The 55428-nt window shown below is 59.8% G+C and carries 60 protein-coding genes and 1 pseudogene (2 of these 61 running past the window's edge); 41 read left to right on the forward strand and 20 right to left on the reverse strand.

What is annotated here, in order from left to right; translation table 11 throughout:
* The 3 genes from I8E17_RS24100 to I8E17_RS24110 form a co-directional block, all read left to right on the forward strand.
* Positions 1-260 carry the 3' portion of an amino acid ABC transporter permease gene (locus I8E17_RS24100; RefSeq protein ID WP_069609891.1) on the forward strand. Its footprint begins 400 nt before the window's first position, so 260 of the gene's 660 nt are visible here — the last part of the coding sequence; its start codon lies beyond the left edge, outside the window; the stop codon is at positions 258-260.
* Positions 261-273: 13 nt separating this feature from the next.
* Positions 274-1044 carry an amino acid ABC transporter ATP-binding protein gene (locus tag I8E17_RS24105; RefSeq protein ID WP_069609892.1) on the forward strand — a complete coding sequence of 257 codons (771 nt, stop codon included), beginning with the start codon at positions 274-276 and terminating at the stop codon, positions 1042-1044.
* A gap of 160 nt (positions 1045-1204) precedes the next feature.
* Complete coding sequence (locus I8E17_RS24110) at positions 1205-2008, forward strand: IclR family transcriptional regulator (protein WP_069609893.1); 804 nt, start codon at positions 1205-1207, stop codon at positions 2006-2008.
* A gap of 106 nt (positions 2009-2114) precedes the next feature.
* Here the strand turns inward: I8E17_RS24110 and I8E17_RS24115 are convergent, their stop codons facing one another.
* Entirely contained in the window at positions 2115-2504 is a 390-nt protein-coding gene (locus tag I8E17_RS24115; RefSeq protein ID WP_069609894.1) for a nuclear transport factor 2 family protein, read from the reverse strand.
* Between the two features lie 24 nt (positions 2505-2528).
* Positions 2529-3281: a glucose 1-dehydrogenase gene (locus tag I8E17_RS24120; protein ID WP_069610412.1), complete on the reverse strand. Its 753-nt coding sequence runs from the start codon at positions 3279-3281 to the stop codon at positions 2529-2531.
* 108 nt (positions 3282-3389) lie between these two features.
* Here I8E17_RS24120 and I8E17_RS24125 point away from each other — a divergent pair, with 108 nt between their 5' ends.
* Together I8E17_RS24125 and I8E17_RS24130 are read left to right on the forward strand one after the other, a co-directional pair.
* A complete protein-coding gene (locus tag I8E17_RS24125) occupies positions 3390-4286 on the forward strand; it encodes a LysR substrate-binding domain-containing protein (RefSeq protein ID WP_069609895.1) in 897 nt (298 codons plus the stop codon).
* A 627-nt stretch (positions 4287-4913) separates the two neighbouring features.
* Positions 4914-5165: a MarR family winged helix-turn-helix transcriptional regulator gene (locus tag I8E17_RS24130; protein WP_069609896.1), complete on the forward strand. Its 252-nt coding sequence runs from the start codon at positions 4914-4916 to the stop codon at positions 5163-5165.
* 208 nt (positions 5166-5373) lie between these two features.
* On the opposite strand, the gene I8E17_RS24135 is transcribed toward I8E17_RS24130, so the two are convergent.
* A complete protein-coding gene (locus I8E17_RS24135; protein WP_069610413.1) occupies positions 5374-6273 on the reverse strand; it encodes an AraC family transcriptional regulator in 900 nt (299 codons plus the stop codon).
* Positions 6274-6447: 174 nt separating this feature from the next.
* On the opposite strand from I8E17_RS24135, the gene I8E17_RS24140 reads away from it, so the two are divergent.
* The 3 genes from I8E17_RS24140 (at position 6448) to I8E17_RS24150 (ending at position 9598) form a co-directional block, all read left to right on the forward strand.
* Positions 6448-7407: an aldo/keto reductase gene (locus I8E17_RS24140; RefSeq protein WP_069609897.1), complete on the forward strand. Its 960-nt coding sequence runs from the start codon at positions 6448-6450 to the stop codon at positions 7405-7407.
* A 304-nt stretch (positions 7408-7711) separates the two neighbouring features.
* Positions 7712-8017 (forward strand): hypothetical protein, encoded by a 306-nt coding sequence (locus I8E17_RS24145; RefSeq protein ID WP_069610414.1) that lies wholly within the window; start codon positions 7712-7714, stop codon positions 8015-8017.
* A gap of 546 nt (positions 8018-8563) precedes the next feature.
* Entirely contained in the window at positions 8564-9598 is a 1035-nt protein-coding gene (locus tag I8E17_RS24150; RefSeq protein WP_069609898.1) for a LacI family DNA-binding transcriptional regulator, read from the forward strand.
* Between the two features lie 19 nt (positions 9599-9617).
* On the opposite strand, the gene I8E17_RS24155 is transcribed toward I8E17_RS24150, so the two are convergent.
* Positions 9618-10568: an alpha/beta hydrolase gene (locus tag I8E17_RS24155; protein WP_069609899.1), complete on the reverse strand. Its 951-nt coding sequence runs from the start codon at positions 10566-10568 to the stop codon at positions 9618-9620.
* A 23-nt stretch (positions 10569-10591) separates the two neighbouring features.
* Entirely contained in the window at positions 10592-11740 is a 1149-nt protein-coding gene (locus tag I8E17_RS24160; RefSeq protein ID WP_069609900.1) for a Gfo/Idh/MocA family oxidoreductase, read from the reverse strand.
* A gap of 176 nt (positions 11741-11916) precedes the next feature.
* On the opposite strand from I8E17_RS24160, the gene I8E17_RS24165 reads away from it, so the two are divergent.
* The 10 genes from I8E17_RS24165 to I8E17_RS24210 all read left to right on the forward strand — a co-directional run bounded on the left by I8E17_RS24165 (position 11917) and on the right by I8E17_RS24210 (position 21455).
* Positions 11917-13263, forward strand: a complete 1347-nt coding sequence (locus I8E17_RS24165; protein ID WP_113367007.1) for an ABC transporter substrate-binding protein — start codon at positions 11917-11919, stop codon at positions 13261-13263.
* Position 13264: 1 nt separating this feature from the next.
* Positions 13265-14197 carry a sugar ABC transporter permease gene (locus I8E17_RS24170; protein ID WP_069609902.1) on the forward strand — a complete coding sequence of 311 codons (933 nt, stop codon included), beginning with the start codon at positions 13265-13267 and terminating at the stop codon, positions 14195-14197.
* A complete protein-coding gene (locus I8E17_RS24175; RefSeq protein ID WP_069609903.1) occupies positions 14194-15030 on the forward strand; it encodes a carbohydrate ABC transporter permease in 837 nt (278 codons plus the stop codon). The genes I8E17_RS24170 and I8E17_RS24175 overlap by 4 nt, the downstream gene beginning before the upstream one ends.
* Before the next feature lie 5 nt (positions 15031-15035).
* On the forward strand, positions 15036-15854 hold the full coding sequence (locus tag I8E17_RS24180; protein ID WP_069609904.1) for a sugar phosphate isomerase/epimerase: 819 nt from the start codon (positions 15036-15038) through the stop codon (positions 15852-15854).
* 11 nt (positions 15855-15865) lie between these two features.
* Positions 15866-16942, forward strand: coding sequence for a Gfo/Idh/MocA family oxidoreductase (locus tag I8E17_RS24185; RefSeq protein WP_069609905.1), 1077 nt, complete (start codon positions 15866-15868; stop codon positions 16940-16942).
* Entirely contained in the window at positions 16942-17760 is an 819-nt protein-coding gene (locus tag I8E17_RS24190; RefSeq protein WP_069609906.1) for a sugar phosphate isomerase/epimerase, read from the forward strand. Before I8E17_RS24185 ends, I8E17_RS24190 begins: the two co-directional genes overlap by 1 nt.
* On the forward strand, positions 17760-18587 hold the full coding sequence (locus I8E17_RS24195; protein ID WP_069609907.1) for an alpha/beta hydrolase: 828 nt from the start codon (positions 17760-17762) through the stop codon (positions 18585-18587). Before I8E17_RS24190 ends, I8E17_RS24195 begins: the two co-directional genes overlap by 1 nt.
* The gene (locus I8E17_RS24200; RefSeq protein WP_069609908.1) at positions 18584-19309 is read left to right on the forward strand and encodes a ribulose-phosphate 3-epimerase; all 726 of its coding nucleotides are present in this window, start codon (positions 18584-18586) and stop codon (positions 19307-19309) included. The genes I8E17_RS24195 and I8E17_RS24200 overlap by 4 nt, the downstream gene beginning before the upstream one ends.
* Positions 19306-20274: an ROK family protein gene (locus I8E17_RS24205; RefSeq protein ID WP_069609909.1), complete on the forward strand. Its 969-nt coding sequence runs from the start codon at positions 19306-19308 to the stop codon at positions 20272-20274. Before I8E17_RS24200 ends, I8E17_RS24205 begins: the two co-directional genes overlap by 4 nt.
* A gap of 446 nt (positions 20275-20720) precedes the next feature.
* Positions 20721-21455: a L,D-transpeptidase gene (locus I8E17_RS24210; protein ID WP_307777813.1), complete on the forward strand. Its 735-nt coding sequence runs from the start codon at positions 20721-20723 to the stop codon at positions 21453-21455.
* Positions 21456-21912: 457 nt separating this feature from the next.
* Here the strand turns inward: I8E17_RS24210 and I8E17_RS24215 are convergent, their stop codons facing one another.
* Positions 21913-22089 (reverse strand): hypothetical protein, encoded by a 177-nt coding sequence (locus tag I8E17_RS24215; protein WP_176727945.1) that lies wholly within the window; start codon positions 22087-22089, stop codon positions 21913-21915.
* Between the two features lie 294 nt (positions 22090-22383).
* On the opposite strand from I8E17_RS24215, the gene I8E17_RS24220 reads away from it, so the two are divergent.
* The 6 genes from I8E17_RS24220 (at position 22384) to I8E17_RS24245 (ending at position 28457) form a co-directional block, all read left to right on the forward strand.
* On the forward strand, positions 22384-22770 hold the full coding sequence (locus I8E17_RS24220) for a hypothetical protein (protein ID WP_069609911.1): 387 nt from the start codon (positions 22384-22386) through the stop codon (positions 22768-22770).
* Positions 22771-22967: 197 nt separating this feature from the next.
* Positions 22968-23657, forward strand: a complete 690-nt coding sequence (locus I8E17_RS24225; RefSeq protein WP_069610416.1) for a GntR family transcriptional regulator — start codon at positions 22968-22970, stop codon at positions 23655-23657.
* A 67-nt stretch (positions 23658-23724) separates the two neighbouring features.
* Positions 23725-25239 (forward strand): putative N-acetylmannosamine-6-phosphate 2-epimerase, encoded by a 1515-nt coding sequence (locus I8E17_RS24230; RefSeq protein ID WP_069609912.1) that lies wholly within the window; start codon positions 23725-23727, stop codon positions 25237-25239.
* A gap of 47 nt (positions 25240-25286) precedes the next feature.
* Positions 25287-26612: an extracellular solute-binding protein gene (locus tag I8E17_RS24235; protein ID WP_069609913.1), complete on the forward strand. Its 1326-nt coding sequence runs from the start codon at positions 25287-25289 to the stop codon at positions 26610-26612.
* Between the two features lie 155 nt (positions 26613-26767).
* On the forward strand, positions 26768-27634 hold the full coding sequence (locus tag I8E17_RS24240) for a sugar ABC transporter permease (RefSeq protein ID WP_069610417.1): 867 nt from the start codon (positions 26768-26770) through the stop codon (positions 27632-27634).
* A 1-nt stretch (position 27635) separates the two neighbouring features.
* Positions 27636-28457 carry a carbohydrate ABC transporter permease gene (locus I8E17_RS24245; protein WP_069609914.1) on the forward strand — a complete coding sequence of 274 codons (822 nt, stop codon included), beginning with the start codon at positions 27636-27638 and terminating at the stop codon, positions 28455-28457.
* A 67-nt stretch (positions 28458-28524) separates the two neighbouring features.
* On the opposite strand, the gene I8E17_RS24250 is transcribed toward I8E17_RS24245, so the two are convergent.
* From I8E17_RS24250 to I8E17_RS24265, 4 genes are read right to left on the reverse strand one after another with little or no spacing between them, the layout of a single operon-like run.
* On the reverse strand, positions 28525-29511 hold the full coding sequence (locus I8E17_RS24250) for a branched-chain amino acid ABC transporter permease (RefSeq protein ID WP_069609915.1): 987 nt from the start codon (positions 29509-29511) through the stop codon (positions 28525-28527).
* A complete protein-coding gene (locus I8E17_RS24255) occupies positions 29508-30416 on the reverse strand; it encodes a branched-chain amino acid ABC transporter permease (protein ID WP_069609916.1) in 909 nt (302 codons plus the stop codon). Before I8E17_RS24255 ends, I8E17_RS24250 begins: the two co-directional genes overlap by 4 nt.
* Entirely contained in the window at positions 30413-31162 is a 750-nt protein-coding gene (locus tag I8E17_RS24260; protein WP_069609917.1) for an ABC transporter ATP-binding protein, read from the reverse strand. The genes I8E17_RS24255 and I8E17_RS24260 overlap by 4 nt, the downstream gene beginning before the upstream one ends.
* A complete protein-coding gene (locus I8E17_RS24265; RefSeq protein WP_069609918.1) occupies positions 31159-31956 on the reverse strand; it encodes an ABC transporter ATP-binding protein in 798 nt (265 codons plus the stop codon). Before I8E17_RS24265 ends, I8E17_RS24260 begins: the two co-directional genes overlap by 4 nt.
* Positions 31957-32078: 122 nt before the next feature.
* On the opposite strand from I8E17_RS24265, the gene I8E17_RS24270 reads away from it, so the two are divergent.
* From I8E17_RS24270 to I8E17_RS24305, 8 genes are all read left to right on the forward strand, one after another.
* Positions 32079-32813 (forward strand): GntR family transcriptional regulator, encoded by a 735-nt coding sequence (locus I8E17_RS24270; RefSeq protein ID WP_112721941.1) that lies wholly within the window; start codon positions 32079-32081, stop codon positions 32811-32813.
* On the forward strand, positions 32810-33298 hold the full coding sequence (locus I8E17_RS24275; protein WP_069609919.1) for a DUF3830 family protein: 489 nt from the start codon (positions 32810-32812) through the stop codon (positions 33296-33298). Before I8E17_RS24270 ends, I8E17_RS24275 begins: the two co-directional genes overlap by 4 nt.
* A 1-nt stretch (position 33299) precedes the next feature.
* Complete coding sequence (locus tag I8E17_RS24280) at positions 33300-33653, forward strand: TIGR04076 family protein (RefSeq protein WP_069609920.1); 354 nt, start codon at positions 33300-33302, stop codon at positions 33651-33653.
* Positions 33654-33658: 5 nt separating this feature from the next.
* Positions 33659-34714 carry an aldo/keto reductase gene (locus I8E17_RS24285; RefSeq protein WP_069609921.1) on the forward strand — a complete coding sequence of 352 codons (1056 nt, stop codon included), beginning with the start codon at positions 33659-33661 and terminating at the stop codon, positions 34712-34714.
* Positions 34711-35139, forward strand: a complete 429-nt coding sequence (locus I8E17_RS24290) for a DUF4440 domain-containing protein (RefSeq protein WP_069609922.1) — start codon at positions 34711-34713, stop codon at positions 35137-35139. The genes I8E17_RS24285 and I8E17_RS24290 overlap by 4 nt, the downstream gene beginning before the upstream one ends.
* Before the next feature lie 51 nt (positions 35140-35190).
* Entirely contained in the window at positions 35191-36447 is a 1257-nt protein-coding gene (locus I8E17_RS24295; RefSeq protein WP_069609923.1) for an ABC transporter substrate-binding protein, read from the forward strand.
* Between the two features lie 134 nt (positions 36448-36581).
* Positions 36582-37880 carry an FAD-dependent oxidoreductase gene (locus tag I8E17_RS24300; protein ID WP_069609924.1) on the forward strand — a complete coding sequence of 433 codons (1299 nt, stop codon included), beginning with the start codon at positions 36582-36584 and terminating at the stop codon, positions 37878-37880.
* A 173-nt stretch (positions 37881-38053) separates the two neighbouring features.
* Entirely contained in the window at positions 38054-39271 is a 1218-nt protein-coding gene (locus I8E17_RS24305; protein WP_069609925.1) for an SfnB family sulfur acquisition oxidoreductase, read from the forward strand.
* A gap of 82 nt (positions 39272-39353) precedes the next feature.
* On the opposite strand, the gene ftsZ is transcribed toward I8E17_RS24305, so the two are convergent.
* The 4 genes from ftsZ to I8E17_RS24325 form a co-directional block, all read right to left on the reverse strand.
* The gene (ftsZ, locus tag I8E17_RS24310; protein ID WP_069610419.1) at positions 39354-40361 is read right to left on the reverse strand and encodes a cell division protein FtsZ; all 1008 of its coding nucleotides are present in this window, start codon (positions 40359-40361) and stop codon (positions 39354-39356) included.
* Between the two features lie 375 nt (positions 40362-40736).
* Positions 40737-41942, reverse strand: a complete 1206-nt coding sequence (locus I8E17_RS24315) for an acyl-CoA dehydrogenase family protein (protein WP_069609926.1) — start codon at positions 41940-41942, stop codon at positions 40737-40739.
* Between the two features lie 71 nt (positions 41943-42013).
* On the reverse strand, positions 42014-43057 hold the full coding sequence (locus I8E17_RS24320; RefSeq protein WP_069609927.1) for a substrate-binding domain-containing protein: 1044 nt from the start codon (positions 43055-43057) through the stop codon (positions 42014-42016).
* Between the two features lie 185 nt (positions 43058-43242).
* Positions 43243-43914 (reverse strand): TetR/AcrR family transcriptional regulator, encoded by a 672-nt coding sequence (locus tag I8E17_RS24325; RefSeq protein WP_083258001.1) that lies wholly within the window; start codon positions 43912-43914, stop codon positions 43243-43245.
* A gap of 168 nt (positions 43915-44082) precedes the next feature.
* Here I8E17_RS24325 and I8E17_RS24330 point away from each other — a divergent pair, with 168 nt between their 5' ends.
* Complete coding sequence (locus tag I8E17_RS24330) at positions 44083-45387, forward strand: cytochrome P450 (protein ID WP_229002191.1); 1305 nt, start codon at positions 44083-44085, stop codon at positions 45385-45387.
* A gap of 42 nt (positions 45388-45429) precedes the next feature.
* On the opposite strand, the gene I8E17_RS24335 is transcribed toward I8E17_RS24330, so the two are convergent.
* Positions 45430-46467, reverse strand: coding sequence for a dipeptidase (locus tag I8E17_RS24335; protein WP_069609929.1), 1038 nt, complete (start codon positions 46465-46467; stop codon positions 45430-45432).
* 100 nt (positions 46468-46567) lie between these two features.
* Between I8E17_RS24335 and I8E17_RS24340 the strand changes: the two genes are divergently transcribed.
* The 4 genes from I8E17_RS24340 to I8E17_RS24355 all read left to right on the forward strand — a co-directional run bounded on the left by I8E17_RS24340 (position 46568) and on the right by I8E17_RS24355 (position 49302).
* Positions 46568-46930 (forward strand): hypothetical protein, encoded by a 363-nt coding sequence (locus tag I8E17_RS24340; RefSeq protein ID WP_069609930.1) that lies wholly within the window; start codon positions 46568-46570, stop codon positions 46928-46930.
* A 197-nt stretch (positions 46931-47127) separates the two neighbouring features.
* Positions 47128-48174 carry a helix-turn-helix domain-containing protein gene (locus tag I8E17_RS24345; RefSeq protein ID WP_229002192.1) on the forward strand — a complete coding sequence of 349 codons (1047 nt, stop codon included), beginning with the start codon at positions 47128-47130 and terminating at the stop codon, positions 48172-48174.
* Positions 48175-48444: 270 nt separating this feature from the next.
* A complete protein-coding gene (locus tag I8E17_RS24350) occupies positions 48445-48666 on the forward strand; it encodes a hypothetical protein (protein ID WP_069609932.1) in 222 nt (73 codons plus the stop codon).
* A 231-nt stretch (positions 48667-48897) separates the two neighbouring features.
* Positions 48898-49302, forward strand: coding sequence for a VOC family protein (locus I8E17_RS24355; RefSeq protein WP_229002153.1), 405 nt, complete (start codon positions 48898-48900; stop codon positions 49300-49302).
* Between the two features lie 135 nt (positions 49303-49437).
* Here I8E17_RS24355 and I8E17_RS24360 read toward each other — a convergent pair whose 3' ends face one another.
* Positions 49438-49809 carry a hypothetical protein gene (locus tag I8E17_RS24360; RefSeq protein WP_069609934.1) on the reverse strand — a complete coding sequence of 124 codons (372 nt, stop codon included), beginning with the start codon at positions 49807-49809 and terminating at the stop codon, positions 49438-49440.
* 134 nt (positions 49810-49943) lie between these two features.
* Positions 49944-50288: pseudogene (locus I8E17_RS24365) on the reverse strand (glutathione S-transferase C-terminal domain-containing protein); the annotation flags it as partial.
* 66 nt (positions 50289-50354) lie between these two features.
* Here I8E17_RS24365 and I8E17_RS24370 point away from each other — a divergent pair.
* A complete protein-coding gene (locus tag I8E17_RS24370; RefSeq protein ID WP_113367009.1) occupies positions 50355-50486 on the forward strand; it encodes a hypothetical protein in 132 nt (43 codons plus the stop codon).
* A 7-nt stretch (positions 50487-50493) separates the two neighbouring features.
* Here the strand turns inward: I8E17_RS24370 and I8E17_RS24375 are convergent, their stop codons facing one another.
* The 3 genes from I8E17_RS24375 to I8E17_RS24385 form a co-directional block, all read right to left on the reverse strand.
* Complete coding sequence (locus I8E17_RS24375; RefSeq protein WP_069609936.1) at positions 50494-50919, reverse strand: hypothetical protein; 426 nt, start codon at positions 50917-50919, stop codon at positions 50494-50496.
* A 117-nt stretch (positions 50920-51036) separates the two neighbouring features.
* Positions 51037-51651 (reverse strand): hypothetical protein, encoded by a 615-nt coding sequence (locus I8E17_RS24380; RefSeq protein ID WP_176727946.1) that lies wholly within the window; start codon positions 51649-51651, stop codon positions 51037-51039.
* A 368-nt stretch (positions 51652-52019) separates the two neighbouring features.
* A complete protein-coding gene (locus I8E17_RS24385; RefSeq protein ID WP_069609937.1) occupies positions 52020-53042 on the reverse strand; it encodes a LacI family DNA-binding transcriptional regulator in 1023 nt (340 codons plus the stop codon).
* Between the two features lie 167 nt (positions 53043-53209).
* Between I8E17_RS24385 and ltnD the strand changes: the two genes are divergently transcribed.
* The 3 genes in view from ltnD to otnC are tightly spaced (at most 3 nt apart) and all read left to right on the forward strand, a layout consistent with a single transcriptional unit that may run on beyond the window.
* Positions 53210-54118 (forward strand): L-threonate dehydrogenase, encoded by a 909-nt coding sequence (ltnD, locus tag I8E17_RS24390; RefSeq protein WP_229002154.1) that lies wholly within the window; start codon positions 53210-53212, stop codon positions 54116-54118.
* A 3-nt stretch (positions 54119-54121) separates the two neighbouring features.
* The gene (gene otnK, locus I8E17_RS24395) at positions 54122-55396 is read left to right on the forward strand and encodes a 3-oxo-tetronate kinase (protein WP_113367010.1); all 1275 of its coding nucleotides are present in this window, start codon (positions 54122-54124) and stop codon (positions 55394-55396) included.
* Positions 55393-55428, forward strand: the 5' portion of a protein-coding gene (otnC, locus tag I8E17_RS24400; RefSeq protein ID WP_069609939.1) for a 3-oxo-tetronate 4-phosphate decarboxylase. 615 nt of this gene lie beyond the right edge of the window; only the first 36 of its 651 coding nucleotides appear in the window; its start codon is at positions 55393-55395; its stop codon lies beyond the right edge, outside the window. The genes otnK and otnC overlap by 4 nt, the downstream gene beginning before the upstream one ends.

A 55428-nucleotide genomic window follows, 5' to 3' on the forward strand; every position in this document is an offset into this window, starting at 1 on the left:
TCACTTCGGTCCTGTGGCCGCAAGCGATGCGCCAGTGCCTGCCGGCTTGGGTGAATACGGCAGCCGAGATGGTCAAGGCATCGACATTGCTTTCCGTCATCGGCGTCGCCGAACTGCTGCTGCGCACGCAGGAGATCATCTCCCGCAATTTCATGAGCCTCCAGTTCTATTTCCTGGCTGGCGGCCTCTATTTCATCGTCAACTTCGCTATCGAGCGCTTCGGCAAATATGTCGAGCGCAAGACCGCACTGCCGTCCTGAGGAGATCGGACCGATGGGCAAGACAATTCTAGACATTCAGGGCCTGCGCAAGACCTATGGCCAGCACGAGGTTCTCAAGGGCGTCGACTGCACGATGGAGGAAGGCGAGGTCATTTCCATCATCGGTTCGTCGGGTTCCGGCAAGACGACGATGTTACGCTGCATCAACATGCTGGAGGGATTCCAGGGGGGCAAGATCAGCCTCGATGGCGAGGAGATCGGCTATCACGCCGACGGCGGCACCCGCCGCCGCAAGAGCGAGAAGGAGATTGCCCGCCAGCGCGCACTCACTGGCATGGCCTTCCAGCAATTCAATCTCTTTCCGCACATGACCGCCGCCGAGAACGTGATGCTCGGCCTCGTCAAGGTGAAGAAGATGTCGAAGCCGGATGCACGCGTCGTCGCGGAAAAATGGCTCGATCGTGTGGGCCTTGCGGCCCGCGCCAATCATTATCCGGGCCAGCTCTCGGGTGGCCAGCAGCAGCGCGTTGCGATTGCCCGAGCGATCGCCATGGCGCCGAGGCTGATGCTGTTCGACGAGGTGACGTCGGCCCTCGACCCAGAACTGGTTGGCGAAGTTCTTCAAGTCATCAAGGGGCTTGCCGCCGACGGCATGACGATGCTGCTTGTCACCCATGAGATGCGCTTTGCGTATGAGGTCTCGTCGCGTGTGATCTTCATGAACCAGGGCGTCATCTGTGAAGAAGGCGATCCGAAGGACATGTTCGTGCGCCCGAAGACGGAACGGCTTGCCGAATTTCTGAAGACCTCGAGTTTCAATTGAGAGAAACAAGAGCATGGCGCAAGCGTTGCGTCATCGCACACGTGGATGTTATCGCAGCGTCTTGCCGAGATCTGGCGGCACCAGCGCCGTGTAGTCGGCATCATTGGCCGGCGCGTTCAGCGCGCCGGTTGCGGCTGGTTTTGGAATATTCGGAGAAAACATGGCCGAGAACGAAAACGACATTGTATCCCGACGCATGCGAGGCCTGGATCGCGCCTTCGAAATCCTTGAGTTTCTGCGGGTAAAACGCCAGCCCATGCGTCCGAACGAGATCGCCACCGAAATCGGTGCGCCGCGCTCTTCCATCTACGAGCTTGTCAATCTCCTGCTCGGTCATGGCATGCTCGACTATCAGGGCGGCGACGGCCGGGTCTTTCTCGGCCGCCGCCTCTATTTTCTCGGCACCGCCTATGCCGAACAATTCGACCTGATGCGCGAATGCGGCCGCATGCTGGGCGTGCTGGCGGAGGAGACGCGCGAGACAGCGCAAATGTGCCTGCTGGAAGGCAATAAGTATACGGTCGCCATGATGCGGGAAGGCATACGGCCGTTTCGTATTTCGTCAAATGTCGGCGAGCTCGTCGCCATTCCGTGGACCGCCTCGGGGCGCCTGCTTGTAGCCCATCTTTCGGACCGGGAAATCCTTGATTTCATTCCGCCTGAAGATTTCGTCCTTCCGAATGGAAGGCGGCTGGAACCCGCCGATTTCATCGCTCAAGTGCGCCAAGCCGCCGAAGATGGATACTTCACCTTCAACAGCGAAGTGGAAAATTTCACCCATTGCTTCGCCGTGCCTATCCATCAAGCCGACGGCGCCTGCATCGCGACACTCTGCCTGGTAACGCCGCGCGAGGATGGCTTGCGCAACCGCACCGCCTATCTCGACAGCCTCTTGAAAGCCGCTCACGAGATCTCCGAAAAGCTCGGCTTCCGGTCGCCGAAAGGCCGCTTCTTCGGATCCTGAGCCTAGCAAGTTTTTTCACGAAGTTGCAAATCTCCGCACGCCGTGGGATCCGAACCCGCGCCCATTGAATCGAGTACGGCAATCGCTCCTTGTGCATTGAGACCCCTCAGGCCCCCATAGGTGGGCTGGTCGGATCTGGATTCCCATCGAAGAAAAGATAGATCGCTGCGATCTTTCCGTCCTTGGCAATGATGAAGTCCGTACCCGCATATGCAGGTTCTTCGCCGGGTGCGCCGGCTACCCATTGCATGCGCCCGGCCTGATCATGGAGAACGTCCGCCGCAGCGATCGTCGTGTACGCAAATGTCGGATGCATTGCGCGGATGACTCCGGCGATGCGGACGATCTCGTCGCGGCCGCGGTAGATCCCGTGCGGTTCGATGAATATCGCGTCTTCGTGAAGGATTTCCTCCGCCACTTTCCGGCGGAGGGCGTCGTCGCCCTCCCCAAAGATGCCCTGCAGATTCCGATCGAGCAGCGTTGCGATGTCTGCCATGGTCATTCTCCCTGATATGGCGGCTTAGATCTGGACGTGGCCACCATCGACGAAGAGTTCGACGCCATTGATGAAGCTGGCATCATCGGAGGCCAGGAATAGCACTGCCTTGGCGATCTCTTCCGGTTGCCCGACTCGGCCGGCTGGAATGAGGCTTGCAAGATAATTCTTCGTGTTCTCCGCACTCTCACCGCTGCCGAAGAGTTCGTTGAGACCGGCCGTTTCGGTCACGCCGGGACTAATTGCATTGACGCGGATACGGCGATCCTTGAGATCGAGGATCCAGTTGCGGGCGAAGTTGCGCACGGCAGCCTTTGTTGCCGAGTAGACGCTGAAGGCAGGCGTGCCGGAAATGCTCGTCGTCGACGAAGTGAGAACGATCGAGCCACCGTCACGCAGGAGCGGGAGCGCCTTTTGAACCGTGAACAAGGTACCCTTCACGTTGGTATCGAATGTCTTCTGGTAATGTTCTTCGGTAATCGCCCCGAGAGGCACCATCTCGCCGCCGCCGGCATTCGCGAAAACCACATCGATGTGCGAGTGCTTCTGTTGAACTGCGTCGTACAGGCGGTCGATATCGACGAGCTTGCTCATGTCGGCCTGTACGCCCGTGACACGGCCACCGATCTCCTGGAGGGCGGCATCGAGTGCTTCCTTGCGGCGGCCGGTGATGAACACGGAGGCACCCTCCATCGAGAAAGCCTTTGCCGTTGCAAGGCCAATACCGCTCGTGCCACCCGTTACGATCACGACTTTGTTTTCGAATTTCTTACTCACTATCATGCTCCTTTGTTGCGGCATTGCCGTTGAATTGAACATGCCATCGGAACGATGCTGCAAATAGCCAGCAAATTTGATACTCATCGTTCCAAATGGAGAACGATGATGAGGTCTGATTTGAATGATCTGGTCTATTTTGCCGAGGTCGTCGCCCACGGCGGGTTCGCAGCCGCGGGGCGCGCTTTGCGCGAGCCGAAGTCGAAGCTTAGCCGGCGGGTAGCGGGGCTCGAGGAAAGGCTCGGCGTGCGACTGATCGAACGGTCCAGCCGTCGCTTTCGGGTGACCGATGTAGGTCAATCCTTCTACGAGCGCTGCAAGGCAATGCTGGCGGAAGCCGAGCGTGCAGAGGCGCTCGTTGCAGAGGCAAAATCAGAGCCGCATGGTCTGATCCGAATGAGTTGCCCGACAGGGTTGGTCGAACCGATCTCCCCCCTTCTAACGCAATTCCTGGCGCAGCATCCAAAAGTGCAGCTGCAACTCATCGCGATCGACCGTCCGGTCGATCTCATAGACGAGCGGATCGACGTAGCATTGCGCGTCCGAACGTCGTTGGACGGCGATGCCTCCTTAACGATGCGCTCGCTAGGCAACTCGATCCGTATCCTGGTCGCAAGCCCGCAAATTGCCGGCCGCATTGCAGACATAGAAGCTTTGGCGCGCGAACCTACCCTCTCGACCACGGATGATCAGGGCGAAGTGAACTGGTTTCTCGAGACGGACGATGGCCGAACCCATACGCTCAGGCACGAGCCGAGAATGGGCTGTGCGGACTTTACGGCCGTGCGGGCAGCCGCACTTGCGGGTCTGGGCGTCGCTCTTCTCCCCGATCACTCATGCAGGCAGGCGCTGGAAGAAGGGAAGCTCGTACGGGTCCTTCCCGCCTGGCATGGCATGAGGGGCCTTGTCCACCTCGTATTCACCACGCGCCGTGGTCTTCCTCCGGCCGTTCGCAGGTTCATCGACTGCCTGGCCGCGGGCTTTCCCAGGGATGCGCTTGTCTGATGATCTGCCCGAGTGGGCCATAGGTCTCTCGAAAGCAGCGTTGCGAGCGCCTCCGGAGCATGCGGGATAGCGACGTATGCCATATCCGGGCAATGCAAAGGTCCGCCGACCACAAACCAGGACAGAGACTGGAAACGACTATCATCTCTTCCAAGTCGAAGATCTTGCCGGCAAGCAGATCGATTGTGGCTCCGGCTGGCGGCGGACCCGTTCCCTAAAACCTGAGACCGGGGCAGTTTACCAATCTATCGCTCACCAAGTGAAGAGAGGACGGGAAGAGCCATAGGAACCCGATGCCGACCCGCTTGGAGCCAGCTGATTATCTCGTTCAACCCTCTCCGCCCATCGCCGACGTTCGACCGCTTTGTCTTTGTCGCGATCTGTCGATCTGCTCGCGGTTACCGGCCTGGATTGGCCGCCGGTTCCGCCGACCGTCGAGCAGGAGGCAAAGAAAACCGCGGGAACAATAATCAGAATGCCTAAAGCAACCGTCCTCGCGAACGCTTTGTCGATCGGCTGCATGGACATCCCCAATGCTCTCTTTGGCCATCTTCGATAAGGAGGGATGTTATTCGATTTCGCATCGCGGGGAAACAAAAGGCTATTCGGATTTCCGTGCGATCAACAGTGACCGGTGCCCCAACCCGCGTTGCACTCGATCGCCGATTCTCTGCGATCGAACTCACACCCGAGGGCTACAAGGTGCTCGAGGAGATCGTGTCCATCGGTCAGGCAATGGAAGCACGTATTCTCGAAAGCTTGTCGGTTCGTGAGCGCGAGGCGCTACATGCTATGCTTGATCGCATCGAAGATGCATGCGCCGGAGCTGTCGCGGGTGGCTGGCAGGCGGTGGTGGCCGACATCAAATCTGGGATCTAACCCCGAATATGGCTCAATCTCGATAAAAGCCCCCAATACTCTCCATCGAAAAGCGGCTATGAAGTTCGCATGAAGTCTCAGGATCCAGCCCGAGGGGATCAGGAGCTGGATCGCCCGCGGCCTTGCTCCATAGGCACATTCGCCTTCGGTCCGCATCTTCGACGGGCGCGTTATTTGGACTGACCGTCAATGCCCCGGAAAGCTGAATTCAAGCTACCCCTACCAGGCGCGGCGAAGCGCGCAAGCGGGCTATGTCACGCGCCGGCGGCTCTCCGAAGTGGCGGCGATATTCGCGAGTGAACTGCGACGGGCTTTCGTAACCCACGCGGAAGGCGGCGGTCGTGACGTCGATGTCCTGGACCAGCATCAGGCTGCGCGCGTCCTGGAGCCTTAGCTGCTTCTGGAATTGCAGCGGCGTCATCGCCGTCACGGCGCGAAAATGCTCGTGCAGGCTCGACGGACTCATGCCGACTTCCGCAGCAAGCCGCTCGATGCTGAATCGTTCTCGGAAGTTCCGTCCGATCCACGCGATGGCGCGGCCAACCTGCGCCACCCGCCCCTGGCTGGAGGTGATCTGGCGCATCCTGGCACCATCAGGGCCGGCGAGCAGACGATAGAGAATTTCCTGCTCGGTCAACGGCCCGAGTACGGGCAATGCTGCCGGTTCATCGAGCAGAAGCAGCAGGCGCAGCACCGCATCGAGCAGACTGGCACCGGCGTCGGACACCGTCTTGCCCGTGGGCCGAGCGGGCTCTCCAGGCGGTGGCGGCACATGCAACGCCAGCTGCCCCAGCATGACTGGATCGAAATCAAGGAACAGGCAGAGATAGGGCCTGTCAGGTGTCGCCTCGACCACCTGGCCCGTTGCCGGCAGGTCGTAAGTCACAATTCCATAGCGGCCCGGCGTATATCTGAACACGCGGTCACCCAGAGCAACCTCTTTTTGCCCCTGTGCGACAAGGCACAATTGCGGCCGATATACGTTCGGCATCGGCATCGTCACCGTGGAGGATCGAGCAAGCGTCACCCGTTCGATGGAGGTGGCGTGGAAGCCATCCTTCGAGGCGTGCCGGGCAATTACTGCAGAGATTTTGGTCAGTGTTTCCATGAGCCTGACCATTGCATGCGAGCAGGAGGGCAGCAAGGCGAAACCGTGCGGCTTCTGGAGGATTGGGCAGTAGTCCCGGCGCATAAGGCTAACGGTTCGGCGTCGCCACCCATCATAGTGTCCGCTGCACCCGGGTCGCAACGAACCAGGCTGCAGAAAAAGGACGGAGCAAACATGACGATGGATTATCTGAAAGCCCCCACGGTCGCACTGGGGACCTGGGCGTGGGGCGACAGCGGCGAGACCGGCGACGGTTACTTCGGCAGCCGCCTTACTCAGGCTGGCCTCGAAGAGGTCGCGGAAAAGGCACATGCGAGCGGATTCACCCTGTGGGATACCGCCATGGTATACGGCATGGGCCGTTCAGAAACCCTACTTGGGGAGATACTCAAGCGCTACGCCCGCAGCCGCTATCAGCTCTCCACGAAGTTCACCCCGCAGGCGGCAGGGACCGGTGATGATCCCGTGGCGGACATGCTGGAGCAGAGTCTGGCGCGCCTCGGCACCGACTACATCGACCTCTACTGGATTCACAATCCAGCCGATGTGGCGCGGTGGACTCCGCACCTAATACCGCTGCTGAAGAGCGGAAAGGTCAAACATGTCGGTGTCTCGAATCACAACCTGAGCGAAATCGAGCTCGCCAACCGGATCCTCGGAGAAGCCGGATTCCGGGTTGAAGCCATACAGAACCACTACAGTCTCCTCTACCGCAGCTCCGAGCAAGCTGGCATCCTGGACTACTGCCGCAATCAAGGTATCCCGTTCTTCGCCTATATGGTGCTTGAACAGGGCGCCCTGACTGGCAAGTACAGTCCGGAGAACCCGCTGCCAAAAGGAAGCAGCCGGGCGGCTGCTTACAATGGCATGCTGCCTCAGCTAAAGGCGCTGACGGACATGCTCGCCTCGATCGGCCAGAAGCAGGATGCGGCCGCTCCCGATGTCGCGATAGCGTGGGCGGTCGCCAAGGGCACAACGCCGATCATCGGCGTCACCAAATCCGGTCATGTCGATAGTCTCGTCCGAGCCGGCAGCATCAGCCTCACCGGCGACGACATTGCAGAGCTGGAAGCGCTCGCTGACGCCGCGGACGTGAACACCCGCGGCTGGTGGGAAAAAGAGATGCAAGGCTGAAGCTCCGCTCTCCTAAGATCTCGGAGCCGTTCCGACCAGTACCGCAGGCGATCATCGCGTTCTGCGAGACGATCGCCTGTCTCTCCCTGATTATACAAGTGCTCCGGAATGTGTTGGCGCATCTCGCAAGTTCCGGAGCGCTGGATGTCCCAAAGAACCCCAACCGTATCGCAGTACATGCTTCCTTCCGAAATATATGCAGCCGCAAACATATGAAACGATGGAGGATCGCCCAAAGTTTGAGTTGACCGTTTTCGATGGCGAGGCGACACTTGCAACCCAAAGCAAGGCAGGAGGAAGAGTGATGGATGAGCCAGACCGCTGGCGGCACATGGCAAGCGCTCCGAAAGACGGCAGTCGGATCCTTGTCACGATCCGCCCGTCAGAACAGGGGCCTGCAGAAGTTGACCTCGCATATTGGTCGAATGGCGATCAATTTGGTACGGAAGGCTGGCGCGCCTCCGATTCTTCACCCGGGCACATCATCGAATATGCCGAGCCGGAACTAAAATGCTGGATGCCGATGCCCTCGGCCAATCTCAATCGCACCTCAATGCCTTCACCTTGGGAAGGCGACAACGCCCAGCAACTCGACGGGTCGGGGATTTGAAAGCTTACGCCGGGTTGTCGCGCGGATTCGATAACAAATTTGCGTCAGCAGAAACGCGCGGCATCCATCAAGGCGACGCCGATAGAAAGACGGCGGGGCCCGAGACTGGTTCGCGACGATCGCGAAGAGCAGCCCGAAATTACCATTTGCACGAGGACATGCATGTCAACGGCCACCGCGCCGTTCATGCGCCTCCGGCCTTACCCATGCCCGCTTCACACTCGCCAATATCAAAATGCTGATTATGCGGCTGTGGTTCGAATGTCGTCGTAACCACTCCTCGGCGCAGCTTGTCGCCATTCGCATGAGCGTTGATGAAGGATCCCAACAGGGGATTTCGTGGGATGCGCTCCATTCCCGATCGGACCACTCATGCTGCGGCTTGAATTTTAACGCGTTAAATAATAAATTTTCGCGCGCTACCTTTTATTGCAACATAAAGCGCAAAAGAACTTGTCAGGATTTTACGTCTCTGGTTGCGCTGCTTTCCACCTATGCGCATAAGGCATTCGTAGCGACGGCAGCTGGAACAATGGTCGACTTTGGATGGAAAAATTGACGTATAAGACGATGGAGGATTTCGCAAAGTCCTGCGGTGTCTCCCGCCCCACCCTTTCCAAGTATTTTGACGATCCGACCAGTGTAAAACCGGCGACCCGCGCGCTGATCGAGGCGGCGCTTCGTTCGTCGGATTATCAGCCTAATCTTTATGCGCGGAACCTCAATCGCAAGAGAACCCGCAATATCGGCATCCTGGTTCCCGCCCTTACGGATCCCTTTTATGCGGAAATGGTCAATCGCCTGGAATTGCGCCTGCGCAACGAGGGTTACTGGCCGATCGTGTTCTCGTCGCACGGCTTACCCGAACTGGAAGGCGAAGCGGTCAACACAATGCTGTCCTTGAAGGTAGCCGGTGCGCTTGTCGCACCATTGGGGAAGAAATCCGATCCGCGGACCTTTGAAAAACTCGCGCAGAACCTGCCCATCGTCTATTTCGACACTTATATCGAAGGCAATACGCCCTTCATCGGCAACGACAATTACCAGAGCGTCGCAACGATCGTGGAATATCTTTGCCGATCCGGAGAGGCGCCAGCCTATTTGGACATTCCGCATGTCAATCACAACTCACCCGAAAGGCTGGCAAGCTATATCGCCACCATGGAAGCCGCAGGCTGCGAGCCGCTGGTCATCAGCACCAGCGTCGCCTACACTTGGGAGTTCGAACGCATCGGATACGAACAGATGGATGGCCTGCTCCGCGCAAAGTCTCTTCCACGCAAAACCATCCTTTGCGCGAATGATCGCCTCGCCTTCGGCGTGATGGCAGCCGCCTTCGCGCACGGACTGAAAATCGGGCGCAAAAAGGGCGACAATCTGCGCATCGCGGCCCATGACGACCATCCCTTGAGCCGCTATACCTGTCCGCCGCTGACGACGATGGCTCAGGACTTCGCCGCGATGACGGCAAGCAGCGTCAGCACGCTTCTGATGCTGCTTGGAGACACGGGCGTGCCCACCCGGTCGATCGCGCGCAAGGTCAGCCTGGATGGAACGCTGGTCATGCGGCAGTCGGCCTAAGGCGGCACTTGCTTTTCATCTAAATCAAGACCGCTTCGAAGCCGCGCCATGCCGCGACGGCCTCCTCCACTGCACGCCGAGCCTCCGCCACATATCTCCCCATCGACACGAAACCGTGGATCTGCCCCGGCCAATGGCGATGTACCGTGCGCACCCCTTCTTCCCGCAATCGCTCGGCATAGGCGATGCCTTCGTCCACCAGAATATCATGTCCGGCGGTGGCGATGAAGGCCGGCGCCACTCCGGCCAAGGTCTCGGCTTGTAGCGGAGAAACCCTCCAGTCTGCTATATCGGCTGCAGTGCGAACGTAGTGATCGCGAAACCATCTCATTGTCGAGGCAGTCAAGCCGAAGCCTTCGGCATAACGGCGATAACTGTCGGCCGTCTGGGCGGCGTCCGTATTGGGATAGATGAGCAGCTGAGCGGCAAGCGGCGGGGCATCGCCATTGCGTGACATCAATGCCAGCACGGCGGCAAGATTGCCGCCGGCACTGTCGCCAGCAACGGCGATCCGCCCGGGATCGATGCCGAGGTCTGCCGCCGATTTCCCCACGAATGCCAAAGTCGCAGCGCAATCTGTCACTCCGGCGGGAAATTTGTGTTCTGGCGCCAGCCGGTAGTCGGGGCATATGACAGTGCATTTGGCAGCATTGGCGAACCATCGGCAGATTTCGTCATGCGATTCGAGATTGCCGATCACCCAGCCGCCGCCATGCAAATAGATGAGGCCCGGGCCATGCTTCAAAGGCGCACCGATGCCGCGATAGATGCGCAAGGCGATTGGACCGCTCGGGCCGGCGATCCCGCGATCCTCCACCGAAGCGACCGCCTCTCTTGCGCCCTGGAGCGTCGGGCAAGCCGCATCATAGTCGATACGCGCCTGCTGAGGTGTGCCGGTTTCGAATGGCCGACCGCTCGACCGACTGGTGAGAGCAAGAACGCGCAGCGCACTTTCATCCAACTTTTCCATTGAATTATCCCTCCCTGCAGCGATCAGGCGAGAAGGCTGCGTGCTTCGTCTTCGTCAAGACGCGGTGGCGGAGTGAATTGCGCGCCGATGCTGACCGACTGTCGGCTTTCCCCCGACTGGAGAATGGCCTCCATGATCTCGAGGACATGAAGGGCGAGCTCTCCCGACGCGCGGGGAGGCCTACCCTCTTCAAGCCCTCGCGCAAGGTCGGCGACACCGAGCATGCGGTAATTCGCCCGATCCGGTGCATTGAATGGCCAGTTCCTCGCGCCGTAAAGCTCGCCGTCGCTTTCGAAATCGCGCCAATCGGCGCCCCGCTCGGACAGTGACACCGTTCCGCCGAACGTGTCCGGATCGGGCAAACGGAGCGAACCTTCGGTGCCATGAAGCTCGATTGGATGATTGGAGTGGCGAAACACGTCCCAGGATGCGCCGAAATTCACGGTCGCGCCGGATTGGAATTCCAGAAGCGACAGGATGTTTGTGGGAGTGCCGACCTTGAAGCGCATATTCTTGAATGGGCCGTCGGCAGTGATCAGACGTTCTTCTTGGCCTTTCGTCGCCATTGCCATGACCCGCACGACCGGACCAAGCAGGTTTACCATCATCGTCAGATAATAGGGCCCCATGTCGAAGACCGGGCCGCCACCCGGTTGATAATAGAATTGCGGATTGGGGTGCCAGTGCTCCATGCCGCGTCCCATCATGAAGGCAGTGCCGCTGACCGGCCGGCCGATCGCGCCCTCATCCATCAGGCGCCGCGCTCGGCGGCCTGCCGCGCCCAGAAACGTATCGGGCGCAGACCCCAACTGCAATCCGCGCCGCTTGGCCTCCGCCACGAGAACCCGCCCATCGGCCGCCGACGTTGCCAGCGGCTTCTCCGTGAAGACGTGCTTGCCAGCCGACAATGCCGACATCGTGACGTCGAAATGGACGGCGGGAACAGTGAGGTTCAGTACGAGATCGACTTCGGGATCGGCCAGCAATTGGTCGACGCTGAGCGCGCGAATGCCATATTCCCGGGCACGCAGCGCGGCGACATCGGCGGATATATCGGCGCAGCCGCGCAATTCGACACCGGCAAACAGCGCTGCATTGCGCAGATATGTCATCGAGATGTTACCGCAGCCGATGACGCCAATGCCGAGCTTAGCTTTTGAATTACCAGCCATATTACCCAATCCTCCCTGATCTACCGCATCTGTTCGGCGCGCTTCTGCGCATCCGAACGATGACTCCTCGGTTGATTTAAAGCATCTTATTTCTTGACGCGCGATAAATTTTTATAAAACATATGCGAATACTGGCGTGGAGGTTTGGAGGTCGCCAGTCTTCCTGGGAGGGAAACATGACAGATATCAAGAAGACGCCGGCTTACTCCACGAGTGCCGGACAATCGATAATGCTTGATCGTCGTCAGCTGCTGTTGGGTGCCGCCGGCGCCGCCATCGGTACGGCAACGCTTGGAGTTGCTACAAGCCTTGGCATCCGCCCGGCGCGTGCCGCCGATCGGACGGAAATCAGCTTTGCCAGCGCCAGCTTCTTCGGCAAGGAAGGCCTCGGCGACCTCGTCAAGACGTTCAACAAGTCGCAAAACCGCATCACCGTCAAATTCATCGAACTGCCGCCGCCGAGCTCGTCGACGGAAGTCTATCAGGGCCTCGTCCAGCAGCTCGCCCGCCGCAACGGAACGCCCGATGTTTTCAGCCAGGACGTGATCTGGATCGCGGGTTTTGCATCCGCCGGCTGGGCTCTGCCGCTTGACGAGTATTTCCCGAAGGACAAGCGTGCCGATTATTTCCCCGGCACGGTGGCTGCCTGCACCTATGGCGGCAAGTTGACAGCGCTGCCATGGTTCGTCGATTCCGGCATGTTCTACTATCGCAAGGATCTGGTGGAAAAGCACGGCGGCAAGGTGCCGGAAACCTGGGCCGACATGGCGACGATGGCGGCGGAGGCGCAGAAAGCCGGCGACGCCAAATTCGGTTATCTCTGGCAGGGCAAGCAGGCGGAGGTTCTGGTCTGTGATGCGGTGGAAATCATCGCATCCAACGGCGGCTCCATCCTGTCCGCAGATGGAAAATCTTCCGTCATCGGCGACGATGCCGCCGTTGCCGCGATCCAGTTCCTGTACGACACCATCAACAAGACGAAGATCAGCCCTCAGAACGTGCTCTCCTGGGACGAAGAGCCCTCTCGCCAGCCGTTTACGTCTGGTGAGGCGATGTTCATGCGCAACTGGTCCTATGTCTATCCGATCGCGCAGGACCCGAAGGCCTCGCATGTCGTCGACAAGGTCGCCGTCGCGCCGTTGCCGCATTTTGCCGGCGGCAAGAGCTCGGCCTGCCTTGGCGGCTACCAGCTGGGCGTCAATGCCAACTCCAAGAAGCGGGAAGCCGCGATCGAATTCCTGACCTGGATGTCTTCACCCGAAACCCAGACACGGCTTGCCCTTAATTTCGGTCTTGCGCCCTCGCGGCCTGCCATCTTCCAGGATGCGAAGCTCAAGGCCGAGCAGCCGTTCATGGCAAGTCTCCAGAACGTCTTCACCGGAGCCACGCCGCGGCCGATAACGCCGCAATATGCCAAGGTGACGCTGGCATTGCAGTCCAGCATCTCCAAGGCGCTGGTCAGCGGCAACGTCAAGGCGGAGCTTCAGGCCGCCGCCGCCCAGATCAATAAGATCGTTGGCTGAAATGGCCGTGACGATGACGGTTGCCGTTTCCGAGCCAACCCCAGGTAAGTCGAGGGCGCTGTCAAGCGCCCTCTGGCCCTGGCTGTTGCTGCTGCCGGCATTCCTTTCGCTCGCATCGGTATCCTTCTATCCGATCGTCAACGGCGTCTATCTGTCCTTCACCAACCGCTCGCTGATCACACAGGACAATGATTTCGTCGGTATCGCCAACTATGTGCAGCTGCTGGCCGATCCGCCGTTCTGGAATGCCTGGTGGCACACGATCTGGTTTACCCTGATCTCGACGTTGCTCGAAACCTTCATCGGCCTGGCAATGGCGCTGATCCTTTGCGAGACCTTCGCCGGCCGGGGCATGGTCCGCGCCGCCATGCTCGTACCCTGGGCCATGCCGACCGTCGTGACGTCCAAAATGTTCGGCTGGCTCTTCGACGGTCAGCACGGCATCATCAATTTCATCCTTCTGCATGCAGGATTGATCGACCAGAACGTCAACTGGTACGGCTCTCCCGACACGGCGCTGACAACGATCATCCTTGCCGATGTTTGGAAGACCACGCCATTCATGGCGCTTCTTTTGCTGACGGGGCTGCAGACCGTTCCCAAATCGCTGATCGAGGCGGCACGCATGGACGGTGCGAGAGCCTGGACGATCTTCTGGTATATTCGCCTGCCGCTCCTGATGCCGACGCTGCTGATTGCCGGCCTCTTCCGTGCGCTCGATGCCTTTCGCGTTTTCGACCTCGTCTATGTGCTGACGGGTGGCGGTCCGGCCGATTCCACCGAGACGCTTTCGACGCTGTCCTACAAGGTGCTCTTTTCGACGCTTCAGTTCGGCTACGGCTCTGCAGTCTCGACCGCCATGTTCATCACGGAAGGGCTAATCGCCATGGGTTTCTGCGTCTTCCTCGTGCGCCAGATCAGGAGGACGACATGAACGCAGAGCGCTCAGTCCTTCAAAACATCGCCATCTATCTTGGCGCGCTGTTCATCCTCATCTGGTCCGCAGGCCCGTTCATCTGGCAGTTTTCGACATCGCTCCAGCACGACAAGGCCCTGACTGAAGGCACGCCCTCGCTCATACCGAACCCGTTCACGCTGGAGCACTACTACAACGCCTTCGTCGAAAAAGGCCTGCATCACTATGTGCTGAATTCGCTCGTCGTTTCGCTGGCGACCACCGCCCTTTGCCTGATCGTCGGTTCGCTTGCTGCCTTTTCACTATCGCGCCTCGACGTGAAAGGACGCTTCGGCATCCTGACCGTCATTCTTTCGGTATCGATGTTTCCCCAGATCGCACTGGTCGGACCTCTCTATCTCATCGCCTCCGATCTCGGACTGCTGGATACCTATACCGCGCTGATCATCACCTATCTTGCGCTGGGATTGCCGCTGGTGACCTGGGTGCTGTTCGGCTATTTCGAGACGCTGCCGCGCGAGATCGACGAGGCAGCCCGCATAGACGGCGTCGGTCCGGTCGGCCTGCTCTGGCATATCATCCTGCCAATATCGCTGCCGAGCCTGGTCACGACAGGCCTGCTCGCCTTCATCACCGCCTGGAACGAATTCCTGTTTGCGCTGGCTTTCACTTCGGACAGCGACAGCCAGACGATCCCGGTCGGCATCGCCAATTTCACCAATCAATATTATGTGCCCTGGGGAGACATCGCCGCCGCATCGGCTGTTGTCACCATACCGCTCATCATTTTGGTGCTCTTCTTCCAACGACACATCATCGAAGGCCTGACCCAAGGCGGAATCAAGGAATAGCGGGAATGCGCAAGGACATAAAAGTCGGCTGCCAGACATTCACATGGGAAATGCTCGGCAATACCTGGACGGGAACGGCAGATGATCTGCTCTCAGCGATTTCGGCAGGCGGCTACTCCGGCATCGAAATCACCGATACGATGATCGGCCGCTATGGGGCGGAGCCGCATGCCTTCGCGAATGCATTGAGGGATTGCGGTTTGACGCTCGTCTCCTTCGCCTTCGGTTCCAAGAGCGGCTTTACCGTCGCCGACGCCGTGAAGGACGATCTTGCGGCGGCCAAGCGCTGGATCGATTATGCAGCGCATTTTCCCGGCGCACTCGTTTCCATCGGCTCGGCAACCGTCGTTTCCGATGGTCCGCGAGACGAGAAGTTCGCCATTGCCGGCGAATTCTACAATCGCGCCGGCGAACTGGGCAAGGCCGCCGGCGTCGAGGTCGCCGTGCATCCGAGTTCGCATCACAATACGCTGCTGTTCGACCGGACCGATTACGACCGCATCTTCGCTCTGCTCGACCCGAGCCTGGTCGGCTGGGTGCCGGATACCGGTCATATCCTGCGGGGGCATGCCGATATGCTTGACACGATGCGCACCTATCAAGACCGTATCCGCTACCTGCATTTGAAGGATGTCGATGCGCAGGGCCGATGGGCGATGCTCGGCAAGGGCGTTCTCGATACACCGGCCGTGATCGACCTCGTCTCGGCTGCTCCGCGCTTCAATGGCTGGCTGGTGCTGGAGGAGGAATCCGAGACGGCCGGCTCCGATCCTGCCGCTGCGGTCAAAGCCAATCGCCAAACCATGAGCGGCTACGGGGCATAAGGAGTAGAACCATGATCGAAAAGGAAAGTCGCCGTCTTCGCGTGGGAGTACTCGGCTGTGGCCCGATCGCGCAATTCGCGCATCTCGAATCCTGCGCCAAGGCGAGAAATGCCGATCTTTATGCGATCTGCGATGCAGCCCCCGATCTTCTGGCCCGCATGGGCGCGACCTATGAGCCGCAGAAGATGTACGATGATTATGATGCCATGCTGGCCGATCCCGAGCTGGAGGCCGTGATCGTCGCGACATCCGACGCCTATCATGTGCCGATGTCGATAAAGGCGCTTGAAGCCGGAAAGCATGTGCTGTGCGAAAAGCCGATCGGAGTGTCCGTCGAGGAAGGGCAGCGGCTTGCCGAGGCCGTGCGGCGATCCGGGAGGATCCTGCAGGTCGGCCATATGAAACGCTTCGATCCGGCGCTTGAGGCCGCGCGCGATTTCGTACGCGATGACATAGGTCAGATTTTTGCGATGAAGGCGTGGTATTGCGATTCCACCCATCGCTACACCAATACGGATGCGGTGCAGCCCCTGCCGGTCACCAGCAAGCTTGCGCGCAAGCCGGCAGGCAATCCCAAGGCCGATCTTCGGCAGTATTTCATGCTCGCCCATGGTTCGCATCTGGTCGACACCGCGCGCTTCTTCTGCGGGGAGATCGTCGCCGTTCGTGCCCGGCTCCTGGAACGTGCCGGTGCCTATTGCTGGTTCGTGGAGACCGAGTTTGCCAATGGTGCTCTCGGCCATCTGGACCTGACAGTTGCCGTGCGCATGGATTGGCATGAAGGCTTCCAGCTTTATGGCGAAAACGGCTCGGTTCTCGCAAAGACCTTCAATCCTTGGTACTTCCGCTCGAGCGAAGTGGAAATCTTTCACGAGAAGGATGCGACGACCCGGAAGCCCCTCGGTGCCGACGGCCATTTCTTCCGCCGCCAGCTGGAAGGACTTGCAGATACGGCGTTAAATGGCGCGCCGATGCGCGGCGCCGATGTCGAGGACGGCCTGGCCTCCATCCGCGCGATGGTGGCGATCGCCCGATCGGTGGAACGAGGCGAGCGCGTCGAACTCGCATCGGTCACGGGAGCGGTCTGATGCAGATCGGCATCTTCGCCAAGACCTTTCCCGGAACGGAGCCGCTCGGCGTTCTCTCGGCCGTGCGCGACAGCGGTTACGCATGCGCGCAGTTCAATCTCGCCTGCTGCGGTCTCCCGTCCATGCCCGATGCCGTTTCGGAAGAAACGATCGCAGCGGTTCGTTCGTCCGCCGAGGCGACGGGCATCTCGCTTGCTGCCCTGTCCGGCACCTACAACATGGCTCACCCCGATACTGCTGTACGCCGAGCGGGCCTCGCCCAGCTCGCCGTCGTCATCGAAACGGCGGCGGCACTCTCGATTCCGCTGGTAACGCTTTGCACCGGAACGCGCGACCGGAACGACCAATGGGCCTATCATCCCGACAATGGCGATCCTTCCGCCTGGACCGACATGGCGGCTGAAATATCGAAGGCTCTGGAGTTCGCCGAACGGCATGGCGTCGATCTCGGTATCGAGCCGGAACAGGCCAATATCGTCACCTCGGCACGCGACGCCCGGCGACTGATCGACGAGATGGGATCGCGGCGGCTGCGTATCGTGCTCGATCCGGCCAATCTCTTCGAACAAGCAACACCGGCCAAGGCGCGGGCGGTAATTGAAGAGGCGGTCGAAACGTCAGCCGGTCACATCGCGCTGGCGCATGCCAAGGATCGTTACAGCGATGGTCGCTTTGCAACCGCCGGACAAGGCGTGGTGGATTTTGCCGATTTCATCGCGCGGCTGCGCTCAGTGAATTTCGAAGGCCCGCTCGTGACGCATGGCCTTTCTGCTTCGGACGCACCGGCCGTTGCCGGCTTTCTCAAGGCGCTGATCTGATGGGCAAGAAATGGTTCAAGCGCGACGATGCAGAACTTGCCGTCTACGACAATGGGCAAGGACTCCCCGTCATCTTCCAGCACGGGCTGGGCGGCGACGATGCACAGGTCGCACAAAATGTTCCCGCTTCAGTAGACATGCACCGGCTGACGCTGGAATGCCGTGGGCACGGCGCATCCTCCCTTGGCAATACACGACCCTTTTCCATCCGCATGTTTGCCGAGGATGTTCTGGCTGCGGCCACCGCATACGGGTTCGATCGCTTCATCATCGGCGGCATTTCGATGGGGGCGGCCATTGCGCTGCACCTTGCTCATCATCATGCCCGCCGGATTGCAGGGCTCGTTCTCGTGCGGCCCGCCTGGACCTTCGAGACATCGCCGGGCAATCTCGCGCCGATCCGCACAGTGGCTGCACTGATCCGTTCGCATCCGATCGAGGAGGCCAAAAGGCTCTTTATCGCCTCTGAAACAGGACAGCGGATCGCCTCCGAGGCACCGGACAATTTCTCCTCCCTGCTTGGCTACTTCGACCGACCAGATGCTCTCGCCTTCGCCTCTGTTCTGGCTGATATCGCTGCAGACGAGCCGGAGGTGCCGCGGGCAGCCGCCGCCGCTCTTGCCGTGCCCACCCTGATTATCGGCAACCAGCACGATGCGATCCATCCGCTCTCCTGCGCGCAGACGCTCGCCAATGTCATTCCAGGCGCGAGCTTTGTCGAAGTCACCGCCAAGGCTGTCGATAAAGACAAGCACTTTGTCGAAGTCCAAGACGCCATCGCGCATTTTCTAGCATCCAAAACACTCCGGAGCTTCGTTCCATCATGACTTCCAGACCTCATTCCGGCCCGGCGGCCATTGCAGCGCTTCCCCGCAAGAGGCTTCTCGGCGAATTTTCGCTCTGGTCGGCCGATCTTGCCAATATGGAGACCGACCTCAAGCGCATAGAACCTTATGTCGACCTGCATCACATCGATGTCGCCGATGCCCGCTTTACGCCGGGCTTCCTATTCTTTCCTGATTTTGTCGCGCGCATCGCCAAGTCGACTGCGAAGCCGATCCATGTCCATCTCATGGTCGAGGCTGAAATCGTCGAGGAGCAGACACGCCAGTTCATTGAGGCGGGAGCTGATTTGATCAGCGTCCATGCCGAAAACGGCGATGCCGGCTTACGCGCCATTGCACTTGCCAAAGAGCTTGGCGCCGAAGCCGGCGTGGTGCTGCGGCTGGAAACACCTGTTTCGGCGATCGAGCCCTTTATCGATCACGTCGCCTTCGTGACGCTGCTCGGAACCTCGATCGGCGTGAAGGGACAAAGCCTTTCCGAAAAGGCTTGCGACCGGCTGATCGAAGCGCGTTCCCTGCTGAGGAAGGCAGGCCGCGAAGATCAGATCATACTTGCAGCCGATGGCGGCATTCGCGAACAAACCGTCCCGCTTCTGCGCCAAGCCGGGGCACAGACCGTTGTTCTCGGATCGCTGGCATTCGGCGACAAGAATCTTGGCGACCGGATCGCCTGGCTGCATGGATTGGAGAGCCGGGTTTCGTGAAAAAGGTCGCTCTTGCATTCGATCTCGGTGGAACGGAGCTTCGCGCCGCACTTATCGATGATGCAGGATGCCTATTGTCGTTCTCGTCGCTATCGACGGATGCGGCCGGCGGTCCCGCAGCCGTCATCCGTCAGATCGAACTGCTGGCGGAAACGGTGTTGGCGGAAACGCCCGATCTTTCGCCGATCGGGATCGGGATCGGCGCGCCCGGTCCGCTCGATCCGGACGCCGGTATGGTCATTGCGGCCCCGACTCTGGTCGGATGGCATGAGGTCCCGCTGGCGGGGATTCTCCAGAACCATTTTCAGCTGCCCGTGCGGCTCGAAAACGATGCGAATGCGGCAGCTCTCGGGGAATGGCGATATGGCGCCGGCCGCGGGGCGGGATCGATGGTGTTCGTCACGGTATCGACCGGTATCGGCGGCGGCGTGATTGCCGATGGCCGAATCCTGCATGGCAGACGGGGCCTGGCTGCCGAGATCGGCCACATGACGATCACAAACGAGGGCGAACGTTGCTTTTGCGGCGCAATCGGTTGCTTCGAGGCCGTCGCCTCCGGCACGGCACTCGGCAGGCGGGCGACGGCCCGCACCAGGCCGGCAGACGGATCGATACTGCGCAAGTTCGCCGCCGATGCCGACGTGACTGGACGACATGTCGTAGAAGCCGCACGAAAGGGCGACGCCGATGCATTGGCGCTGCTGATCGACGAAGCGCGGTGGCTGGGGATCGGGTTTACAAACCTGCTTCATCTCTATTCGCCCGACGTGCTTGTCATGGGCGGAGGAATTTCGCATGGCTTCGATCTTCTGCACGATCAAATGGCAGCGACAGTTCGCGAGCGCGCCATGCCCGCCTATCGCGACGTGCCAATCGTTGCCGCACAGCTCGGGCGCCATGCCGGTCTGATCGGCGCCGCCAGCCTCATCTTCGACGGCTACGGAAAGCCGCCCCGGAGTCGATGAGTTCCAAAGGCGCGGATCCACCAGGCGCGAATATACCCGCCGATAAGCGGCGTCTCGGCAGATGAGCGCGATCAGAAGGGACACTCTTCCCGGCGTCGTGGAATCAATTGACTTCGCGGATATCCGGTTCTGGTCGACGGACCCTTCCAGTGATCCCGCTTGGTCGAAACTGGCAGTATCCGCCGAATAATCATCCGATCTTTCCGGATCGATGACAGAAACGCTCCGTGTGGCCGCCCGTTTGCGCATCTCCATCTGAACTTCAAAACAGGTCGGAAAATCTCGACTTTCAATCGCCGCTGCCACAATTACGCCCGCCGTTTCCGGAATTGTCTGCAGCACGCATGCCCCGCTCGCGCTGGGTGCAATCCGATGCATTATTCGGGAAGTATGGTTATCACGTGAAGACTAAAAAATTTGTTCTTTTGCCCGTTCTGGCTTTACTGATGGCAGGCTCCGCCGCGCACGCGCAAGAATGGAGATATTTGCCGGATTATGGCGACGATCTCGATGGCGGCTATGTTGCTCCGCGCTATTGGCGTGAGGCACCGCGTTATCGCGACGATCCGCGTCTCGACGACGGCTATTACTATCGGGGCGACCGTTACAACGACTATGACGATGAGGACGGCGATTTCCCGCCAGCCCCTCGTCCACGGCGCCAGGCTTCGATCGATCGGAATGCGGTGTCTCCCCAATTCAGTCCGGGCCCCAAGGACGACAAGCGGGCCAGTCTGGCGCAATCGCCGATCCCGCGCAGCGTTGTGCGTTTTTCCGGCTACGATCCCGGCACAATCGTTATCTCCACCAAGGAAAAGCGCCTCTATCTCGTGCTCAACGACGGAACTGCCCTCAAATATGGCATCGGTGTCGGCAAGCAGGGCTTCGCCTGGAAGGGCACCGAGACGATCAGCCGCAAGGCGGAGTGGCCCGATTGGACGCCGCCCAAGGAAATGATCGCTCGCCGTCCGGAGTTGCCTGATCACATGGAAGGTGGGCTCAATAATCCCCTCGGAGCGAGAGCGCTCTATCTCGGTTCCACCCTCTACCGCATCCATGGCACCAATGAGCCGAACTCGATCGGCAAGGCGGTGTCGTCAGGCTGCATCCGTATGGCAAATCCGGATGTCATGGATCTCTATGGCCGGGTCGGCGTGGGAACAAAGGTCGTCGTTCTCTGACTGCACTCCGACCTTGCATGGGTCAGCCTGAAGCAGTTCCAGGAAAAGTGCGCAGCCGTTTCGCCCGGAATTGCGTGAAGACAAGAGCTGGGGCGGTTCATATATTCGATGAAAAGCCGAACCGCTCTGGCAGGATCGGAAACGCACATCATTGGACGGGAAAGGCAGCCCTCGCAGGCACCATGACCGTGACCTGCATTTTGTCGCGCCTCGGCGCATCGCGGAAATCGGATTCTAAGCCATCGGTCTCTCAATTCGCATCCGAGCGGAATGAATAACGGAGAGGAAGGGCGCGGACGAAATCATCGGCACCATGGAAGCCTGGACTCCACCATATGCGGAACCATTCGTCTGCTGAACGAATCCCGCCGATGCGGGCCGGCCAGATCGGAAAGCCAGGAACAATGAGCAAGGCGTTGTAAATAACAGCGCCTTGCCTCATCCAAAAGGTTACAGTCTAACTAACTGTAATCTTGAATTCATTAGCATACTCTTCCGAATGCAGTGCATCGGCTTGGGAGGCCTCTGCCCCGTTGAAGAATTCCTGCAGGAGGCGGGTAATGCGCTCCGGCGATGTACCCTTGGCATATTCTTCCTGCATCCGGCGTCTGACCAGTATTTCCAAGACTGACATGTCTTTCACCTCATAATTCCGGCGCAAGGAAAATGTCGCTCTCAATGACACGGGAGGCAAGTTACAGTTTTTTCATGGTCTTGATGGCTCGACGACAAGACTTCTGATCTCTTTCCGCCGCCTTGTGCGGGAAACGGTGTCGACCGAAGCGTGATCGATCTTTCACTTGCCAAATGGCGACGTATCGTAGAATTGAAAGCGGCCAATCGGCCGGTTGTTTGCGCTTCGTTAACCTGCGTGCTTTAGCGGGCCACACCCCGACCTTTGGATGATGTCGCCTGCAAGGAATGAATAATGCCCATAAAGAAAAGCTCTGCCTCTGACGTTTTCCAGCGCAAGATTTCGGATTTTTGCGATATGCGGCTCAAGCCGCTGCTTCAGCCGCGTAGCTTCGAGAATATCAAAGGCTTCATGATCGGCCTGATCGTTTTCCAGTCGCGTCCTCCCCTTCGGGCAGGACGTGTCGACTTCCAGGAAATTGCCTCGCTCTGCGGCATGGACGAGGAGATGAGCCCGGAATTCAAGCGGGCTGCCCAGCCCGGCTTCGACGCTATTCTTCGCTGGCTGGGAGCCACCAAGACCAATACGACCCGCATTTCGCCCGTCGTCGCGAAGGCCCCTTTGCGGGTCCCCGGCAAAGCCATGCCAGTCCAGACCGTGCGCCGCGCTCTGGCCTCCTGATACGAACTGCATACCGGCCCGCTTCAGCGGACCGGTATGTCCCTTACCCGCCTCGACAGATCGCAAAAACCTGTACAGTATAATACCAGTAGCAAACAGGGCGACATTTTCGTCGCCATGCCATCAAGGGAAAGTCTGCCTTGGCAACTGATATTATTGAGCTGGTCAAGAAAGAGCTTGCTTCCGGCACAGAGGGGATGCCGCTCTACAAGCAGCTGAAGAGCGCGATCGAAACCGCCATCCGCAGCCACGCCTTCAAATCCGGCTCGGTATTGCCGGGCGAACGATCGCTTGCGGAAACCCTCTCCCTGTCACGCGTCACGGTTCGAAAAGCACTCGCCATGCTGGAGGAGGAAGGCATGTTGAGCCGACGGCAGGGTGCCCGCAGCGAGATCGGCTCGCGCGTCGAAAAGTCGCTTTCCACCCTCACCAGTTTCTCCGAAGACCTGCGCGCTCGTGGAATGGAGCCCGGTTGCGTCTGGATTTCCAAACAGTTAACTCGACCTTCACCGACCGAGATGATGGCGCTCGGCATCTCAGCCAATGCGCAAGTCCTGCGGATGCGCCGCGTGCGAACAGCTGATGGCGCACCGATCGCAGTCGAACATGCCGCCGTGCCCGTGCGCTTCCTTCCCTCACCTTCGTTCGTCGGCGATTCCCTCTATGAGGCGCTGGCCGAGCGCGGCTTTCTTCCTAGGCGTGCCGTCCAGCGCATGCGCGCGCGCGCCGCCTCGCCCGAGGATGCGCAGCACCTGCACTGCGAACCGGGCGCACCGATCCTGACGACCGAGCGGCGGTGCTTTCTCGCCGACGGAGAGATCGTCGAATATTGCGAGACCCGCTACAAGGGCGAGGTCTACGATTTCGTCTTCGAACTGCAGAGATAATACCAGTTTAAAACCGGTTGCTTTCTGGTGATCATTCTCTATCGTTGCAGCCCGAAAGGGGTGCCGAATGCGCAGGGAAGATCTCAATCTGAGCCTCATCGTCTCATGTCAGCCCGTACCGGGCGGGGCGATGGATGAGGCCATTTTCGTCAGCGGCTTTGCGCGTGCGGCTCTGGCCGCTGGCGCCCGTGCCTTGCGCATCGAGTCGGCGGCTTACGTTGCAGCCGTCAGGGCCGCCGTCGACGCGCCGATCATCGGCATCGTCAAGCGCGACCTCGACGACAGCCCGGTGCGCATCACTCCCTTTATCACCGATGTCGAGGCTCTGGCCGATGCCGGCGCCGATATCATCGCCTTCGATGCGACCGATCGGCCTCGCCCGGCAACGATCGAAGCGCTGATTGCCGCCATCAAGGCCCGAGGTCTGCTGTCAATGGCGGATTGCTCGTGTGTTGGGGATGCCAGACGCGCCCTCGATGCCGGCGTCGATTTCGTCGGCACGACCATGTCCGGTTATGTCGGTGGCCCCGAACCGGTGGAACCGGATATCGCGCTGATTGCCGCCATGCGGGAGCTTACGCCCTATGTGATCGCCGAAGGCCGCATCCGCACACCCGAACAGGCGGCGGATGCCGTGCGGGCCGGTGCCTGTGCCGTCGTCGTCGGATCGGCAATCACGCGCACCGAGCATGTGACACTCTGGTTCGACGACGCTGTTTCCGCTGCCTTTTCCGCGCGCGATGACGCAACGCTGGCGATCGATATCGGCGGCACGAAGACCCTGGCGGCCCTGGTCCAAGGCGGGCAGGTGCTTGATAAGGCGACCGTCCCGACCAGCCGGCAGGCAGGCCCGAACGCCTGGCTGGTGGCCGTCTCCGAGCACGCAAAGTCCTGGGTCGGTCGATATGAGCGCGTCGGCATCGCTGCAACCGGCTTGATAAGCGACGGCTGCTGGTCGGCCCTCAATCCCGCGACCCTCGCAATTCCGGACGGCTATCCGCTGGTGGCACAGGCCAGCAAACTCTTCGGCAAGCCGGCTCTCGCCGTCAACGATGCTCAGGCTGCAGCCTGGGGCGAACATAGGTTCGGTGCCGGCGCAAACGAGGATACCGTCTTTTTGACCATATCGACGGGCATCGGCGGCGGCATCGTGATTAATGGGCGACCGCTATTGGGTCTGGCAGGTCATTTCGGCCTGCTTCACGGACCGACGCACGGCCAGTCACCACTGGAGGACCTCGTTTCGGGTCGGTGGATGGCGGCCGAAGCAGCCCGCGCCGGGCATCCGGCCGAGGCACCCGAGATCTTTCGAAAGGCACGCGAAGGTGCCGGCTGGGCCGAAGCGATCATCATGCAGTCGGCGTCACGCGTCGCGCTTCTATGCCGTGACATCCAGATGATGTTCGCGCCGAAACGCATCGTCATCGGCGGCGGTATCGGTCTCGCATCCGGCTATCTCGACGCCGTCGGTGCGCAACTCGAGGAATTGCCGCCGCATGTGGCACCGCGCCTAGTCGCCGCGAGCCTCGGCTCCAATGCCGGCATCATCGGCGCGGCAGACCTTGCTGCACGCCATCGATGAAAAGACCTGCCCAATTCAACAAACAACGATAAGGAAAGGGAACAAGAATGAAATTCAAGCACATATCGTCCACACTGCTTGCCCTCATGCTGTCGGCAACGGCCCTGCCGGGACTCGCCAACGCCAAGGTGGTCGTGCTCGGCTGGCCCGGAGGCTCGGAGGAAACGGCGCTGCGCGCCACCGCCGATCTCTACAACAAGACGGCATCGGATGCCGAGAAGGTCGAGCTGCTGTTCTTCAATCGCGACGGTTTCTTCGACAAGCTGCAGGCCGACATGGCAGCCGGCTCGAACGCCTTCGACGTCAATCTGGTCGCGACCTATTCGATCGGCCGCTATGCGCCTTACATGGAGCCGATCGAGCTTAATGCGGATGCCTCCAAAGTGTTCGGCGACACGGTGCTGAAGACGATGCAGTTCGATGGCAAGCAATATGGCGTGCCGACGGATCTGTCGCTGCATTTCATGTACTACCGCAAGGATCTCGTTGATGCCCTCATCGCCGATCCCGATGCCAAGGCCAAATATGCTGAGATCTCCAAGAAATATCTCGGCAAGGAGCTGGCACCGAAGCAGCCCGACGACTGGTCCTGGGACGATTGGGCAGCGACTTCGCTCTATTTCAGCAAGCAGGTGAACCGCCGGAGCCCGGTCCGCTATGGCACAGTGCTGCAGATGAAGAACCTTCTCTTCAACATGATGGTGTTCCAATCCCTGCCGCGCTCCTATGGCGGTGACTGGATGGACGCGAGCGGCAATGTCACGATCGACTCGGATGCCTACAAGACGGCACTGAAGCTCTATAAGACGCTTTACGATGCCGGCGCATCGCCGAAGGATTCGCTGAGCTACGAATATGCCGAAACCAATGCCGCCTTCAGCTCCGGGCAGGCCGCGACTGCCCTGCAATGGAATGCCGCAGCGGCCGAGCTCACCGATGCGAAGAAGTCGCCTGCCGTCGCCGACGTCACCGGCATCGTCGCGCCGCCGGCCGGGCCGAACGGTCGCGTCGACCATATCCATGGTCTCGGCCTCGGACTGAACAAGAACGCGCAGAACAAGGAAGGCGCTATCAAGTTCCTCAAGTGGCTGTCCTCCGAGGATGCGGCCCTTGCCTATGCGCGTGCCGGCGGTTCACCGGCGCTGACGCCGGATGTCGTCGCCAAGGTGGCCAAGGAGCGTCCCGATCTCGTGAAGCTCGGCGAGTTTGCCAGCAAATATGGCTACGTCATGACGGGGGCCACCTCGGCCAAGGCGCTATCCGTCTACGAGCTGCAGGCCAAGGAATTCACGGGCTACTGGTCGGGTCAGCAAAGCCTTGAGGATGCGCTTGCCCATACCAAGGCAGGCATGCAGGATTTCTTGAAGAAATAAGGAGAAGGCCGGGTGCCGGCTTCGGAGCAATTCCAGGAAAAGTGTATTGCGGTTTTCCGTCCGGTATTGCGTAAAAGCAGAGGAATAGAGCCTTTCCGCGATTCGACGAAAAGCGAAAAGGCTCTCACGGCATCCGGCCAATGCGGCTGAAACCCATGGCTCTTGTAAAACGCGCCGAAGGCAGGCTCTACCTGGCACCGTTGGTCGGGTTTCTGCTGCTGTTCCTCGGCTTCCCGGCTCTTCTCAATCTTCTCTATTCCGTTTCGGCCGTTTCGTTCGAGACGTTGCGCAGCCCACGGATCAGCGGCCTCGGCAATTACGTCACAGTGCTGACGGAAACCGCATTCTGGCAATCCGTCTGGTTCTCCTTCCGCTTTGGCATCATCACGGCTATCTCGGAATGCCTGCTCGGCCTTTTCCTGGCGATCTTTCTGAAGCCGCTTCTATCGGCACGGCCTGTTCTGATGGCTCCGCTGATGCTGCCGCTGATGGTCGCACCCGCCATGGTCGGCCTGATGTACCGCCTCGTGCTGCATGAATTTGCCGGACCTGTGCCCTATTATCTTTTCGAATGGTTCGGCGACAGCCCGGCTTTCCTCGACTATCAGAACGCGTTCCGCACGCTTGTCGTCGTCGAAGTGCTGCAATGGACACCATTCGCCTTTCTGCTCTTCTACGTCGCCTACATCGCCATTCCCGAAGATGTGCGCGAGGCCGCAGCGCTCGATGGCGCGACTGGTCTGCAGCGGCTTTGGCGTATCGAACTGCCCCTGATGCTGCCGACGCTGACCGTCGCCTTGTTCATCCGCTTCATCGACGGCTTCCGCGTGTTCGACAATGTCTACGCCCTGACCGGCAGCGGAGCCGGTGGATCGACAACGTCGCTGTCGATCTACATCTATCAGGCCTTCTTCAAGGAAGGCGCCATCGGCAAGGCGGTGGCGGCATCCGTCGTCCTGTTCATCACTTCATTGCTGGTTCTCTATGGCCTGAACTGGCTCGGTGCGCGAAGGAAGAGATGAGATGCTGAAACTCCTACGTTGGATCGTTTATGGTATCGTGGTCTTCGCGATGAATTTTCCGATCCTTGTCACCCTCATTACTTCGTTCAAGACCACACGCGAGATCTCCAATAATCCCGGCCTGTGGATCGAACAGCCGACGTTCGACAACTACGTCAAGGTATTGACGGACACCGAGCGCTTCAACATTTTCCTTTATCTCGCAAACAGCGCCGCGGCAGCGCTCATCGGCACCCTGCTGGCGATCGTCCTTACCTTCCCGGCGGCTTACGTGATCGCCCGTAGCGAGACCGGACAAAGGCTCCTGCTTCCGCTCGTTATCAACCTTCGCGCCGTGCCGCTCGTCGTTTTCGCGATCCCGCTTTACATGATGTATCAGTGGCTTGGCCTGCTCGACACCAGGATCGGTCTCGGACTTATTCTGACGATCGTCAATATCCCGCTGGCGCTGGTCATGCTGGTCAATGCCATATCCGACATACCGATAGAGCTCGACGAGGCCGCGACGGTCGACGGAGCCACAGTCTTCCAGATCATGATCAGGATCATTCGTCCGGTGATCCGCCCCGCGCTCGTCACCACCTTCATCTTCGGCTTCATCACTGCCTGGAACGAATTCCTCTTCGGGCTGATGCTGACGACCAACCGCGCCGTGCCGATGACGGTCGGCTCCTCCTTCTTCTTCGCGGCCAGCGGCGGCGGCGTTCAATGGGGGCTGGCATCCGCCGTCATGATCCTCGGCGCCTTGCCGCCAGCCTTGCTCGGCCTCGTGATGTATCGCCAGCTTTCGGGCTCGATGACGGCAGGCGCCGTTAAAGGTTAGGGGCAACACGCCTTGCGACTGCGTAGCCTAAAGCTGGAGCAACGCTCCTGCTCCCTAAGACGCTAGGCTATGAGGCGGCGCTGCTCTCGTCCTCGGCCGGTTTTCGTTGCGGCGCGATCACCGATCGCCGCCGCGGCATGTCGCCAAAGAGGCCGCCGGGACGCACCAGCAGGATGATGCAGAGCATGACGCCTATCGCCACGATCTGCAGCGATGCCGCACGAGCCTGCTGCTCCGGCGAAAAGAGGATGCTCGTCAGCGCACCGGAACCGGCCCAGATAGCCCAGACCAGAACGCTGCCGACGATGGCACCCTTGTTGCTGCCAGAGCCGCCGACGATCAGCATGACCCAGACCTGAAAGGTCAGGATCGGAAGATAATTGTCCGGCGCGATAAAACCGATGAAATGTGCCTGTATGGCGCCGGCCAGTCCCATGATCGCACCGCCGACGGCAAAGGCCTGTACGCGATAGAAGCGAGCGCTCTTGCCGAGAGAAACGGCGGCGCGTTCGTCCTCACGCAACGCCTTGAGGACGCGTCCCCAGGGGCTTTTCGCCAGATGCTCCAGCGCAAAATAAACGATCAGCAATGCGACGACCACGATGCCGAGATTGGCCAGATTGAAAAGAAGCGGCGTTTCGGCGAGGCTGGAAAATGGGCGGGGAATAAAGCCGATGCCAAAGGGGCCACCGGTCAGTTTCTGCGCATTCAGCGCCACGAGCTGGACGACGACGGCCACGCCGAAGGTGGTGATCGCCAGATAATCGGATTTCAGCCGGAGCGTCGCCACGCCGATGATGGCGGCGGCAAGACCGGCGACAATCATCGCGCCGAGCCAGCCGACGAGAATCGGCAGATCGAATCCGCCGAACCGCCCGGCCGTATCCGGCGTCGTCAGCAGGGCCGAAGTATAGGCGCCGATCGCTACGAAGCCGGCGAGCCCAACATTGAAGAGGCCGGTCAGGCCCCATTGCAGGTTCAGGCCGAGGGTGATGAAGGAGAAGATCAACGCTGTGGTCAGGAAGAAAGCGCCGTAGCCAATAATGTCCATCATCGCTCCCTCACTCCGAAAAGGCCGATCGGCCGGATGAACAGCACCGCCATCAGGATGATGAAGGAAATGGCGGCACGCCATTCCGCACCGATAAGCTGAACCGCGGCCGCTTCGGCAAGGCCGATAATCAGGCCACCCAAAACCGCGCCCGGAACGCTCCCGATACCGCCGAGAATGGCGGCGGCAAACATCGGCAGCAGCATGTCGAAGCCCATCAGCGGGCGGATCTGCACGAGAATGCCGATCATCACGCCGGCGACACAGGCCAGCCCGCCGCCGATCAGCCAGGTGACGCGCACGACCTTGGCGACATCAATGCCGACGACCCGGGCAAGCGCCGGATTTTGGCTCAGCGCCTGCATGGAGCGCCCTGTCTGCGTCCTCGTCATCAGCATATGAACGCCGAAGACCAGAAGCGCCGTCACAATCAAAAGGGCGATCTGATCAGGCGTGATGCGGATGCCGAAACCGATCGGCATGGCGATCTGAATGGCGCGGCTGAAATAGGCCGGGCGCGACGTGAAGAGAAATTCGAGCAGGCTGCGCAGCGCCATGGAGGCACCGAAGCTCGCCATGACGACGATGATCGACTGACCCTTGGTCCTTAACCTGGCAAACAGCACCTTGTCGAGCGCGAGGGCAAGGGCGCCGGTAAAGCCCATCGCCAGGATCACCGCCACGATCAGCGGCCAGCCGAAGGAAAGCGGGCCGATGGGAGCGACCTTGCCGAAGATTGCGCCGATGGCGCTAACGACAGCAAGCGTCGCATAGGTGCCCCAGGCCATGAAATCGCCGTGGGCGAAGTTCGAGAAACGCAGGATCGAATAGGTGAGCGTCACACCTATCGCGCCTAGGCCGATCATCGAGCCTGTGAGCAAGCCATCGATGATGAATTGCAGGTTCATGCCGCACCTCCCCTTGCCGAAGTTGCGGGTCGCTGCCCGAGATAGAGTTCGGCTACGACAGGATCGCTCCAAAGCTCCGATGCAACGCCTTCATGCCTGTCTTTGCCCTCGACGAGAACATAGGCACGATCGCCAATCGCAAGCGCCGCCTTGGCATTCTGCTCGACCAGGAGAATGGTGACGCCGGATTTGCGGATTTCGCTCAGCATGTCGAAGACCATCGAGACGAACTTCGGCGAGAGGCCCGCCGAGGGCTCATCGAGCACGAGAAGCTTCGGGTGAACGATAAGAGCTCGGGCGACGGCCAGCATCTGCCGCTGCCCTCCCGAGAGATTGCCGGCCGCGATGCGGCGATGACGGGCAAGATCCGGAAAGGTCGCATACATTTCTTCGATGCGAACGGGCACGTCCTTCGGCTTCAGGATGCCGCCGGCAACCTTCAGATTGTCTTCGACGGACATCAGCGGAAAGACATTCTCCGTCTGCGGCACGAAGGCAAGGCCGAGCCGCACCATCGTGTGCGCGGGCGTACTCGTTATATCCCTGCCGCCCAGTTCCACCGTGCCGCTTTCGACCGGAACGAGACCGGCAATCGCCTTGATGAAGCTCGACTTGCCGGCGCCGTTGGGGCCGAGCACAACGACGATTTCCTTCTCCTTCACCGTAATCGAGGCGCCGCGCACGATCGGAACACCCGGCTCGTAGCCGGCAACGAGATTGCGAACACTCAAGACCGGTTCGCTCATGCCGCGCCTCCCAGATAGGCCTCGATGACGCGCGGATCGCGGGCGACCTCTTCCGGTGTGCCCTCGCAAAGAAGCTGTCCACTTGCCATCACAAGCACGCGGTGACACAGGCGGGTGACCATATCGATATTGTGCTCAATCAGAAGAAAGGTGACACCGCGCTGGTTGATATCACGGATACGGTCGATGATCGTCTCCAGAAGAGTAGCGTTGACGCCGGCGGCAGGCTCATCGAGCAGGATGAGGGCAGGATCGGCCATCATGACGCGGGCAAGCTCCAGAAGCTTGCGTTGACCGCCCGACAGAATGCGCGCCGGTTCATGCGCCAGACGCGTCAGGTGAACGAGGTCAAGCAACTCCATCGCTTTTGCATGGGCCGCCTTCTCCTCAGCGGCGACTTTCCGGGGCCGCAGGAAATTCGATAGCAGGCGCTCTCCTGTCTGACCTTGAGCTGCCAGCATCACGTTGTCGAGAAGCGTCAGATTGGGAAACGGCCGCGGGATCTGGAATGTGCGTCCAAGACCGCGTGCGATCCGCAGATGGGCAGCCTCGCCTGCGACTGCGGTGCCATTCAAGACGATTTCGCCGCTGCTCGGCGCGACGCTACCGGCCAGAAGGTCGAACATCGTCGTCTTGCCGGCGCCGTTCGGACCGATCAAGCCGAGGATCTCGCCCTGGCGCACATGGAAGGAAACATCGTTGACGGCCACGAGGCCGCCGAAACGCCGCACCACGTTTCTGGCCGTCAGAACGGGCCGGGCTTCCTCCCCATGCCGTTCAGTTGTCGTACTCATGGGATCCCTCTGGCCGGAAAACGGACATTGCCGCTTCCCTGATTATTTGATTTGTGATCACACTTGCATTGATCACGCTAATCAGCTTTAATCCTCTTCGCAAGCCGAAAAAAGGATTTCGAATGCAAAAGGCCACCGCCGACAAGAGCGATCCGATTGCCGCACAGCTTGCGCCAGTGGGGCGAGAAACCGTTCAGGACCGGGTCTATCTGGAGCTGCGCCGGGCGCTGATCGGCGGGCTTTTCGAGCCGAGCCAGGTGCTGACGATCCGCGGTCTTGCCGACGCATTGATGACCAGCACCATGCCCGTCCGCGAGGCGCTCGGTCGGCTGATTACCGAGAAAGCGCTGGAGGCCCTCCCCAATCGATCCGTTCGGGTGCCGCCGATCACGCTAGAGCGTATGGACGATCTTCTGCGCGCTCGCATCCTGATCGAGGGCGAGGCGATCGCGCTTGCCGCGACCCGCATGACGCCGCGGCAGATTACGACCATCGAGAGTATGCTCGGCGAATGGGACGAGATGCGCGCGCTGAAGCACAAGAAGGATGTCGACCGCGAGGTGACGCTCAATCAGGCCTTTCACTTTGAGATCTATCGCGCCTGCGGTTCCGCCGTACTGATCCCGATGATCGAAAGCCTTTGGCTGCAATCAGGCCCCTGTATCCGCGTCGCGATTTATGCTTTCTCGGACGCCGGCGAGGTCGATACCGCTCATTATCACCGTACGATCGTCAAGGCGATCGCCGCGCAGAACGCCAGGGAAGCGCGCGATGCGCTGGTGGCGGACATCAGCCGACCGTTCACCTTCCTGCGCAGCAAACTGGAAGCCGAAGTAAAAAGGGGCCAATCCGCATGAGCCAACGCGCCATCAAGATCTCCGAACCCAACTCCGGCCTCAGTGTCTTTGCGCCTCTGCTGGAAGCCAAGGCGCCCGACAATGCCGCCTTTCTCTGGACCTATCTGAATGAGCCGCGCGTGGTTGGCGGCATTCATGCCATGTGGACCGGGCCGGAAATCTCGTGCCCCATCCCGCCGGCGCATCTGAAGGGTGCTTCCTATGCGAACGCCCTACCCGCCGAGAACGCGACACTGACGCCGCAGCCAGGCGATATTGTGCTCAGCTATGTGCCGCCGCGTATGTGGGGCGGCAATCCAGATGCAATCTTCGATATCGGCCTGTTCTATGGGCAGGGCGCTCGCCTGCTCTTCCCGATCGGCTGGCTTGCCGGCAGCGTCGTCGGGCAAGTGCGCCCAGAGGAGCGCGAACACTTCGCAGCGGCCTGCGGCGTCATCCGCCGCAAAGGCGCCTGCGACGTCACCTTCGAACGCGTGGAGATCTGAGATGACGGCTGAAAGCGACGACAGTTTCGAGCTCTTCGACCTTAGAGTGGAAGCGGTCATTCCCGAGGGTAAGCCGATCTATTGCGGCGCCAAGCCGGGCGACTATTTCGAACTCAAGGGCGAGATGCTGTCCCTCCCTGCGGGCCAGGGCTTTTCGATCTACTCCATATCGGCCGTCCTGCCGCTGCTGGCGGCCAAGCAGCGACCAACCCACAAGAACGACTGGATGACCTCGGACGCGGAAATCGCCTGCCCGGACCCCAACTGCGCGAGCCGGCTGCGGATCGTCAGAACGGACAAACGGCGGTTCAGCCATGCCGAAACAACGGCCGTGCCGTTGCCCGAAGGAGAATGAATTGCATGACCGCCAAGACTTTTGAGCTCAGCCCCGGATACGAGATCTCCCGCGTCATCCGCGGCGGCTGGCAGCTTGCCGGCGGGCACGGCCAAATCGATCGCGCCCAGGCCGTGACCGACCTGATCGCCGCCTTCGACGTCGGCATCCGCACCTATGATTGCGCCGACATCTATACGGGCGTCGAGGAACTGATAGGCGAGGCGCGCGAACGGCTTCGCAACGAGCGCGGCACGGAAGCCTCAAGCGCGATGAAGGTCCACACGAAGCTGGTTCCCGATCTGGAAAAGCTCGCAACCATCAGCCGCGACTATATTCGCGGCATCGTCGACAAATCGCTGCGCAAACTGAAGACCGAACAGCTTGACCTGGTACAGTTTCACTGGTGGGACTACTCACTGCCCGGCTATCTGGAAGCCCTGAGCTGGCTGGACGAGATGCGCCGCGAAGGCAAGGTGCGTAATGTCGGCACGACCAATTTCGATACGCCTCATATTGCCGAGATTCTGAAAGCCGGCATTCCACTCGTCAGCCAGCAATTGCAATATTCCGTTCTCGATCAGCGGCCATCGCGTAGCCTCGCCAAGCTGGCGGCGGAGAACGACGTGAAGTTCCTCTGCTACGGCTCAGTGGCCGGCGGCTTCCTGAGCGACAAATGGCTAGGGGAGCCGGAACCGGAAATGCCGCTCGAGAACCGCTCGCTCGTCAAATACAAGCTGATCATCGATGACTTTGGCGGCTGGGAGCTGTTTCAATCACTGCTCGGCACGCTGAAAGCTATCGGCGATCGTCATGGCGTCGATATCGCCACGATCGCCAGCGCCTGGGTGCTGGAGCAGCCGCAGGTGGCCGCTGTCATCGTCGGCGCCCGCAATCAGGCGCATGCGCTCGCCAATGCCAGGATCATGGACATTGCCCTTTCGGACGAAGACCGCCGCCAGATTACCGACATCATCGCCCAAAGCCCTGGTCTCGATGGCGATGTCTATACGCTGGAGCGCGACCGTACCGGCAGGCACGGCTCGATCATGCATTACAACCTCAATGCGGGGAAGGTATGAGCCAGCAATCGCTTCTCTTCCGCAAAGCCAGCGCCGAAGTCATCGATTTCCATCGCTTCTTCGAAGCCTGGTACGACGCCGCGACTGCCGATCATACGGATTTCGGCCGCTGCGAACGCACCTTCGGCCAGGCTTTCCATATGATCCCGCCGGGCGGCCCTATCTTCGACCGCGCTGAAACCATCGAGCTCATCCGGGCAAACCGGGCGACGTTTCAAGGCAATTTCACCATTGAGATCTCGGATATCCGCGCGAGCTACGAAACTACGGATACGATCGTCCTGACTTATGTCGAAGCGCAGACGCGGGCGGGCAAATATAGCCGGCGTCAGGCGAGCGCCCTTTTCACTGCAAGTTCATCGGCACCCAACGGCGTCGAATGGCAGCATCTGCATGAAACCTGGCTGCAGATGCCGGAGACCTGACAGGTTCAAAAAACGGAAATGAAAATCGTTGACCGAACAAGGGGAACAAAGATGAAGAAGACGATATTTCAAATCACCACGGCTCTCGCCCTTCTGACTGCAGCCGGCGCCGCCAATGCCGCGGACTGCAAGGTCACGGTCGGCCTCGTGATGGAACTGACCGGCCCGGCCGGCGAATATGGCCAGGCGGGCGCGAAGTCCGTCGAGATGGCCTTCCGCGATATCAACGCCGCCGGTGGCGCCCATGGCTGCGATCTTGTGACGGATACACGCGACAGCCAGAGCCAGGGCAATGTCGCAGTGGATGCTGCGACCCAGCTCGTGCAGGTCAAGAAGGTACCGGCCATTATCGGCGGCATTATTTCTTCGGTGACGATCCCGATCCTGACGTCGGTCACCGCACCCGCGAAGATCGTGCAGGTATCGCCCGCTGCCTCCTCGCCGACGCTGACGGCGCTCGGCCGCGACGGCAAGACCAACGGCATCTTCTTCCGCACCATTACCTCGGATTCGCTGCAGGGCATTGCCGCTGCCAAATATGCGATCGATAAAGGCTTCAAAAAGCTCGCGATCATTCACGTCAACAATGATTTCGGCGTCAACATGGTCGCCGAATTCTCGAAAGCCTATAAGGCGCTCGGCGGCACGATCGTTTCGACGACGCCCTACAATGAAAAGCAGTCCAGCTATGCTTCCGAAGTCACCGCCGGCATGGGCGGCAATCCGGATGGCCTCTACCTCGTCAGTACGCCGGTCGACGGTGCGACGATTGCCCGCACATGGATCTCACAAGGCGGCCCGCAGAAGTTCCTGCTCAATGACGGCATGAACAGCCCGGACTTTATCGATTCCGTCGGCGCCGACTATCTGAAGGACGCCTATGGCACCTCCTCGGGCACGACGCCGACGCCCTCGACCGACTATTTCAACAAGAACTACAAGGATTTCTCGGGGATCGAGCCGACCAACCCGGCCGCTGACCGCGCCTATGACGCCGGCGCGATCGTCGGTCTCGCGCTGGCTATCGCCGGCGACGACACATCCAAGCTCAAGGATGACATCTATAAAGTCGTCGATCCCAAGGGCACGCCGATCTATGCCGGTAAGGAAGAGTTCGCCAAGGCGCTCGGCCTCATCAAGGAAGGCAAGCCGATCCGTTACGAAGGCGTCATCGGCCCGGTCTCCTTCGATCAATATGGCGACATCACCGGCCCCTTCCGACTCTGGAAGATCGCCGACGGCAAGGTCGTCACCGACGGCGAGCTGAAGATGGAAGACGTTTCAGCCCTGAAGGATAAAATCAAGTAGGCGACACTCCATTTTGCAAAAAGGCGAGGCGCTCCCATCGGCGCGCCTCGCTTGAAATCATCCTGGCGCAATCCTTTCAGCGGCTGATCCATGGTGACAGCTATCTGGCGTAGTTATTGAGAGACCCTCCGCTGATGCCCAGCAGTGCCACTCGCCCTACCAATCCGACCCTGTGGACGCTGACAGCCGGCCCTGCCCCTGAACTTTCCGACAACCTGCCTTCCCGCTCAGACGTCGTTGTAATCGGCGGTGGCTTCACCGGCCTGACCGCAGCGCTTCATCTTGCCCGCGCCGGCCGCTCCGTGACCGTTCTTGAGGCCGGGCGGCTGGGTGCGGGAGCCAGCGGCATGAATGCCGGCTTCGTCGTTCCGAATTTTGCCAAGGCCGATCCGGCGACCGTCCGTCAGAAGCTGCCGCGCGACAAGGCGGATGCGCTTTTGTCGCTCGTCGGTGCGGGGGCCGACGAGGTGTTTGCGACGATCGCGGAGGAGCAGATTGCATGCGATGCCGCGCAGACCGGTTGGCTGCAGCCCGCTTATGGCGACGACATGGCTGCGATCCTGCGCCAAAGGGCGAAGGACTGGACAGAGCTTGGTCGTCCAGTCGAATTTCTCGATGCCGGCGCCATCCGCAACGAGACCGGTATGGCGATCTATTCCGGAGGATTGATCGATCACTCCGGCGGCACGATCCACCCGCTGAATTATCTCTACGGGCTCGCAAGGACGCTCAAGCGGCACGGCGCTACGATCCGCGAAAACAGCGTGGTCGAGCACGTTGAGCGACATGCCGGCACCTGGCGCGTTAACCTCGTGGACCGTGAAATCGAAACGGAGGTAGTCATCCTCGCCACCAACGCCTTCACGAGCGGCATAGCTTCCCGCATGGGCCGAACGGGCGTGCCGTTAAAGGTGTATCAAGTGGCGACGAAGCCGATCGATGCCGAAACCGTTGCGCGGATCGCCCCAAATCGCCGGCCTGTCGGCGATACGCGCTTCAACCTCTTCACCTACCGGCTCGATCGCGACAACAGGCTGATCAGCGGCGGTATGGCGATCAATCCGGTCGGCGCCTTCGAGCGCGTCGGCCGCGCCGTCGTCGACCGGCTCACATCCGAACTCCGCTTGCCGCATCATCCGGGTGTGGAGCTCGTCTGGACCGGAACGGCGATCATGACCCCGGATTTCCTGCCGCGTCTCTATCGTTTCGGCGACGGCTTCTTCGGAGGGATCGGCTGCAACGGCCGCGGCATCGCCATGACGGCACAACTCGGTCGAACACTGGCGAGACTGGCGCTCGGCGAAACGGCGGAATCCCTGCCGATTCCGCTGCAATCCGGCCGCGCTCTGCCATTTCATGGCTTCACGCCGATCATTGCTTCGCTTGCGCTGGCACATGCACGCTTTGAAGATTGGCGAACCGGACGCCGCTAATCGGCGTAGGATCAATATTCATAAGCACCGGTACAGCTCCAGGCGGCAATTGACTATTAATTCTATAGAGAAAGGAATGAAGACGCGACCGCATCGCCAAAAATGAAATGCCTTTTCTCGAAGCCCGGCTTTGAATGCGGCATCGTGGCGCCCAATGAAATCGGAGCCCGCCCATGAACGCGCAATTGCACCATATCAACGCCACGCATCCGGAGGCCACCGTACTGGAGACCGAGCAACAAGCGCTGGCCGTCGCGCAGGAGCTTGCAGCACGCTTTGCCACCAGCGCCTCGGAGCGCGACAGCGAGAGGCTGCTCCCCTTTGCCGAGATGGATGCCCTGGCACAATCCGGACTGCTGGCGATCACCGTCCCCGAGGAATATGGCGGTCTCGATGTTTCGAATGCGGCGCTGGCCGAGATCACGGCGATCCTGGCTGAGGCGGATGGCTCGATCGGACAGATCCCGCAGAACCATTTCTATATCCTTGAGGCTCTGCGCGTCGATGGCTCCGAAGATCAGAAACGCTTCTTCTTCAGCCGCGCATTGGCCGGCGACCGATTCGGCAATGCCTTGTCCGAGCGGGGCACGAAAACGGTCGGGCACTATAATACCCGCATTACCCGCGATGGCCCCGGCTATCGCATCAATGGCCGCAAGTTCTATTCGACGGGCGTTCTCTTTGCTGATTGGATCACCGTCTTCGCGCTGGATGACGCTGACAAGCTGGTCATGGCTTTCGTGCCGAAGGGTACGGAAGGCGTCGAAATCATCGACGATTGGGATGGCTTCGGACAACGTACGACAGGCAGCGGCACGACGGCGCTCAACAATGTCTATGTGAATGCCGACCATGTCGTCCTGCATCATAAGGGCTTCGAGCGGCCGACGACGATCGGTTCCGTCGGCCAGATCATCCATGCCGGCGTCGATCTCGGCATTGCCCGGGCCGCTTTCGCGGAAACGCTCGATTTCGTGAAAACCAAGTCACGCCCCTGGATGGATAGCGGCGTCGACCGCGCCAGCGACGATCCGCTAACGATCGCCAAGATCGGCCAGATCGCCATCCGGCTTGAAGCGGCGGCTGCGACCATCGAACGCGCCGGCCGCAAGGTCGATGCCGCTCAGGTCGAGACGACGGAGAAGCGGGTAGTCGAGGCGACGCTGGCCGTTGCTGCAGCCAAGGTACTAACGACGGAAATCGCGATGGAAGCGACGAACACGCTATTCGAGCTTGCTGGAACGGCCTCCGTGAAGCTCGATCTCAATCTCGACCGTCACTGGCGCAATGCCCGCACGCATACGCTTCACGACCCCGTTCGGTGGAAATATCACGTTGTCGGCAATTATCACCTGAACGATGTCATTCCGCCGAAGAATGGCGCGCTTTGACGGATAGACGAGAGCCCCGTCGCAGACGCCGGGGCTTTCATACAAACAAAGGCGTAAATCAGGAGCGCCACGCCGAGGCCAGCTAGTGCCGATCCATATGGAGTTCCATGGACTGATCGGCAGACGCCGCAAGGCTTTCCAGACCGGTTGCAACGACCGATACCCTGAACACACCGTCGAGAGTCTTGTCGAAGATCGCACCGACGACGATATCGGCATCGGCAAAGACTTCGTCGCGGATGCGGCTGGCCGCCTCATCGACCTCGAATAGCGTCATGTCCGTCCCGCCGGAAATGGAGATCAGCACGCCCCGCGCGCCCTTCATGCTCATATCGTCGAGAAGCGGATTGGAGACGGCGGCATCTGCCGCTTTCAGCGCGCGGCCCGGCCCTGACGCCTCGCCCGTTCCCATCATCGCACGCCCCATTCCCCGCATCACCGATTTGACATCGGCGAAATCGAGGTTGATGAGACCTTCCTTGATGATCAGATCCGTGATGCAGCTGACGCCCGCATACAGGACCCGGTCCGCAGTCACAAAGGCATTTTCGAACGTCGTCGTGGCATCCGCAATGCGAAACAAATTCTGATTGGGAATGACGATGACGGTGTCGGCACTTTCGCGCAGCCGCTCGATGCCCTCGTTGGCCGTGCGCATGCGCCGGTTGCCTTCGAACGTGAAGGGCTTGGTGACGACTCCGACAGTAAGGATGCCCGCCTGCCGCGCAGCCCGAGCGATGATCGGAGCAGCACCCGTGCCGGTGCCGCCACCCATTCCGGCCGTCACGAAGCACATATGCGTGCCGTGGAGATGATCCATGATCTCATCGATAGATTCCTCGGCGGCGGCTCGTCCGATGTCCGGCAGGGAGCCTGCACCGAGACCTTCCGTCACTTGTGCGCCAAGTTGAATGCGCCTGTTCGCTTTGGACGTCGCAAGCGCCTGTGCATCCGTATTTGCCGCTATAAATTCAACGCCCTGAAGTTGTTGCGCGATCATATTGTTGATCGCGTTGCCGCCGCCACCGCCGACACCGACGACGGAAATCTTCGGTATCACCCCGGAAAGCGGTGCGCGCGTGTCAGCCATGAAGGACTCCATTGGATCAATTTCATTCTCAACCGCAATCGCCTGTCCCTTTGGAAACGGACATTGGAGCGATTCGTGAGTGACGAGATCCTAGCGAGGAACATGTGCGCATTGCGGCGCGCGGCGGCAGCCCTCCACAGAATAGTGAGTTGAGCACAGGATTTGTGAGCCGGGTATCAGAACATCGATCGTCCAGAATTGCGGGAGGCCACAATCGGGTGAGCCTGCTTGAAGCTGTGGCGTGTTCCAACACTGGTCCACACCACTCCAGATACCAATCACGCTGACCAATCTTGTGTACAAGTGAAGTCACCATCAACTCGGATTACGAGCCGATCCATATTTTAGACTTCGCCACGTCCCCCGCCCCGACGTTTAGCTGTAGAGGCTGACCTCTGGAATCCGGTCATTGAGCACGAACTCGCCGACCTCCTTGGCCTTGTAAAAGACCGGATCGTGCAAGGTGTGCGTCCGCACATTGCGCCAGAAGCGATCGAAGCGATATTTCTCGGCAGTCGAGCGCGCGCCGGTCAGCTCGAAGACGCGTGAGGTGATATCGAGGGCAACGTGGGTCGCGTGCACCTTCGCCGCATAGGCTTCGGCCGCTGCTTCACCGCGCTCGCGCGCCGTTGCCTTATGTCCTCTAGCAAGAGCTTCCTGAACCGTCACAGCAGCGCTGTCGGCCAGAGCGGCGGATGCCTTGAGGGCTGCGGTAAATTCACCGACACGCTCCAGAATATATGGGTCGTCCGATGCCCGCTCGACGCCGGAAGTAATCCAGGGCCGCGTCGTCGTACGGACATAATCGACAGCCTCGCGTAGCGCACCCTCCGCCGTGCCCAGATAGAAATTGACGAAGACCAGCTGGATGAGCGGCGTGTTGAAGGTCGCAAGCACCGGCGCTTCGCCACCGGTCGATGCCACCTTGTCCAGGTCCTCTTCGTAGACGGGAAAATCGTGGAACTCGACACTGCCGCTATCCGACAGTCGCTGGCCGAAATTGTCCCAGTCATCATTGGCTTTGTAACCGGCCCGATTGGTCGGGACGGCAAAGCCGACGATCCGGTCATCGAGCGCGGCATTGGCGTTGACGTAATCGGAAACATGCGCGGCCGTGGAAAAGGATTTGCGGCCGTTCAGGACATAGCCGTTGCCGCGGCGCGTCAGCACGAGGCCGGGATCGCGTGGATTGACTGCTGCACCCCAGTAAAGGCTATTGGCGACCGTCTTGCCGCCCAGCTCCTGGGCGCGGGCCTCGTCAAAGGCCCAATAGATGTACTGGCTGTTGACGTAGTGATAGCCGAGAAGCTGGCCGATGGAGCTCTCACCGCGTGCGAGAATGCGCACCAGCCGCAAACCATCCACCCAATCGAGGCCGCCGCCGCCGATCTGCGACCCATGCAGCGCGTTCAGCAAGCCGGCATTTTTCAGCTTGACGATCTCGCCAATTGGCGGCCGGCCTTCGCGGTCAAGCTCTGCGGCGCGCTTGGAAAGATCGGCTGCAATCTCTTCCGCTCTGGCAAAGAGATCTTCCCGCGTGACACTACGATTGCCCGCAAAGATGACATTGGACTGGCTCATGATATGAACTCCGGTTCAGTAGCGTAATCCCGCGGGATCGCAAATCCCGCCAACATATCGAGAATGGCTGTTTAAAAAAGCTTGTCCGGGATCCAGCTGGCGGTCACTGCATCGCTGGCGCTGAAGGCGGGAACTTTCTTGGCCAGTTCCTCGATCGTCTGGACGTTGGCGGCGCGAAGTGCTTCCTGCGTCAGCAGCGCCGGCTTGACGGAAATCTGATGCGGAACCTCCTGCCCCGCGACCTGCAAGGCGGCGGCACGGATGGAAACGGCGCCGACGACGGCCGGATTGGTCGCGACCGTTGCCACCCATGGGCTGCCCGGTTCGGTGATTTCCTGAATGTCGGCCGTCGATACGTCGGCCGAGTAGATCTTCAGTTTGTCGGCAATGCCGAGATCCGTGGCAGCAAGCTTCACGCCGCGGGCAAACTCGTCATAGGGTGCGAAGACGACTGATATATCGGGATTGGCCGCCAGCGCCGCCTTTGCCTGATCGGCAGTCGAGGTCGCGGTCGTATCGCTGACGTTACCGAAGCGAGCCTTTTCGACGACACCGGCATTCTGCTTTTTGAAAGCATCCCAGACCTCATTGCGACGGTCGAGCGGAGCAAAGCCGGCGACATAGACATAGCCCGCCTTGAAACTGTCGCCATTTTCCTTGACCACCTGCTTCAGGGCGAGATCGGCAAGTTCGTGATCGCTCTGCTCGACCTGTGGAATCCTAGGATTGTTGAGATTGACGTCAAAGGCAACGACCTTGATGCCCTTGTCGAGCGCCTGCTGAACGACGTCGCCAAGCGATTCCGGCAGACCGTGATCGATGACGATGGCGGAAACGCCGAGATTGATCGCCTGAAGGATCTGTTCACGCTGGGCGGCTGCGTCCTGGCGCCCGGGAAAAACGCGAAGATCGATATCGAGCGCCTTGGCCTGCGCTTCGGCACCCGCCTGATAGGCCTGGAAGAAATCGCCGGCGGAAATGTAGCTGACCAGAGCAACTTTCACGCCACCCTTGTCGAAAGGCGCGGGCGCACCGTTCACACCGGCAGCCAGGGCCGTCTGTGCCAGAAGAAGCGGGGCAACGGCCGACAGGGCAAGCCGTGTGAATAATCTCATCGTTGCGATCCTCACGATCCATCGGAAGCGTCGTCTGACGGATAGATGACCCTGCGACGCATGCAATTATTATATATAAACTCTATGTTTTTAGTAGATTAAATCATCCGATTTTGGCTGGCTTCGGAGATTCTTTGTTCGTTTGCCGAGGGGATGGCGGCAAGGACTTACCCGGCGTAAAAGCCTCAGGCGAAGGGTTCCGCAAGCATCTCCTCGAGATCGGCCCGTGCCTGTGGCGAAAGATAGGGTCGCAACAAGCTCGCGACCTGACCGAGCCCCCAATGCACATGCTGAGGCGTCAATTCCCGCACGCCCTCCTGAAGGCCGAGATAGACGGCCCAATAGGTGGCAACGATCCGCATATTTGTCATCAATGCATTGCGCTCCTCCGCGGCGGCGCTGATCAGACCAGCCTCTTCCATGCGTTGAAAAATGGCATCAACGGAAACACGCATGCCGGCGCTGACCATCAGGATCGGCCCTCTCAAGCCGGGCGCGATTGCCAACAGGCCGGGAATGTCGCGAAAGAGGAAACGATGGGTCCAGACCAGCGAGAACCATTTGCGCAGAAAGCCGGCATAGGCTTTCGAATCCGCACCTTCTACACAATCGGCTTGCCTGACGAGCGCCAAAGCATCGGCTTCGAAGCGAGAAAACAAGGCCAGGACAAGCGATTCCTTGGTGCGGAAATGATAATAGAGATTGCCCTGGTTGATGTGCACGGCCTTCGCAATTTCCGCCGTAGTGACGGCTTCGGGCCCTTTCTGATTAAAGAGCGACAGTGTCGAGACGAGAATCCGCTCACGTGTATCCGGCCGCGCAGCCACGTCCTTCTTCCCACCTTTGCTGGCCGTCATCTCGTCCCCCCTTGAAGCTCTAAGGTATCCACCTTATTCTTTGTAAGGCAAATACCTTAATCCTGATCTACAGCCATCCGCCGGGCTGAACAAGGAGACTGAAGGATGAATGCACGCGTGAACGCTGCCGATCTCTCGCAGACGACATTTCCCCTCATCCCGCGCTCGATGCCGCATGTCCTCCTATCGCTGATCCGCAATCCGCTCGACGCGCTGCCGCCGGAAATCTTCACCGAGCCCATGGTCTTCACCAAGGTGGGTGGAAAACTGCGGATCTATCTCGCCGATCCTGAGCTCATCTATCAGGCGCTGGTGCGCAATTCCCACGCGCTCGGCAAAGGCGAAGATGTGCGCCGCGTGCTGGGCCCGGCTCTCGGCAACGGCATTCTGACCTCCGATGGCGCCCATTGGAAATGGCAGCGACAGTCGGTGGCCGGCGCCTTTCGCCATGAAAAACTGCTGGAACTGCAGCCAGCCATGATTGCGGCGGCCGGGCGCAGGCGTGATCTCTGGCTCGCCCGTAAGAACAGCCCTATCGACCTGTGTCAGGAAATGATGCGCACCACCTTCGATATTATCGTCGATACGATGATGTCGGGCGGCGAAGGCATCGATGTCGACAAGGTCGAGCGCAATATCACGAACTACCTCAAGCCGACCGGCTGGAAATTCGCGCTCGGCCTTCTTGGCTTGCCCGACTGGATGCCCCATCCCGGCAAGGAGAAGGCGCGATCGGCCGTTGCCTTCCTGCGAACGACCCTCGGCACGGTGATTGCCGAACGACGCCGCAGCGGCGGGGAACGGAGCGATCTGGTTTCCATGCTGCTTGACGCAGCCGACCCCGAAACCGGTCGCATGATGACCGATGAAGAGGTCATCGACAATCTGATGACCTTCATCACCGCCGGGCACGAGACGACGGCGCTCGGTCTTGCCTGGACCTTCCATCTTCTTGCGCGCCATCCCGATTGCCAGGCCAAGCTCTTCAAAGAAATTGCCACCGTGACCGAGGGCGGCCCGCTGACGGCCGAACATCTCAGCAAGCTCACCTACACCAGGCAGGTCTTTTCGGAAGCCATGCGGCTCTATCCGCCGGCGCCAATCATTTCGCGCGCGGTAACTAGCGAATTTGCCATCGGCACGCACATGATACCGGCAGGCACCATTATCTATGTACCGATCTACGCCGTGCATCATCATGCGGATCTTTGGGAAGACCCGGAGCTTTTTGATCCCGACCGATTTGAGCCGGCGGTGGCGCGAAACCGCCATCGCTACGCCTTCATGCCATTCGGCGCCGGTCCGCGCGTCTGCATCGGCAATGGCTTTGCGATGATGGAGGCCGTCGCGATCCTCGCCGTACTCCTGCAGAAATTCCGCGTAACCGGCTCGACTGAGCCTTCGCCCAAACCGGTCATGAAGGTTACGCTGCGGCCCATGCATCCGCTGTCGATCAATCTCGTGGAGCGATAGTCGAGCGGGTCATCTGCCCCCGAACAGAAACGAGAGGGCGTCTCAGCCGCCCCAGGTCTGTTCGAGGACACGGACCCAGTTCTGATGGGCGATCTTGACAAGCGACTGATCATCGAACCCGTGCGCGCGCAGGGCTTCGATCAGCTTCGGCAAGCCGCTCGCATCGCCGAGCACCGCTGGAATGGTCGTGCCGTCGAAATCGGAGCCGAGCGCGACATGCTCAACGCCGATACGCTCAGCAATGTAAGCGACGTGGCGAACGAGGACTTCGAGCGGCGTATCGGTGTTCCTGACACCATCATCCCGCAGGAAGAGCACGCCGAAATTGATGCCGACCAGGCCGCCGGTATCGCGGATCGCGTCGAGCTGCTTGTCGGTCAGATTGCGGCTGTGAGGGCTGATGGCATGCGCATTGGAATGCGAGGCGACCAGCGGCGCATTCGACAACTTGGCGATATCCCAGAATCCCTGCTCGTTCATATGCGAGAGATCGATCATGATCCTGAGATCGTTGCAGGCGCGGATCAGATCCTTGCCGGCATCGGTAAGCCCTGGGCCGATATCGGGCGACGAAGGAAACCGGAAAGGCACACCATAGGCAAAGACATTGGGGCGGCTCCAGACCGGCCCGAGCGTGCGCAGGCCGGCTTGATGCAGAACGTAGAGAGCATCGAGATCGGCCGCGACCGCTTCCGCACCTTCGATGTGGAATACGGCAGCGAACTGGCCTTCGGCAATCGACCGCTTGATATCACCGGCCGTGCGGCAGACCTTCACGGCTCCCTGGGAGCGCGCTTCAATCGCAAGGAGAAGCCGCGCCATGGCCAGAGTTTCATTCAGTGCGTCGGGCTGAGTAGGTGTTGCGAAATCGGCATTTTCCGCCTTCGGCTGATCCGGCGAGGGGATAAATATGGCGCAGAGGCCGCCCGCGAGGCCGCCACGGCGAGCCCGAGGTAGATCGATATGTCCGGCAGCTTCGCCATTCAGGAAAGCATCGACGGAATTCAAGCCACCGCGGCGCAGCCGGAGCAGCACGTCGTTATGGCCATCGAAGACGGGGATTATCGAGGATTCGGTCATGTCTCATTCCAAAAATTGCAGTTGATATCTGCCTAGGCAAGCTTGGCGGAATGGGCAACTGCAAACTACGTATAGGGTCTGCGAAAATGGAATTGGTCGGTTGCAAGACCTCGCTGTCAAAATGTTCGGAAATTACGATGGCGGCCAGGCGGTGCCAAGGCGGCGAGGCAAAAGCGGAATAGTTTCGCAGCGGTTTTGCAGGGCATATCCATGGAGCGAATTTTCGCTTTTGACGTGGCAGATGTGCCTGCACGAGACAAATCGGCTCAGCCAGCGCCATATTTTGCGGCAATTGCAGCGGGAATATAGGTTTGGCGACCCGCAACACTTGCTTTTTCTAAAATGCGCAGCAAATGAAAGCTTTAGTATGGTGAAAGAGCTGGGAATACGGCAGGAATTACAGCAGCATACCAGCTCGCTGAAGAAGGCGGCTCAAAGCGGAGACAACCGTCTGCTTGGATGATGGATGGAGCGGCGCGGCGCTCACTTCCGGGTTGAGCCGTGTTCGAGGAGAACGGATTGTCTGATTTTCGGCGCGAGGAACGATCCGGATCTGCGTCAGACGAGGCGAAGGAATCGTCATGGCGCAAGGACAGGAAGTCGTTACAATCAGAACGGCGGCGCTTCCCGCGACCGGAGAAGGCGGCGACGGAGGAAGCCCTGCCGCCTCCAGCGTTGCAGCCGCTGAAGTTTTCGACGCGCGACATCGAGCCGGCCGCGCAATTTGCCGCCTGGCAAGCTTATGTCGCTCCCGTGGCCGATGTGCGATTGCCGGATAATATCCCACCGGAAGCCGGCTTTCCCGCAGATCATGTCGCGTGGAATCTTGGCGGAATGCTCATCGTTCAACAGGATACGCCGCCCCATAGCTACATGCGCTCGCAGGCGAAGGTGAAAACCAATCACATCGATCACTGGCATGTCTCAGTGCCGACCAGTGGCCGGACCTGGACGGAAGTCGATGGCCGTGTTCTGGAAGGCGAGCCGGGCAAGGTGGAACTGCGATCGCTGGGACACCCTTTTCGAGGGCGCTCGACGGAGGCGAAGGGCCTCTCGCTCTTCCTGCCGAGGGCATTGCTGTTCGACGTTCCCACACCGGTCGAGATTGAGAACAATATTGCGCTCTCCGGCGTGTTCACCAGCATGTTGATCGAATTCCTCGACAGCGTCGAAAACAATCTCGCGCGCTTTGCAGCCACCGATCTGCCGCATGTCGTCCAGACGGTGCGCAATATGATTGTGGCTTCCGTTTCGACCTCGGCGGCGCAATCGACCGGCACGGAACAGCATAGCACTCTCGCCCTGACGGAACGCGTGCGGCGGTTCGTGGAAGGCAATCTCATTTCGGGCGACCTGACGGTCGAGCACATATGCCGGGAGCTCGGCATATCCCGTACCAGGCTCTATCAGATATTCGAACAATATGGCGGCGTGCATCACTATATTCAGCGCCGTCGCCTCCTGTCGGCTCATGCCGCCCTCAGCGATCCCGCCAATCGGGAACAGATCGTCGACATTGCCTTTGCAGTCGGCTTTTCCTCGGCGGCGCACTTCAGCCGAGCCTTCGGCAAGGAGTTCGGCTATAGTCCCCGTGAAGCCAGAAACCTTACCATCCCGCGCTATCTCGGGCAGGTCATCTCACCGGCATCCTCCGGCAGCAGCCACTCCTTCGACGAATGGCTGAAAACCCTCGGCTACTATCACTAGACCGCGGATTTCTATGCCTCAAGGCGGGCGCGCCCGGAGAGCACGCGCAAGCGAGGGGGGCACGTCTTCCCACCAATCCCCATGTCGGCCCGAAACCGCACTTCAGCAATTGCGAAAATGGACGCTGCTGCAAGTTTCCGGATGCACGTCTAACGACATATGGTGCGTAACCCATTAAAAAAGAAGAACAATAGTCGTTCGGAGACCGAAGCCCTAGTGTTTGGTGAATGTACTGTGCGTCCAACGGGGCAAGTCATAGGGAAAACAGCAATGGTATCTACTCGCCAGACAATAGAGATCAGCAAGCCTCAGCATCCCGTCAATGACTCATATCGCGCGGTCGAGCGCGAAGAGGTCCTTGAAGTGGCCTTTCGTGACTTTGTTCAAATGGCGCTCGCTGCCGGCTGGAACGAGCCCGAGGTCGCTTTGACCTTGGCCGATATTGCCGATGACTATGTGATGGCTCTCGCTGGTAGAGTTGCTGAGAAATAGTGTTCCGCGTCCGTCCGCGCTCCGCAGGGGTGGGCACGAACGGTTAGAAGCAACTCTCCAGCATGCCGTCGGTGACACCGCTCAAAAGAACAAGAAGGCGGCTCACCGGCGGCATGAATTTAATTCGGCAAGCAGTCAGCATGCTTCCTTCATGCCCTGCCCCATCCAGGCAAGATTTGTAGAAAGCAGGTCACGATGAAGATCAGGCAACATCTCTGGTTTCAACATGACATGGAAACGGCGATCGAACTTTATACGTCGCTTATCCCGGGTTCGGCAGCCGGATGGGTCTCAAGTATTCTCACCGACAATCTGAATGGACCGGCCGGCAGCGTAAAGTTTGCAGGTTTCACACTTGGAAATCGCGCCTATATGGGCTTCGAGGCAGGGCCATTCGACCGCTCGGAGCATAGTTCTTCCATCACAGTCGAATGTGCGACACAGCACGAGGCGGACCGTTTGCGTTATGCGCTGGGGAAGAAAAGCCGTCCGAACGATCGCGGCCTTGTGAGAGATCCATGGGGCATATATTGGCAGTTTCTGGTCAGGCAGCAAAGCGCTGACGCCAAAATATCCGCCAAATCGGGGCAAATCGGCAGCGTCACGGTCACAAAAAAGAAATTCGCCGCCGCCTGAAAGGCGCGGCAAAGCTATCGTAAACTCGAAGGTCGCGACAAACGCATGGCTTTCAGCCAGTCGAAAGCATGCGCCGCCGTGATATAAGCGGAGGCCGACCCACACTCGGCTTCCGCTTATGCTCTATTTCGAGCGTCAGTCGAGGACCGGGCAGCCGCGCCGATTGGCGAAGACCATACGATCCGGACCGCCATCGTTCCAGCCGCGAACGACGATGCGGCGCCCGTTACTGTCGATCGAATCAATGCGACGGAAGCCTTCCGCCCGCGCGGCGCGCATGAGATCGCGTCTGTCGCAACCGCGGTCACGATCCCAGCCCCTGTCGCGGTCACGATCCCAGCCGCGCGGCGGACCTCTCCAGTCCCGACCCTGGTCGCGCTGCCAAGGCGGCGGCGCATAATCATCATCGCCGCCATAATACTGCGCCGAAGCGACAGACGTCATCAGTTGCAACGCAGCCAATCCGACCACGGCAACACGCGAAATCCGTACCAAACCTTCCAGCATTTCCCTTACCCCCATTTCCTGTCTTGTAAACAAGAATAAAGATATGCCGATTCGCATGAACTCTGCCTGAACGCAGCCGGAGCCGGATTGGTGCCGCGCTGCCGCCCGACCGCAGCGCTTTCGCGCGACATGTCTCAGCTGAAGGGAAAGGCGCGAAACTCTTCGCTCTCCTCGGCACGCACCGACAGCGCATGAAGGCGCGGGCAAGCCTTTACATCGAGGGCATCGGGCAGCATCTCGCGCGTAAAGTGAAACGCGACAGCACTGGTGATATCAGCCTGGAGCGGCCGTCTACCGAAAAGCCAGGGATCGGTCTGCGGCATTTCCGCCTCCAGCAGACGGTACGCCGCCGCAAGCTGACCATGAATTCGGTCGAGCCAGGGCTGATGCTGCTTTTCCATAGGACGTAGCTTATGCTCGTAGACGATCTGAACCGTCTTTTCACATGCTGCTAGCATGCCAAAGAACGCCAACCCGCTTGTCGTCATCGCCACCTATGACCAGCTCTTCTGGAAGAAACAAGCCTTCCTGTTTCGGTCATCGCGATGCATGTCGGTCTGGGAAGCGCTGCAAACTTCCGTCATCATTTTCGCACAAGCGTCGGATTGTCACCGACAGCCTATCGATCGCGATTCCGCAGCGCCGACGGCGAACAACAATCCCGTGCGTCTAACTGAAGAATATCTATCGCGATTTGGAGCCTTTGGAGATGTAGGATCTGCCCCCGGCTGTACGGCGAGCACGCGGCGTCGCCCGCGAGAGCCGATCTCCGCGGTGCCAGTCTGTGATTGCCGAATGGACGGATTGGGATAGAAGCATCGCCCCGGCCAGGCAATAGAGCAGCACGATGATGGCTGCCTCGACGATCAGAGGCAGAAATGCAAAGCGAGCGCCAGGGCTTTCCTCCTCTTCAGGGAGCAGATCAGGCAGCCCGAGGATCATCGCCGTCAACGGCGAGGCAAGGATAGCAACGAAAGCGACGCCATGAATCCAGAGACGAAATCGAGGCAATTTTCCGGCCACCCAAAAGGCCAGAAGCGGAGCGCCTATATTGCATATCAAGCCAAGTAAAACCGCGATCTCTGTCGGCAGGATCGAATCGTCGTGCATGAATTCCCAATCCCTCAATGCTACCCAGATTAGTGCCATGCACCCTAAAAAACAACTTGATCGTCTGCGTTCGCACTCAGCAGAAATGAGGCTTTCACTGCTACAAATGATCGGAAATCATTGCCGCGATGGTTCGCGGCGATGCCATCTAAGGATGAAAACATGGGTTTTCGTCAGACTTGAGCCGATCCGCCTGAATTTGGCTTCCTTGTCCTGTTCCATCTGCTGGCGCACCTTCCAGAAAACGAAGCTGTCATGGCTTTCCTTCAGCGTCAGGAAATAGCCGGAGGAATAAGCCCCTTCGAAACGGTCGATGAAGGTCAATATCGCCGGATGACGCAAGTCGTATCCCACCCATCCGCATTCGGGATAGATTCTCCTGTTCAGATAGGCGGCAAGCTGATTTCCACGCGGGGCGATTCCATCGAGAAAGCTCTTCGGAATGGGCCTATGGGTCACGATATCGGCATCGAGCCATATCAGCTGATCGACCGTGTTATGATAGCGTCTGACGGCATCGGCGACCGCAAAGACCTTGTTGGAAAAGCGCGCGGCGTCCCACCGGAAATCCCGCACCAGCCCATTGCGTGACGAGATATATCCATTTGCCTGCGGTTCGCTGCCATAGGCATCGCGAAAGTCGCGCAGCCGGGGCAATGTCTCGCAATGATCGAAAACCAGAAGACGGCGGCCCTTCTCCTCGATTTCGACATTCTCGGCATAGACGGCCAAAGAGACTTCCTTCGGCCAGCAGGCAAGGAAGGTCTCGATACATTTCTTACCGTAGTCACACGATAACCCTTTTCATGAAAAGTGGTGACAACGATATGGCTCAACTCTTCCCGTTGCCACGGATCGGTCAGGAACATCGGCAGTCGGACTCCGCGATAAGATACTCCCTATGCGTCTATACGATCGTCTTGGCCTGCCGGTTTCCAAATATTTCCGAACTGTGGATTTTCCGGGAAATCTTGTTGCAAAGCTTGGGCTTAAAAGGGCTGGAACCCACATGCAGGCATCACGGCTCATCTGGTTCAAACGGACCTGTCGCCGACATCAATCCGGGCATGCGTCGGAAGAGAGAAAATTATGAAGAGATATCAGGAAGCGCCGTCGGCTGCTCCATAACCATCGATTCCCACGATTGTCGGCTTGACCGCTATGGTTTTCGGCATCGCATCCCCGCCGGTGACGACCGCATGGCGCACCAATTGCGCCGCAACCTCGCCAATAGCGCGCCGGGGCGAGCGGGAGGTTGCGATCGGCGCGGGTAGCGAACCGACCAGATCCAGCCCATTGAAGCCGGCAATCAGGATCTTCTCAGGAACCGCGACGCCTAGCTCCATGCAGGCAAACAAGCCGCCGCTCGCCATGTCGTCGTTGGAGTAATAGATGCAATCGAGATCCGGCACCGACTCGAGCATGGTCGTCGTCAGCTGTTTTCCAAGCGCGATCGAGGAAAAGGCATCATCGATCCGCTGCTCGGCAAACCCCAGACCATGGGCATGCAGGACGCGTTCGAAGCCGGCCTTGCGCTTGGCCGCGCGCAGATCCCTTGCCAGAGCGCTGCCGACATAGCCGAACCGTCTTCGCCCCGCCGCAATCAGCGCCTCGGCCATATCCTCTCCCGCGGCGCCATGGGACAATCCGACATTGAAATCGATCGGCGTGCCATCGAGATCCATGAGCTGGATAACCGGAATATTGGAGTGGCGGAGCAGCTCCACGGTCTCCTCCGGCTGATCGAGGCCGGTGACGATAATGGCGCAGGGCTGCCAGGAAAGCATGTCACGGATGATCTCGCGCTCCTTGGCTATATCATAGTCAGATATGCCGAACACGGCCTGCATGCCGGAACCGTCGAGCCCGGCGGAAATACCGGCAAGCACCTCCGGAAAGACGATGTTCGACATGCTGGGAACGACGACCGCGACCAGATTGGTGCGCTGCGAAGACAAGGAGAGCGCCAGCCTGTTGCCGACGTAGTTCATCCGCGTCGCTGCTTCGATCACCCTGTCACGCGTCTCGCTGGAAACATCGGCAACGCCGCGAAGCGCGCGCGACGCCGTCATCTTGCTGACGCCTGCTTCGATCGCGACTTCTTCCAGAGTGGGTTTGCGCATCCCCAAGCAACCCTCGATGTTCCATGGCGGCTGGCCCGACGCCGCCCCTCTTCATAGAATGTTTCCCGGAAAAGGCAAACATCCAGCTATTGACAAATACCCGGAAAATGGGACTTGGTATCGATACCGGTACCGGTAACATAGCCGAAAATTACAGAGGTAGCACCGTGCAGAACACGAAGAAGGCCGCCGTCATCGGCCTGGGGTCCATGGGTTGGGGCGCCGCTCTGTCCCTTCTCAAGGCAGGTTTTGCCGTCAGTGGCTGCGATGTTCGCAGCGAGGTTCTTGCCCGCCTTGCCGAGAACGGCGGCTCGCCCTGCACGACGCCGGCATCAGCGGCCGACGATGTAGACGTGATCCTCATCTATGTCGTCAACAGCAAGCAGGTCGAAGACGTGCTTTTCGGGCAAAATGGCGCACTGAAAACCGCGCGACCCTCAACCGTGTTCCTGCTCTGTACGACCATGGCCCCGAGCGCTACGATCGCCATTGCGGAACGACTGGAGGAAGCAGGCATGCTCGTCATCGATGCTCCCGTCTCTGGCGGCCATGTCCGTGCGCTTTCGGGTGAGATTACCGTCATGGCATCTGGCATGCCCGAGGCCTTCGATCGCGCATCCACGGTGCTCGATGCCATTTCGGCCAAGGTGTTCCGGCTAGGCGATCGCCCGGGCGCCGGCTCGCAGGTCAAGATGATCAACCAACTGCTGGCCGGCGTGCACATCGCCGCGACAGCCGAGGCCATGACGCTTGCCGCCAAGGCCGGCATCGATCTGAAAACGCTCTATGACGTGATCTGCGTGTCCGCCGGCTCGTCCTGGATGTTCGAGAATCGCGGCGAGCACATCGTATCCGGCGATTACACGCCGCGTTCGGCGGTCAATATCTTCGTCAAGGACCTCGGCATCGTCACTTCGGAGGCCGGCAAAGCCGGTGCCGTCACCCCGCTCGCAGCAACGGCGCTCGGTCTCTTCGTCGAAGCGTCGCAAGCCGGTCTGGGTCTTGAAGACGACGCAGCGGTTGCAAAAATCCTGGCCGCCAGGAGCGGTGCCAGCCTGCCGGGCGTAAAGGACTAGGCCATGACGCTCCTGCTTGGCTGCATCGCGGATGACTTTACCGGGGCGACCGATCTGGCCGCGCTGCTGGCGCGCAGCAGACTGCCCGTTTCGCTGCGGATCGGCGTTCCACAAGACAAACGCGACCCGAACGAGACGGCGGCCTTCGAGGTCATAGCCCTCAAATGCCGGACATCGCCTGTCGATACCGCCGTTGATCAGGCACGTCAGGCGCTGGCATGGCTGAAGGACGCCGGTGCTAGCCGCTTCTTCTGGAAATACTGCTCGACATTCGACAGCACGGTCGAAGGCAATATAGGTCCAGTCGCGGATATGCTGATCGCCGAGACCGGCGCGACCCAGACAATCTATTGCCCCGCCTTTCCGGAGAACGGACGCAGCGTCTTCATGGGTCATCTCTTCGTCGGCGAGCAGCTTCTGTCGGAAAGCCCGATGAAGGACCATCCGCTGACCCCGATGCGCGATTCGAACCTCGTGCGGCTTCTGACCCCGCAAGTGTCCGGCCGGGTCGGCCTTGCCAATCGCAACATAGTTTCAAAGGGCGCCGCGGCGTTGAAAGCACGGCTGGAGGAGTTGGGCAGCGACGGCATCCGGCATGTGATCGTCGATGCCATATCCGACGATGATCTTCGAACGATTGCGGCAGCATCCTTCGACATGCCGCTGCTAACCGGCGGCAGCGCGATCGCCGGTCAGCTTCCGCGATTTTACATGGAACAGGGCCTCGTCCGCCTCTCCGAACATCGACAGGCACTGCCAAAGGTTACCGGCGGCTCGATCGTCCTATCCGGCAGCTGCTCTGCCATGACGCGCCGACAGGTCGCCCATTATGCCGGCAAAGTCGCCAGCCTGCGGCTCGATCCGATCGCGCTTGCGCAAAACGGCGCAAGTACAGCGCTGGAGTGGTTGCATCAGCAATCTCCCGATGCGCCGAAGCTCATCTATGCCACCGCCGAACCCAACGAGGTGCGGCAAGCTCAGGAGCAGCTGGGCAGGGACAAAGCGGGGCAGGTCGTCGAAGATGCTCTTTCGAAGATAGCCCGCGCTGCTTTCGATTACGGAACGCGCCGCTTCGTCGTTGCAGGCGGCGAGACATCCGGCGCGATCACGCAGGCGCTCGGCGCGGCGCATCTGACTATCGGACCAGAAATCGCACCCGGCGTCCCTTGGACTTTCACGACCCTTAGGAATGAAACAGTCGCCCTAGCTCTCAAATCTGGCAATTTCGGCGAGGAAACCTTCTTTACGGACGCTTTCGACAGATTGGAGGCAGCGTGAGCGAAGAAGCCGCACTGCGCGAGCAGATCTGC

Origin of the sequence: Rhizobium sp. AB2/73 (assembly GCF_020871915.1) — a bacterium.
Classification (GTDB): domain Bacteria; phylum Pseudomonadota; class Alphaproteobacteria; order Rhizobiales; family Rhizobiaceae; genus Rhizobium; species Rhizobium dioscoreae.

Coding starts and splice junctions, on each gene's coding strand:
- I8E17_RS24105 (WP_069609892.1), top strand. CDS start 274: ATGGGCAAGACAATTCTAGACATTCAGGGCCTGCGCAAGACCTATGGC.
- I8E17_RS24110 (WP_069609893.1), top strand. CDS start 1,205: ATGGCCGAGAACGAAAACGACATTGTATCCCGACGCATGCGAGGCCTG.
- I8E17_RS24115 (WP_069609894.1), bottom strand. CDS start 2,504: ATGGCAGACATCGCAACGCTGCTCGATCGGAATCTGCAGGGCATCTTT.
- I8E17_RS24125 (WP_069609895.1), top strand. CDS start 3,390: ATGAGGTCTGATTTGAATGATCTGGTCTATTTTGCCGAGGTCGTCGCC.
- I8E17_RS24135 (WP_069610413.1), bottom strand. CDS start 6,273: ATGGAAACACTGACCAAAATCTCTGCAGTAATTGCCCGGCACGCCTCG.
- I8E17_RS24140 (WP_069609897.1), top strand. CDS start 6,448: ATGACGATGGATTATCTGAAAGCCCCCACGGTCGCACTGGGGACCTGG.
- I8E17_RS24145 (WP_069610414.1), top strand. CDS start 7,712: ATGGATGAGCCAGACCGCTGGCGGCACATGGCAAGCGCTCCGAAAGAC.
- I8E17_RS24150 (WP_069609898.1), top strand. CDS start 8,564: ATGGAAAAATTGACGTATAAGACGATGGAGGATTTCGCAAAGTCCTGC.
- I8E17_RS24155 (WP_069609899.1), bottom strand. CDS start 10,568: ATGGAAAAGTTGGATGAAAGTGCGCTGCGCGTTCTTGCTCTCACCAGT.
- I8E17_RS24160 (WP_069609900.1), bottom strand. CDS start 11,740: ATGGCTGGTAATTCAAAAGCTAAGCTCGGCATTGGCGTCATCGGCTGC.
- I8E17_RS24165 (WP_113367007.1), top strand. CDS start 11,917: ATGACAGATATCAAGAAGACGCCGGCTTACTCCACGAGTGCCGGACAA.
- I8E17_RS24170 (WP_069609902.1), top strand. CDS start 13,265: ATGGCCGTGACGATGACGGTTGCCGTTTCCGAGCCAACCCCAGGTAAG.
- I8E17_RS24175 (WP_069609903.1), top strand. CDS start 14,194: ATGAACGCAGAGCGCTCAGTCCTTCAAAACATCGCCATCTATCTTGGC.
- I8E17_RS24180 (WP_069609904.1), top strand. CDS start 15,036: ATGCGCAAGGACATAAAAGTCGGCTGCCAGACATTCACATGGGAAATG.
- I8E17_RS24185 (WP_069609905.1), top strand. CDS start 15,866: ATGATCGAAAAGGAAAGTCGCCGTCTTCGCGTGGGAGTACTCGGCTGT.
- I8E17_RS24190 (WP_069609906.1), top strand. CDS start 16,942: ATGCAGATCGGCATCTTCGCCAAGACCTTTCCCGGAACGGAGCCGCTC.
- I8E17_RS24195 (WP_069609907.1), top strand. CDS start 17,760: ATGGGCAAGAAATGGTTCAAGCGCGACGATGCAGAACTTGCCGTCTAC.
- I8E17_RS24200 (WP_069609908.1), top strand. CDS start 18,584: ATGACTTCCAGACCTCATTCCGGCCCGGCGGCCATTGCAGCGCTTCCC.
- I8E17_RS24210 (WP_307777813.1), top strand. CDS start 20,721: ATGGCAGGCTCCGCCGCGCACGCGCAAGAATGGAGATATTTGCCGGAT.
- I8E17_RS24215 (WP_176727945.1), bottom strand. CDS start 22,089: ATGTCAGTCTTGGAAATACTGGTCAGACGCCGGATGCAGGAAGAATAT.
- I8E17_RS24220 (WP_069609911.1), top strand. CDS start 22,384: ATGCCCATAAAGAAAAGCTCTGCCTCTGACGTTTTCCAGCGCAAGATT.
- I8E17_RS24225 (WP_069610416.1), top strand. CDS start 22,968: ATGCCGCTCTACAAGCAGCTGAAGAGCGCGATCGAAACCGCCATCCGC.
- I8E17_RS24230 (WP_069609912.1), top strand. CDS start 23,725: ATGCGCAGGGAAGATCTCAATCTGAGCCTCATCGTCTCATGTCAGCCC.
- I8E17_RS24235 (WP_069609913.1), top strand. CDS start 25,287: ATGAAATTCAAGCACATATCGTCCACACTGCTTGCCCTCATGCTGTCG.
- I8E17_RS24240 (WP_069610417.1), top strand. CDS start 26,768: ATGGCTCTTGTAAAACGCGCCGAAGGCAGGCTCTACCTGGCACCGTTG.
- I8E17_RS24245 (WP_069609914.1), top strand. CDS start 27,636: ATGCTGAAACTCCTACGTTGGATCGTTTATGGTATCGTGGTCTTCGCG.
- I8E17_RS24250 (WP_069609915.1), bottom strand. CDS start 29,511: ATGATGGACATTATTGGCTACGGCGCTTTCTTCCTGACCACAGCGTTG.
- I8E17_RS24255 (WP_069609916.1), bottom strand. CDS start 30,416: ATGAACCTGCAATTCATCATCGATGGCTTGCTCACAGGCTCGATGATC.
- I8E17_RS24260 (WP_069609917.1), bottom strand. CDS start 31,162: ATGAGCGAACCGGTCTTGAGTGTTCGCAATCTCGTTGCCGGCTACGAG.
- I8E17_RS24265 (WP_069609918.1), bottom strand. CDS start 31,956: ATGAGTACGACAACTGAACGGCATGGGGAGGAAGCCCGGCCCGTTCTG.
- I8E17_RS24270 (WP_112721941.1), top strand. CDS start 32,079: ATGCAAAAGGCCACCGCCGACAAGAGCGATCCGATTGCCGCACAGCTT.
- I8E17_RS24275 (WP_069609919.1), top strand. CDS start 32,810: ATGAGCCAACGCGCCATCAAGATCTCCGAACCCAACTCCGGCCTCAGT.
- I8E17_RS24280 (WP_069609920.1), top strand. CDS start 33,300: ATGACGGCTGAAAGCGACGACAGTTTCGAGCTCTTCGACCTTAGAGTG.
- I8E17_RS24285 (WP_069609921.1), top strand. CDS start 33,659: ATGACCGCCAAGACTTTTGAGCTCAGCCCCGGATACGAGATCTCCCGC.
- I8E17_RS24290 (WP_069609922.1), top strand. CDS start 34,711: ATGAGCCAGCAATCGCTTCTCTTCCGCAAAGCCAGCGCCGAAGTCATC.
- I8E17_RS24295 (WP_069609923.1), top strand. CDS start 35,191: ATGAAGAAGACGATATTTCAAATCACCACGGCTCTCGCCCTTCTGACT.
- I8E17_RS24300 (WP_069609924.1), top strand. CDS start 36,582: ATGCCCAGCAGTGCCACTCGCCCTACCAATCCGACCCTGTGGACGCTG.
- I8E17_RS24305 (WP_069609925.1), top strand. CDS start 38,054: ATGAACGCGCAATTGCACCATATCAACGCCACGCATCCGGAGGCCACC.
- ftsZ (WP_069610419.1), bottom strand. CDS start 40,361: ATGGCTGACACGCGCGCACCGCTTTCCGGGGTGATACCGAAGATTTCC.
- I8E17_RS24315 (WP_069609926.1), bottom strand. CDS start 41,942: ATGAGCCAGTCCAATGTCATCTTTGCGGGCAATCGTAGTGTCACGCGG.
- I8E17_RS24320 (WP_069609927.1), bottom strand. CDS start 43,057: ATGAGATTATTCACACGGCTTGCCCTGTCGGCCGTTGCCCCGCTTCTT.
- I8E17_RS24325 (WP_083258001.1), bottom strand. CDS start 43,914: ATGACGGCCAGCAAAGGTGGGAAGAAGGACGTGGCTGCGCGGCCGGAT.
- I8E17_RS24330 (WP_229002191.1), top strand. CDS start 44,083: ATGCCGCATGTCCTCCTATCGCTGATCCGCAATCCGCTCGACGCGCTG.
- I8E17_RS24335 (WP_069609929.1), bottom strand. CDS start 46,467: ATGACCGAATCCTCGATAATCCCCGTCTTCGATGGCCATAACGACGTG.
- I8E17_RS24350 (WP_069609932.1), top strand. CDS start 48,445: ATGGTATCTACTCGCCAGACAATAGAGATCAGCAAGCCTCAGCATCCC.
- I8E17_RS24355 (WP_229002153.1), top strand. CDS start 48,898: ATGGAAACGGCGATCGAACTTTATACGTCGCTTATCCCGGGTTCGGCA.
- I8E17_RS24360 (WP_069609934.1), bottom strand. CDS start 49,809: ATGCTGGAAGGTTTGGTACGGATTTCGCGTGTTGCCGTGGTCGGATTG.
- I8E17_RS24370 (WP_113367009.1), top strand. CDS start 50,355: ATGCATGTCGGTCTGGGAAGCGCTGCAAACTTCCGTCATCATTTTCGC.
- I8E17_RS24375 (WP_069609936.1), bottom strand. CDS start 50,919: ATGCACGACGATTCGATCCTGCCGACAGAGATCGCGGTTTTACTTGGC.
- I8E17_RS24385 (WP_069609937.1), bottom strand. CDS start 53,042: ATGCGCAAACCCACTCTGGAAGAAGTCGCGATCGAAGCAGGCGTCAGC.
- otnK (WP_113367010.1), top strand. CDS start 54,122: ATGACGCTCCTGCTTGGCTGCATCGCGGATGACTTTACCGGGGCGACC.